The 57,671-nt window shown below is 70.0% G+C and carries 47 protein-coding genes (2 of these 47 running past the window's edge); 25 read left to right on the top strand and 22 right to left on the bottom strand.

Annotation, left to right across the window (positions count from 1 at the left end):
- From HNR67_RS25420 to HNR67_RS25405, 4 genes are all read left to right on the top strand, one after another.
- Positions 1-857, top strand: partial view of a carbohydrate ABC transporter permease gene (locus HNR67_RS25420; protein ID WP_185004731.1) — the 3' portion only. It extends 67 nt beyond the left edge of the window; the window shows 857 of its 924 coding nt (coding positions 68-924); its start codon lies off the left edge, out of view; it ends in the stop codon at positions 855-857.
- Positions 854-1,678, top strand: coding sequence for a carbohydrate ABC transporter permease (locus HNR67_RS25415; protein WP_185004730.1), 825 nt, complete (start codon positions 854-856; stop codon positions 1,676-1,678). The genes HNR67_RS25420 and HNR67_RS25415 overlap by 4 nt, the downstream gene beginning before the upstream one ends.
- On the top strand, positions 1,678-2,673 hold the full coding sequence (locus tag HNR67_RS25410) for a zinc-dependent alcohol dehydrogenase family protein (protein ID WP_185004729.1): 996 nt from the start codon (positions 1,678-1,680) through the stop codon (positions 2,671-2,673). The genes HNR67_RS25415 and HNR67_RS25410 overlap by 1 nt, the downstream gene beginning before the upstream one ends.
- An 82-nt stretch (positions 2,674-2,755) precedes the next feature.
- Complete coding sequence (locus HNR67_RS25405; protein WP_185004728.1) at positions 2,756-3,625, top strand: YwqG family protein; 870 nt, start codon at positions 2,756-2,758, stop codon at positions 3,623-3,625.
- A 4-nt stretch (positions 3,626-3,629) separates the two neighbouring features.
- Here the strand turns inward: HNR67_RS25405 and HNR67_RS25400 are convergent, their stop codons facing one another.
- Positions 3,630-4,286: a hypothetical protein gene (locus tag HNR67_RS25400; protein ID WP_185004727.1), complete on the bottom strand. Its 657-nt coding sequence runs from the start codon at positions 4,284-4,286 to the stop codon at positions 3,630-3,632.
- An 88-nt stretch (positions 4,287-4,374) separates the two neighbouring features.
- Between HNR67_RS25400 and HNR67_RS25395 the strand changes: the two genes are divergently transcribed.
- Positions 4,375-4,908, top strand: coding sequence for a GNAT family N-acetyltransferase (locus tag HNR67_RS25395; RefSeq protein ID WP_185004726.1), 534 nt, complete (start codon positions 4,375-4,377; stop codon positions 4,906-4,908).
- Between the two features lie 25 nt (positions 4,909-4,933).
- On the top strand, positions 4,934-6,790 hold the full coding sequence (locus HNR67_RS25390) for a hypothetical protein (protein WP_185004725.1): 1,857 nt from the start codon (positions 4,934-4,936) through the stop codon (positions 6,788-6,790).
- A 191-nt stretch (positions 6,791-6,981) separates the two neighbouring features.
- Here the strand turns inward: HNR67_RS25390 and HNR67_RS25385 are convergent, their stop codons facing one another.
- Entirely contained in the window at positions 6,982-7,731 is a 750-nt protein-coding gene (locus HNR67_RS25385; RefSeq protein WP_185004724.1) for an IclR family transcriptional regulator, read from the bottom strand.
- A 102-nt stretch (positions 7,732-7,833) separates the two neighbouring features.
- On the opposite strand from HNR67_RS25385, the gene HNR67_RS25380 reads away from it, so the two are divergent.
- From HNR67_RS25380 to HNR67_RS25360, 5 genes are all read left to right on the top strand, one after another.
- A complete protein-coding gene (locus tag HNR67_RS25380) occupies positions 7,834-9,033 on the top strand; it encodes a CaiB/BaiF CoA transferase family protein (RefSeq protein ID WP_185004723.1) in 1,200 nt (399 codons plus the stop codon).
- Entirely contained in the window at positions 9,030-9,776 is a 747-nt protein-coding gene (locus HNR67_RS25375; protein ID WP_185004722.1) for an acetoacetate decarboxylase, read from the top strand. The genes HNR67_RS25380 and HNR67_RS25375 overlap by 4 nt, the downstream gene beginning before the upstream one ends.
- Positions 9,773-10,702 carry a 3-hydroxyacyl-CoA dehydrogenase family protein gene (locus HNR67_RS25370; protein WP_185004721.1) on the top strand — a complete coding sequence of 310 codons (930 nt, stop codon included), beginning with the start codon at positions 9,773-9,775 and terminating at the stop codon, positions 10,700-10,702. The genes HNR67_RS25375 and HNR67_RS25370 overlap by 4 nt, the downstream gene beginning before the upstream one ends.
- Before the next feature lies 1 nt (position 10,703).
- Positions 10,704-11,873, top strand: a complete 1,170-nt coding sequence (locus tag HNR67_RS25365; protein WP_185004720.1) for an acyl-CoA dehydrogenase family protein — start codon at positions 10,704-10,706, stop codon at positions 11,871-11,873.
- A 327-nt stretch (positions 11,874-12,200) separates the two neighbouring features.
- Complete coding sequence (locus HNR67_RS25360; protein ID WP_185004719.1) at positions 12,201-16,403, top strand: sugar-binding domain-containing protein; 4,203 nt, start codon at positions 12,201-12,203, stop codon at positions 16,401-16,403.
- Between the two features lie 46 nt (positions 16,404-16,449).
- Here the strand turns inward: HNR67_RS25360 and HNR67_RS25355 are convergent, their stop codons facing one another.
- Positions 16,450-17,319: a helix-turn-helix transcriptional regulator gene (locus tag HNR67_RS25355; protein ID WP_185004718.1), complete on the bottom strand. Its 870-nt coding sequence runs from the start codon at positions 17,317-17,319 to the stop codon at positions 16,450-16,452.
- Positions 17,320-17,416: 97 nt separating this feature from the next.
- On the opposite strand from HNR67_RS25355, the gene HNR67_RS25350 reads away from it, so the two are divergent.
- Positions 17,417-18,328, top strand: coding sequence for an MBL fold metallo-hydrolase (locus HNR67_RS25350; RefSeq protein WP_185004717.1), 912 nt, complete (start codon positions 17,417-17,419; stop codon positions 18,326-18,328).
- Positions 18,325-20,106: a carboxylesterase family protein gene (locus HNR67_RS25345; RefSeq protein ID WP_221490047.1), complete on the top strand. Its 1,782-nt coding sequence runs from the start codon at positions 18,325-18,327 to the stop codon at positions 20,104-20,106. Before HNR67_RS25350 ends, HNR67_RS25345 begins: the two co-directional genes overlap by 4 nt.
- Here HNR67_RS25345 and HNR67_RS25340 read toward each other — a convergent pair.
- On the bottom strand, positions 20,087-20,803 hold the full coding sequence (locus HNR67_RS25340) for a TetR/AcrR family transcriptional regulator (protein WP_185004716.1): 717 nt from the start codon (positions 20,801-20,803) through the stop codon (positions 20,087-20,089). The two genes, HNR67_RS25345 and HNR67_RS25340, sit on opposite strands and share 20 nt — an antisense overlap.
- Positions 20,804-20,898: 95 nt before the next feature.
- On the opposite strand from HNR67_RS25340, the gene HNR67_RS25335 reads away from it, so the two are divergent.
- Entirely contained in the window at positions 20,899-21,576 is a 678-nt protein-coding gene (locus tag HNR67_RS25335) for an NAD(P)-dependent oxidoreductase (RefSeq protein ID WP_185004715.1), read from the top strand.
- Positions 21,577-23,217: 1,641 nt separating this feature from the next.
- Here the strand turns inward: HNR67_RS25335 and HNR67_RS25330 are convergent.
- The 3 genes from HNR67_RS25330 to HNR67_RS25320 all read right to left on the bottom strand — a co-directional run bounded on the left by HNR67_RS25330 (position 23,218) and on the right by HNR67_RS25320 (position 28,195).
- On the bottom strand, positions 23,218-25,545 hold the full coding sequence (locus HNR67_RS25330; RefSeq protein ID WP_185004714.1) for a terpene synthase family protein: 2,328 nt from the start codon (positions 25,543-25,545) through the stop codon (positions 23,218-23,220).
- 536 nt (positions 25,546-26,081) lie between these two features.
- The gene (locus HNR67_RS25325; protein ID WP_185004713.1) at positions 26,082-27,146 is read right to left on the bottom strand and encodes a FecCD family ABC transporter permease; all 1,065 of its coding nucleotides are present in this window, start codon (positions 27,144-27,146) and stop codon (positions 26,082-26,084) included.
- On the bottom strand, positions 27,143-28,195 hold the full coding sequence (locus HNR67_RS25320) for a FecCD family ABC transporter permease (RefSeq protein WP_185004712.1): 1,053 nt from the start codon (positions 28,193-28,195) through the stop codon (positions 27,143-27,145). Before HNR67_RS25320 ends, HNR67_RS25325 begins: the two co-directional genes overlap by 4 nt.
- A gap of 61 nt (positions 28,196-28,256) precedes the next feature.
- Here HNR67_RS25320 and HNR67_RS25315 point away from each other — a divergent pair, with 61 nt between their 5' ends.
- From HNR67_RS25315 to HNR67_RS25305, 3 genes are all read left to right on the top strand, one after another.
- Positions 28,257-29,999, top strand: coding sequence for an ABC transporter transmembrane domain-containing protein (locus tag HNR67_RS25315; RefSeq protein WP_185004711.1), 1,743 nt, complete (start codon positions 28,257-28,259; stop codon positions 29,997-29,999).
- Positions 29,996-31,777 (top strand): ABC transporter ATP-binding protein, encoded by a 1,782-nt coding sequence (locus HNR67_RS25310; protein WP_185004710.1) that lies wholly within the window; start codon positions 29,996-29,998, stop codon positions 31,775-31,777. The genes HNR67_RS25315 and HNR67_RS25310 overlap by 4 nt, the downstream gene beginning before the upstream one ends.
- A 490-nt stretch (positions 31,778-32,267) precedes the next feature.
- Entirely contained in the window at positions 32,268-32,624 is a 357-nt protein-coding gene (locus tag HNR67_RS25305; RefSeq protein ID WP_185004709.1) for a hypothetical protein, read from the top strand.
- 123 nt (positions 32,625-32,747) lie between these two features.
- Here HNR67_RS25305 and HNR67_RS25300 read toward each other — a convergent pair whose 3' ends face one another.
- The 4 genes from HNR67_RS25300 to HNR67_RS25285 form a co-directional block, all read right to left on the bottom strand.
- A complete protein-coding gene (locus HNR67_RS25300) occupies positions 32,748-33,752 on the bottom strand; it encodes an iron-siderophore ABC transporter substrate-binding protein (RefSeq protein WP_246492591.1) in 1,005 nt (334 codons plus the stop codon).
- A 32-nt stretch (positions 33,753-33,784) separates the two neighbouring features.
- A complete protein-coding gene (locus HNR67_RS25295) occupies positions 33,785-34,531 on the bottom strand; it encodes an ABC transporter permease (RefSeq protein WP_185004708.1) in 747 nt (248 codons plus the stop codon).
- A gap of 148 nt (positions 34,532-34,679) precedes the next feature.
- Positions 34,680-34,886: a DUF7336 domain-containing protein gene (locus tag HNR67_RS25290; RefSeq protein ID WP_185004707.1), complete on the bottom strand. Its 207-nt coding sequence runs from the start codon at positions 34,884-34,886 to the stop codon at positions 34,680-34,682.
- On the bottom strand, positions 34,886-35,506 hold the full coding sequence (locus HNR67_RS25285) for a hypothetical protein (RefSeq protein WP_185004706.1): 621 nt from the start codon (positions 35,504-35,506) through the stop codon (positions 34,886-34,888). Before HNR67_RS25285 ends, HNR67_RS25290 begins: the two co-directional genes overlap by 1 nt.
- Positions 35,507-35,714: 208 nt before the next feature.
- Between HNR67_RS25285 and HNR67_RS25280 the strand changes: the two genes are divergently transcribed.
- Positions 35,715-36,932 (top strand): serine hydrolase domain-containing protein, encoded by a 1,218-nt coding sequence (locus HNR67_RS25280; protein ID WP_185004705.1) that lies wholly within the window; start codon positions 35,715-35,717, stop codon positions 36,930-36,932.
- Here the strand turns inward: HNR67_RS25280 and HNR67_RS25275 are convergent.
- The 8 genes from HNR67_RS25275 to HNR67_RS25240 form a co-directional block, all read right to left on the bottom strand.
- On the bottom strand, positions 36,929-37,435 hold the full coding sequence (locus HNR67_RS25275) for a DinB family protein (RefSeq protein WP_185004704.1): 507 nt from the start codon (positions 37,433-37,435) through the stop codon (positions 36,929-36,931). The genes HNR67_RS25280 and HNR67_RS25275 overlap by 4 nt on opposite strands.
- Positions 37,436-37,482: 47 nt before the next feature.
- On the bottom strand, positions 37,483-39,030 hold the full coding sequence (locus tag HNR67_RS25270; RefSeq protein ID WP_221491006.1) for a GMC family oxidoreductase: 1,548 nt from the start codon (positions 39,028-39,030) through the stop codon (positions 37,483-37,485).
- Positions 39,027-40,556, bottom strand: a complete 1,530-nt coding sequence (locus tag HNR67_RS25265; protein WP_185004702.1) for an APC family permease — start codon at positions 40,554-40,556, stop codon at positions 39,027-39,029. The genes HNR67_RS25270 and HNR67_RS25265 overlap by 4 nt, the downstream gene beginning before the upstream one ends.
- 68 nt (positions 40,557-40,624) lie before the next feature.
- Positions 40,625-42,097, bottom strand: a complete 1,473-nt coding sequence (locus tag HNR67_RS25260; RefSeq protein ID WP_185004701.1) for an aldehyde dehydrogenase family protein — start codon at positions 42,095-42,097, stop codon at positions 40,625-40,627.
- A 34-nt stretch (positions 42,098-42,131) separates the two neighbouring features.
- Positions 42,132-43,322 carry an aromatic ring-hydroxylating oxygenase subunit alpha gene (locus tag HNR67_RS25255; protein WP_185004700.1) on the bottom strand — a complete coding sequence of 397 codons (1,191 nt, stop codon included), beginning with the start codon at positions 43,320-43,322 and terminating at the stop codon, positions 42,132-42,134.
- Complete coding sequence (solA, locus tag HNR67_RS25250) at positions 43,319-44,461, bottom strand: N-methyl-L-tryptophan oxidase (protein ID WP_221490045.1); 1,143 nt, start codon at positions 44,459-44,461, stop codon at positions 43,319-43,321. Before solA ends, HNR67_RS25255 begins: the two co-directional genes overlap by 4 nt.
- A gap of 19 nt (positions 44,462-44,480) precedes the next feature.
- On the bottom strand, positions 44,481-46,919 hold the full coding sequence (locus HNR67_RS25245; RefSeq protein ID WP_312988004.1) for a GcvT family protein: 2,439 nt from the start codon (positions 46,917-46,919) through the stop codon (positions 44,481-44,483).
- Between the two features lie 176 nt (positions 46,920-47,095).
- Positions 47,096-47,884, bottom strand: coding sequence for an IclR family transcriptional regulator (locus tag HNR67_RS25240; RefSeq protein ID WP_185004699.1), 789 nt, complete (start codon positions 47,882-47,884; stop codon positions 47,096-47,098).
- Between the two features lie 239 nt (positions 47,885-48,123).
- Here HNR67_RS25240 and HNR67_RS25235 point away from each other — a divergent pair, with 239 nt between their 5' ends.
- Together HNR67_RS25235 and HNR67_RS25230 are read left to right on the top strand one after the other, a co-directional pair.
- Entirely contained in the window at positions 48,124-48,441 is a 318-nt protein-coding gene (locus HNR67_RS25235) for a bifunctional 3-phenylpropionate/cinnamic acid dioxygenase ferredoxin subunit (protein WP_185004698.1), read from the top strand.
- Positions 48,438-49,583: an NAD(P)/FAD-dependent oxidoreductase gene (locus tag HNR67_RS25230; protein ID WP_185004697.1), complete on the top strand. Its 1,146-nt coding sequence runs from the start codon at positions 48,438-48,440 to the stop codon at positions 49,581-49,583. Before HNR67_RS25235 ends, HNR67_RS25230 begins: the two co-directional genes overlap by 4 nt.
- A gap of 802 nt (positions 49,584-50,385) precedes the next feature.
- On the opposite strand, the gene HNR67_RS25225 is transcribed toward HNR67_RS25230, so the two are convergent.
- Genes HNR67_RS25225 through HNR67_RS25215 form a run of 3 tightly spaced genes read right to left on the bottom strand, consistent with a single transcriptional unit; the run spans position 50,386 to position 53,862 of the window.
- Complete coding sequence (locus HNR67_RS25225; protein ID WP_185004696.1) at positions 50,386-51,144, bottom strand: hypothetical protein; 759 nt, start codon at positions 51,142-51,144, stop codon at positions 50,386-50,388.
- On the bottom strand, positions 51,137-52,657 hold the full coding sequence (locus HNR67_RS25220; protein WP_185004695.1) for a vWA domain-containing protein: 1,521 nt from the start codon (positions 52,655-52,657) through the stop codon (positions 51,137-51,139). The genes HNR67_RS25225 and HNR67_RS25220 overlap by 8 nt, the downstream gene beginning before the upstream one ends.
- A complete protein-coding gene (locus HNR67_RS25215) occupies positions 52,654-53,862 on the bottom strand; it encodes a hypothetical protein (protein ID WP_312988001.1) in 1,209 nt (402 codons plus the stop codon). The genes HNR67_RS25220 and HNR67_RS25215 overlap by 4 nt, the downstream gene beginning before the upstream one ends.
- A 143-nt stretch (positions 53,863-54,005) precedes the next feature.
- Here HNR67_RS25215 and HNR67_RS25210 point away from each other — a divergent pair, with 143 nt between their 5' ends.
- The 5 genes in view from HNR67_RS25210 to bla are tightly spaced (at most 10 nt apart) and all read left to right on the top strand, a layout consistent with a single transcriptional unit that may run on beyond the window.
- The gene (locus HNR67_RS25210) at positions 54,006-54,470 is read left to right on the top strand and encodes a GbsR/MarR family transcriptional regulator (protein ID WP_185004694.1); all 465 of its coding nucleotides are present in this window, start codon (positions 54,006-54,008) and stop codon (positions 54,468-54,470) included.
- Positions 54,467-55,324 carry an ABC transporter ATP-binding protein gene (locus tag HNR67_RS25205; protein WP_312988000.1) on the top strand — a complete coding sequence of 286 codons (858 nt, stop codon included), beginning with the start codon at positions 54,467-54,469 and terminating at the stop codon, positions 55,322-55,324. Before HNR67_RS25210 ends, HNR67_RS25205 begins: the two co-directional genes overlap by 4 nt.
- Positions 55,321-56,031 (top strand): fluoroquinolone export ABC transporter permease subunit, encoded by a 711-nt coding sequence (locus HNR67_RS25200; protein ID WP_185004693.1) that lies wholly within the window; start codon positions 55,321-55,323, stop codon positions 56,029-56,031. The genes HNR67_RS25205 and HNR67_RS25200 overlap by 4 nt, the downstream gene beginning before the upstream one ends.
- Complete coding sequence (locus tag HNR67_RS25195) at positions 56,028-56,759, top strand: ABC transporter permease (protein WP_185004692.1); 732 nt, start codon at positions 56,028-56,030, stop codon at positions 56,757-56,759. The genes HNR67_RS25200 and HNR67_RS25195 overlap by 4 nt, the downstream gene beginning before the upstream one ends.
- A gap of 10 nt (positions 56,760-56,769) precedes the next feature.
- Positions 56,770-57,671 carry the 5' portion of a class A beta-lactamase gene (gene bla, locus HNR67_RS25190; protein WP_185004691.1) on the top strand. Its footprint extends 19 nt past the window's final position, so 902 of the gene's 921 nt are visible here — the first part of the coding sequence; it begins with the start codon at positions 56,770-56,772; the stop codon falls past the right edge of the window.

Genomic DNA, 57,671 nt, shown 5'->3' with positions numbered 1-57,671 from the left:
CGGCGGCCCGCTGGGCGCGGCGCGCGCCACTGCTGCCCGCGCTGATCTTCACCATCGCGGTCACCCAGCTCCCGTTCGTCGCCACCCTGGTGATCTCCTTCCTGCAGTGGAACTCCCTGGCCCCGGAGAACCGCGGCTTCGCCTGGCTGGACAACTACCTGGCCGTGATCACCGACCCGAACCTGCGGAACTCGGTGCTCACCACCATCCTGCTCACCGCCAGCGTGGTGCTGGTCAGCCTGATCCTCGGGCTGGGACTGGCCCTGTTGCTGGACAACAAGTTCCGCGGCCGCGGCCTGGTCCGCACCATGCTCATCGCACCGTTCCTGGTGGTCCCGGTGGCCGCCGCGCTGCTGTGGAAGCACGCGCTGTACAACCCGGAATACGGGCTGTTCAACGGGATCCTCGGCATCGAGATGGACTGGATCAGCGAGATGCCGCTGATCGCGGTGATCGCCTCGCTGGTCTGGCAGTGGACCCCGTTCATGATGCTGATCCTGTTGGCCGGCCTGCAATCCCGCCCCCTGGACGCGGTGGAGGCGGCCGCCATCGACGGCGCCAGCGGGTGGCAGGTCTTCCGCTACCTGACCCTGCCGCACCTGCGCCAGTACCTGGAACTGGGCGGGCTGCTCGGCTCGATCTACATCGTGCAGAACTTCGACGCGGTCTTCACCATCACCTCCGGTGGCCTGGACACCGCGAACCTGCCCTACACCATCTACCAGACCTTCTACCAGGCACACGACTACGGAGCGGCCTCCGCGGCCGGGGTGGTCGTGGTGATCGGCTCCATCGCCATCGCCACCTTCGCCCTGCGCGCGGTGTCCTCCCTACTCAAGAATGAGGTGACCCGATGACCCGCCGCGCCTGGCGCCCGTGGGGCGCGCTGGCCTGGTTCGCCGGCATCCTGTTCTTCCTGCCGGTGGCCTGGATGGTGCTGACCTCGCTGCACAGCGAGTCCGACGCGGCCACCAACCCGCCGTCGGTGCTGGCCCCGCTGACCTTCAGCGGGTACGCGGAGTTCTTCGGCGCGGACGGCGGCGCCAGCCCCTGGCCGCCGCTGCTCAACTCGGTCACCGCCAGCGTGGGCTCGACGATCCTGGTGCTGCTGCTGGCGGTGCCGGCCGCCTACGCCCTGTCCATCCGGCCGGTGCAGAAGTGGAGCGATGTGCTCTTCTTCTTCCTCTCCACCAAGATGCTGCCGGTGGTCGCCGGACTGCTGCCGATCTACCTGATCGCCCAGTACACCGGGCTGCTGGACAACATCTCCTTCCTGGTGGTGCTCTACACCTCGATGAACCTGCCGATCGCGGTGTGGCTGATGCGCTCCTTCCTGGCCGAGATCCCCAGGGAGATGCTGGAGGCCGCCGCCCTGGACGGCGCCGGCCTGATCACCACCCTGCGCCGGGTGGTCGCCCCCGTCGCCATGCCCGGTATCGCGGCCACCGCGCTGATCTGCTTCATCTTCAGCTGGAACGAGCTGCTCTTCGCCCGGGTGCTGACCGGGGTCGTCGCCGGCACCGCGCCGGTCTTCCTCACCGGGTTCGTCACCAGCCAGGGCCTGTTCCTGGCCAAGATGTGCGCCGCGGCCACCGTGGTGTCACTGCCGGTGCTGGTCGCCGGTTTCGCCGCCCAGGACAAGCTGGTCCAGGGCCTGTCGTTGGGAGCTGTGAAGTAATGAAGGCCGCCGTCATCACCGGAGTCGGTCAGGTCGAGGTCACCACGGTGCCCGATCCCACTCCCGGCCCCCGTGAGGTCGTCGTCGAGGTCTCCGCCTGCGGCCTGTGCGGCACCGATCTCCATATCCTGCAAGGGGAGTTCGCCCCCACCCTGCCGGTGATCCCCGGGCACGAGTTCGCCGGTGTGGTGGTGGAGACCGGCAAGGACGTCACCGAGGTCCGCGCCGGCGACCGGGTCGCGGTCGACCCCTCGCTGTACTGCCACGAATGCCGCTACTGCCGGCGCGGCCGCAACAACCTGTGCGAGCGCTGGGCCGCCATCGGCGTGACCAACCCCGGTGGCGCGGCCCAGTTCGCGGTGGCCCCGGTGGCCAACTGCGTCAAGCTGCCCGAGCACGTGCGCACCGAGGACGCGGCGCTGATCGAACCGCTCTCCTGCGCGGTCCGCGGCTACGACATCCTCAACTCCCAGCTGGCCAGCCGGGTGCTCATCTACGGCTCCGGCACCATGGGCCTGATGATGCTCGAACTGGGCAAGCGCACCGGCGCGGCCAGCATCGAGGTGGTCGACCTCAACCCGGACCGGCTGGCCACCGCCCACCAGCTCGGCGTCAGCGGCACCGCCACCAACGCCGACGAGCTGGACCGGCCGGAGGGCTGGGACGTGGTCATCGACGCCACCGGCAACGAGAAGGCCATCCAGGACGGCCTCGGCCGGGTCGCCAAGGGCGGCACCTTCCTGCAGTTCGGCGTCTCCGACTACTCCGCGCGGGCGGTGATCGAGCCGTACAAGATCTACAACCAGGAGATCACCATCACCGGCTCGATGGCCGTGCTGCACTCCTACGAACGCGCCGCCGACCTGTTCGCCACCGGCGTGCTCGACCCGGAGATCTTCATCAGCCACCGCCTGCCGCTGGATGACTACGCCGAGGCGCTGGAGTCCTTCCGCCGCGGCGAGGGCCGCAAGATCCAGGTCCTGCCGGGCGCCTGACCCCGGAGCGCCCTCACCACCCGCGAAGGTGGGGGCGCTCCGGCACCACCGAAGTGTCAGTGGCCCGCCCTACGCTGCGGCCATGACCCGCACCACCCGTCCACCGGCCCTCGACCTGGCCGCCCGGTTCCCGGCGATCGCCGCCTACGCCCGCACCACGGTGCGCCTGCACCCGCGCCGCGGCAACCCCACCGCCCAGGACAGCCACCTGGGCGGTCCGCTGCTGTGGCCCGCGGGTGAGCCGTGGCCGTCCTGCGGACGCCCCAAGGCCTTCCACCCGAATCCCCAGCAGCCCGAGGCCACCGTCGGGGTCGGCCAGTTCTATGCCCGCGACCTGCCCGAACTGCCCTTCCCGCCCGGCACCGACCTGCTCCAGGTGCTGTGGTGTCCGCACACCCACGAGGACCTCCAGGGCAGCATCGGCCCGTACGTCCAGCTCTTCTGGCGAGATTCCGACTCGATCACGCCCACCACCGAACCACCGCCCGAGCCAGGCATGCTCGACGGCGACGACAGCAGGCTTCCGCTTCCCTGCGTGCTGAACCCGGAGCGCGTGCGCGAGTACCCCTGGTACGAGGAACTGCCTGCCGAACTCGTCCAGGCACTCGATGGACTGGAAGCCGAGTTCGGCGTCGCAGCGGGCAACGACCAGTACAGCTACCAGTACAGCCTGTCCATCGCCTCGGGCAGCAAGGTCGGCGGTTGGGTGGCCTGGTCGGTCACCGACCAGATCCCACAACCCTGCCCCGAGTGCGCGAGCCCGATGGACCACCTGCTCACCATCGACGACTACGAGTGGGACGGCGGAAGCCTCCCGCGCTGGCGGCCGATCGAGGAGGACCTCGTGGACCACCTGGCGGACCGCCCTACCGGCATGGACCTGCACGACGCCGTGCGGATCTTCGTCTGCCCGGTGTCACTCGACCACCCGGTGCGGGTGGACTGTCAGTAGCCCCTCAGAGGAAGGCGATCGACCCGCGCCGGGACACGTCCACCGTCACATCCCGCAACGTGATCTGGCGGCCGTTGCCCGACACCGTCCGGTACTGGCACTTGAACTCGGTCTTCTTGCCCGGCTCGACCAGCTGCGCGGCCGGGAGCTGGTCGCAGCGCAGCTCATCGCCCAGCCGCTGGTACTGCTCGGCGAACAGCGCGTGCACCGCCTCGGCCTGCAGCACGCCCTTGAGCGGCTTCATCGTGTACTTGACCAGCATGTCCGACTCCTTGAAGTCGTCGGAGACGGTGATCTGCCACGGCACCTGCAGGCCGTTGTAGGTGACCATGCAGTCAGTGATCCCGCCGGCCTTGAACACGATCTTGTCGTCCTTGCAGGAACCGGCGACCTCGCCGCGGAACTGCACCATGACCAGGGTCTGCAGGCGCAGCTCCTCCACCATCTTCTTCAGCGGCGGGGCGTCGAAGGGCTCGCCAGGGATCAGCTTGCGCGCCTCGTCCACCTTCAGCGGCGCCACCTTGCCCGGCGTGACCAGCACGGCCCGCGGCGTGCCCTCGATCGGCACCGCCTCGGCCGAACCGATGACGGCCTGGGTGCCGCAACCGGTCAGTGACAGCAAGGCCAGCGCCAGTGCACCGGCGATCCCCCCATAACGCATGGTCAGAGCCTAGACGAAGGACCGGCCGAACCAACCTCGGGCACCCTGGTCGTGGCGGCGCGATCTTCACCCGGTGGATACTGGACACATGACCAGAAAACTTCCCGGGTATCTGACCGCACGGGAGCCGGTGGAGGCCGACCACGCCAAGGTCACCGTTGCCCTCTCCGACTGGTGGGGCGGCCTCGGCGGGGCCGCGGGCGAGCAGCAGCGGGCGTTGCTGGTGCCGCGGCTGATGTTCCAGCACTTCGCCACCAGCAGCACGGTGCTCGAACGCGACGGGCGGATCGCGGCGTTCCTGATCGGCTTCCTGTCCCAGTCCCGCCCGGCCGAGAGCTACATCCACTTCGTCGGGGTGGACCCGGCCCTGCGCGGCCTGGGCGTCGGCGGCTGGCTCTACGAGCGGTTCTTCGCGCACAGCAGGGCCAACGGGCGCACCGTGGTGCGCGCGATCACCTCCCCGGCCAACGCCGCCTCGCACGCCTTCCACACCCGGATGGGCTTCGTCACCGAGCCCGGACCGGCCGAGTTCGAGGGCCGCCCGGTGCAGCCCGACTACGACGGCCCCGGCCTGGACCGCCTCAGCTTCCGCCTCGACCTGGGCGATTCCGCCACGCCGTGACCCGCGATCCGGGCACACTCATCCGGTGATCATCCGAGTACTGGCCGCCGCGGTCGCGCTGACCGCCACCGGCCTGCAACCGGCCGCGGCCGCCCCCACTGCGATCGAACCGTGTGCCGCGGTCTCCGCCGGACCGGCCCAGGTCGTGGTGGACAACGCCACCCGGCTCGGCCTCGGCCTCAAGGGCTGGCCGGACACCGCCTTCGGGGTGCTGCCCGAGGGCGACGGCCAGTACCGGTTCCTGGCCGTGTCCGCGCTGGTGCCCTCCGGCGCCACGAACCAGAGCATCTCGACCACCCGCGGCACGCTGGACAACCCGGTGGCGGGCGGGGCCAAGCACGGACAGGTGCAGAACATCCCGGCGGGCTACCAGTACGCCGGCGGCGGCCCGGTCTTCCGCGATCCGGGCAGCGGCCTGGTGCTGCAGATGCTGCACCTGGAACGCGATCTGCAGGGTCCGCAGCACCAGTTCTACTCCGAACTGCACCTGGGCCTGCACGACCCGGTCACCGGCCACACCCGGCGGCTTGGCGAGATCATCGCCCCGGACATGGAGTTCGCCACCGCCTTCCAGCACAAGCTGACCGCCGACATCGGCACGTCCAGCTTCGTGCTGCGCGACGGTTACCTCCACGCCTACTTCCCGGACTACTCCTTCGACAACGGCAAGTGGGTCAACACCCCGCTGTCGGTGGCCCGCGCCCCGCTGGCCGAGGTGATCGCGGCGGCCCGGCAGGGCAAGGCCGGCGACTGGCGGAAGTACCACGAGGGCGCCTGGAACTCCCCCGGCCGCAACGGACCCAGCAGCGCGGTGCGCGAGCAGGGCGTCGGCGCCTGGCACCCCAGCGTGGTGAAGACCACCCGCGGCGGCACGATCATGGTGGCGGGCAACAGCATCACCGAGTTCGTGCTGGCCACCTCACCGGACGGGATGACCGGCTGGTCCGGCCCGACCACCCTGTTCCGCGACCCAGACCGCGGCAACGCCTACCCCACCATCGTCGGCACCGGCCCCGACCCGTCCATTGTGGACAGTGACTTCTACCTGTACTACCTGCAATGGGCCAAGCCCGGCGACTGGGCGAACGCGGTCACCATGCGCCGCCACATCACCTGCGTCGCAGGCCGCACCCTGCCGAGGACCACGCTGACCGGCTACGTCAACGGCACCCAGCACCGCACCAGCACGATCCTGGACCGCACCCCCGGCTTCGCCCCCGAACCCGGCAGGCTGTGGCAGCTGGAGACCGCGGCCGAGCCGGGCACCGTCCCGCTGCACGGCTGCCGCAACGGCACCGACCACTACCTGTCCCTGGCCGCGGGCTGTGACGCACCGCAGCACGCCGTGCTGCAAACCGAGGGCCGAATCCACATCGAACCCCCCGCCGCGCCGTCAACCCCGTTGTACCGCTGCAAATCCGGCAACGACCACTTCACCTCGACCGCGGCGGACTGCGAGGGCCGAGGCACCCAGGACAGGTTCCTCGGTCACGCCCTGACCACCACCCAGCGCGCGTTCAGCCGCTTCTACGACGGCCGCGAACACTGGGACACCACCGGCCCCGTCACCCCCAAGTACGCCCTGGAACACCGCTGGTACCTGGAATCCGCGCCCAAACCAGGCACCCTCGCCCTGTACGGCTGCTCGTACACCAGTGTGAAGGGCCTCAACCACTTCACCTCCACCCAGCCCGGCTGCGAGAACCAGACCGTGCTCCGCACCGAGGGCTGGGCCTACCTCGACCGCCCCACCGCGCCGTCCATCCCGCTGTACCGCTGCTACTGGCCCACCCAGGACGACCACTTCCTGTCCCCACACGAGAACTGCGAAGGCGTCCCCGGCGGCCGCAACGAAGGCCGCCTCGGCTACGCCCTCACCTGACCCCGCCCGCGTGTTGGCCGTTCCGGTACACCATGTTGGCCGAACTCGTACAGGCCAGCCACCACAAACCCGCCCCTGGCCCCCGCCCCGATCACCACACCCCAGCCCCGCCCGAACCGCCACCCAGAGCACCTTCGGCCTGCCCCACCCGACTCACCCACCGGCCACCCGCTACCCGGCGCCCGCCCACCTCACCGCTCCACCGCCCGCCCAGCCCACTCCCGCACCGCCGACACCAACACCTCAGCCAACTCCGGCAACCGCTCCCCCACCCCCTCCCGCCGCCCCGCCAGGGACACCGCCCCCACCACAACCCCCTCCGCCCACACCGGCGCCGCCACCGCCGCGATCCCGCGCAGCATCGGCCCGCTGTCCCCCAGCGAGAACCCGTCCTCGCGGATCTCCGCCAGCTCCGCCAGCAGCCCCAGCGCGGCCTCCGCCTCCCCGCCCACGTGCGCGCTCACCACCTCATGCCGCTCCCGCTCCGGCAGGTGTGCCAGCAGCACCCGCCCCACCGCGGTCTCCGGCAACGGCGTGCGCAACTGCCGCACCGTCAGGTAGTTGAACGGGTCGTCCGTCCCCGCCCAGTCCACGTACACCGAGGCGTCCCCCAGCCGCACCGCCAGCACCGCGCTGCACCGGTGTTCCCTGGACAGCGCCACCAGGTCCGCGTGCCGCACCACCCTGGCAGGCACCCGCCCGGCGCGCAGCGACAGCAGGTACGGCGCGGCGCCCAGGGTGAAGCGGTGGTCGGTCTCGTCCAGGTAGCCGACCGCGACCAGGCCGTTGACCAGCTTCTGGATCGAGGAGACCGGGGCGTCCAGGCGCAGCGCGAGCTGGGTGAGGCCCAGTCCCTGCGGCTCGGTGGCCACGGTCTCCAGGATGGCGGCGATGCGGTCGACCGCGCGGTGATGTGGGCGTTTGGGGGCGAGATCGGACATCGCGGCTCCTTTACCTATATGGATAGCAACGTATCACATTGCGTAAGATCGTTAGCCTGCCTAAGTTCGGAGGTGACCGGAGCACAACGAGGAAGGACCGTGATGACCGAGAACAGGGGCGCGCTCGACGGGATCCGGATCATCGACCTCTCCACCGTGGTGATGGGCCCGTACGCGACCCAGATCCTCGGCGATCTGGGCGCCGATGTGATCAAGGTGGAGGCGCCTGCCGGGGACATGAGCAGGCTGTCCACCCCGGCGCGCAACGCGGGCATGGGCGCGCTGGCGCTCAACGTCAACCGGAACAAGCGGGCCATCGCACTCGACCTCAAGCGACCACAGGGAAAACAGGTCTTCCTCGACCTGGTGCGCACCGCCGACGCGCTGGTCACCAACATGCGCCCCGGCGCGCTCACCCGCCTCGGCCTCGGCTACGAGGACCTCGCCGCGGTCAACCCGAACCTGGTGTACTGCAACGCCCAGGGCTTCCGCAGCGACTCCTCCCTGGCCGGCCGGGCCGCCTACGACGAGATCGTGCAGGCCACCTCCGGCACCGCCGACCTGATGCGCCGCGCCACCGGCACCCCCACCTACATGCCGACCATCCTCGGCGACAAGGTCAGCGGGCTGACCATCGTCTACGCGGTGCTCGCCGCGCTGCTGCACCGCCAGCGCACCGGTGAGGGCCAGCGGGTCGAGGTGCCGATGACCGACACCATGCTGGCGTTCAACCTGGTCGAGCACCTCGCCGGCCGCACCTTCGAGCCCGCGCAGGGCCTGCTGGGCTTCCCGCGCTCGCTCGCCCCCGGCCACCGCGCCGTGCGCACCGCCGACGGCTGGGCCTGCATCCTGCCCTACAGCCGCGAGAACCTCCTCGACTTCTTCACCGAGGCCGGCGCGCCCGAACTGGCCGAGGATCCCCGGTTCGGCACCGCCGAGTCCCTCGCCGAGCACTTCGGCGACCTCTACGAGCTGATCGAGAAGTTCGCCGTGCGGCGCGCCACCGCCGACTGGGAGGCCGCCTGCGCACGGCTGAGCATCCCGTTCGCCCCGGTGCTGGACCTGGACCAGGTCACCGAGGACGGCTACGTCCGCGAGGTCGGCCTGCTGGAGACCGCCGAGCACCCCACCGAGGGCGCCTACCGGGTGATCGGCTCGCCGGTCCGCTTCTCCGCCACCCCGGCCGGACTGCGCAGGCACGCGCCGCGGCTGGGCCAGGACAACGACGAGGTGCTGGCCGAACTCGGCTACCCGCCGGAACAGCGCCGCGCACTCGCCGAGAACGGAGTCACCGCGTCATGAAGGCAGCCGACGTGGCCCGCAGGCTGGCCACCCCGCTCACCGCCCCCGCCTACCCGGCCTCGCGCACCCGCTTCCGCGACCGCGAGTACCTGAACATCGTGTACCGCACCGACCCGGACGCCCTGCGCGCCGTGGTCCCGGAGCCCCTCGAGATCGAGGAACCGCTGGTGCGCTTCGAGATCATGCGGATGAACCAGGCCAGCAACTACGGCCCCTACACCGAGGCGGGCCAGGTCATCCCGGTCCGCTTCGGCGCCGAACGCGGCGAGTACCTGCACCAGATGTACCTCGACAGCTTCGCCGCCACCGCCGCCGGGCGCGAACTGGCCGCCTACCCCAAGTCGATGGGCTCGCCCGCGCTCTTCGCCGAGCACGGCGCGCTGGTCGGCACCCTGGATCTCGGCTCGCAGCGGGTGGCCACCGCGACCATGGGCTACCAGCACCGGCCGCTCGACTTCGAGCGGGCCAGGGCGGAGATCGCGGTGCCCACCTACATGCTCAAGATCGTCCCCGGCTACGACGGCAAGCCCCGGATCTGCGAGCTGGCCCGCACCCAGATCACCGACCTGACCATCAAGGACGCCTGGACCGGCCCCGCCCGGCTGCAGCTGTTCGAGCACGTGCTCGCGCCACTGGCCGACCTGCCGGTCCGCGAGATCGTCTCGGCCAGCCACATCATCACCGACCTCACGCTCGCCCCGCTCCGGCCGGTGCACGACTACCTGGAAGGGAACCGGTCATGAGCCGCACCATCGCGGTCGTCGGCGCAGGCGTCATCGGCCTGTCCTGGACGACCCTGTTCCTGGCCAAGGGTTTCCGGGTCCGCCTGTGCGACCCGCGCCCCGACCTGGCCGAGGTCGCCGCCACCGCCATCCCCGAACTCGCGCCCACCGTCCCCGGCTTCACCGGCGATGCGGCCGAGCTGCTCACCCGCCTGGAGTGCACCGCCGACACACTGCACGCCGTGCGGGATGTGCACGCCGTGCAGGAGAACGGCCCGGAGAACCTGGAGTTCAAGCAGGACCTGTTCGCCGCACTGGAGAAGGCGGCCCCGCCGGAGGCCCTGCTGCTCTCCTCCACCTCCGGCCTGGTCCCCACCCTGCTCGGCGCGAGCATGACCGACCCGGGCCGGGTCCTGGTCGGTCACCCGTTCAACCCCCCGCACGTCCTGCCCCTGGTCGAACTGGTCCCGCACCCGACCAGCACCCCCGAGCTGATCGACCGCGCCGCCGGGTTCTACCGCGAACTCGGCAAGGTCCCGGTCACGCTGCGCGCCGAGAGCCGCGGTTTCGTGGCCAACCGGCTGCAGGGCGCGCTGTTCGCCGAGGCGGTCACCCTGGTCCAGGACGGCGTGGTCACCCCGGCCGAGCTGGACCTGATCGTGCGCAACTCCCTGGGCATCCGCTGGGCCGCGGTCGGCCCGTTCGAGGCCCTGCACCTGGGCGGCGGCCCCGGCGGCCTGCGGCACCTGCTCACCCACCTCGGCCCCGGCATGGCCCGCGGCTGGGCCCAGCGCCGCACCCCCACCCTTGACGAGTCCACAGTGGACACCCTGTCCGCGGCGGCCGACCACGACTTCGGCAGCACGGACTACCCCGGCCGGACCCGCCGCCGCGACGACCGGCAACTGGCGATCCTGGCCGCGTTGAACAGCACCGAAGGAGCCTGACATGGCCACCGAACCCGACCTGCTCACCGGCGATTTCTACGGCTTCCAGCACCTGCTGGACGACCGCGAGCAGGACATCGTGCGCCGCACCAGGGAATTCCTGGCCGCCGAGGTCGCCCCCATCGCCAACGCCGCCTGGGCGGCGGCCGAATTCCCGCACGACCTCGTCAAGGGCTTCGCCGAACTGGACATCGCGGGCCTGGCCTACCGCGGCGAACGCAGCCTGCTCACCGGTTTCCTGGCCATGGAGATGAACCGGGTCGACCCGTCCCTGGCCACCTTCTTCGGTGTCCACAGTGGACTCGCCATGGGCAGCGTCAACCGCTGCGGCAGCGAGGAGCAGAAGCAGCGCTGGCTGCCCGCGATGGCCCGGATGGAGCAGATCGGCGCGTTCGCCCTCACCGAGCCCGAAGGCGGCTCCGACGTCTCCGGCGGCATGCGCACCACCGCCCGCCGGGTGGGCGAGGACTGGATCCTCAACGGCGCCAAGCGCTGGATCGGCAACGCCACCTTCGCCGACCTGATCGTGGTCTGGGCCAGGGACGAGGCCGACAACAAGGTCAAGGGCTTCGTGGTCGAACGGGGCACCCCCGGCTTCACCGCCACCCGGATCGAGCACAAGGTCGCGCTGCGCACCGTGCAGAACGCCGACATCACCCTCACCGACTGCCGGGTCCCCGAGGCCAACCGACTCCAGCGCGCCACCGGCTTCCGGGACACCGCCGACATCCTCCGCCAAACCCTCGGCGGCGTCGCCTGGCAGGCCGTCGGCGTGATGATGGGCGCCTACGAGAAGGCCCTCGCCTACGCCAAGCAGCGGCAGCAGTTCGGCCGCCCCATCGCCGGCTTCCAACTGGTCCAGGACCTCCTGGTCCGCATCCTGTCCAACGTCACCACCAGCCTCGCCCTGGTGACCCGCCTGGCCCAGCTCCAGGACGAGGGCGTCTACCGCGACGAGCACTCGGCCCTGGCCAAGGCGGTCTGCACGGTCCGCATGCGCGAGGCGGTCGGCTGGGCCAGGGAGATCCTCGGCGGCAACGGCATCATCCTGGACCACGACGTGGCCCGCTTCGTCGCCGACGCCGAAGCCATCTACTCCTACGAAGGCACCCGGGAGATGAACACCCTGATCGTCGGCAGGGCCATCACCGGCCACAGCGCCTTCGTCTAACCCCCTCACCCGCGTGTTGGCCGTTCTCGTACGCCATGTTGGCCGATCTCGTACGCCACGTTGGCCGTTACGGACACCGCCCCGGGCACCGAGACACCGCGAACACGCCCGAGCAAACGCCCACTCAAACACGCCCACCCCCAGCTGGCCTGATCGGATTACAACGTTGGCAGTCCATTTCCGGCCATAGTTCGGTCAGTTCTTGACTGCTCATGATCGGTTGCTGTTAATGGGAGCGGTTCCACATCGGGGTGGGCACGCTGCTCGCCGCCATGGCGCGCCCACCCCACCTTCGGTTGTGCTCCCCCGCCAGGAGGTAGGCGCCCCATGCCCCGTTCCCGATTGCGCACCGCACCACTGGTAGCCGCGTTGGCCCTGGTCGCCGCCTCGGCGTCGACGATCACCCCACCGGCGGCCCAGGCCGCGCCCGCGGAACGCACGGTCACCGGCCAGGTCCGAGACACGGTCACCGGCGCCCCGGTCGCCGGGGCGGTGGTGCACGCGGCGGCCCAGACCACCAGCGTGCGCACCGGCGTCGACGGCCGGTTCACCCTGCCCAAGGTGCCTGCGGAGGCCATCGGCGTGGTCGCGGCGAAACAGGGCTACTCCTTCCGCTGGCTACCCCTGGAATCCCGCGGCGACACCGCGGTCACCCTCCGCCTGGACCGGGAGACCCCGCGTTCCCTGCCGCACCCGGACTACCCGCGCCCCGACCTGGACCGCCGGGCAGGCGCGAACGGCAAATGGCTCAACCTCAACGGAACCTGGTCACTGAGCTTCGACCCGCGCGATGTCGGCCGCACCGAGAACTGGGCCGCGGGCGGGCACGAGTGGCAGCACGCCGTGCGCGTTCCGTTCAGCTACACCTCCCTGGCCGGTGTCGGCGAGGAAGCCCGCGCCAACAACCAGGTCTACGCCAGCCAGTTCGAGGCCAACCGGGGCGCGGTCTGGTACCAGCGCCAGCTCACCGTGCCGGCCGACTGGCCTGCCGACCGCAACGTGCTGCTGCGCTTCGGCGCGGTGGAGTGGAACGCCGTGGTGTTCCTCAACGGTGTGCAGCGGGCCGAGCACGACGGCGGCTACTCCCCGTTCGAGGTCGACCTGGGCCGCCTCGCACCGGGTTCCACGCATTCGCTGGTGGTCCGCGCTTTCGCCCCGGACAACGGCGATCGCACGCCGTACCCGCAGGGCAAGCAGATGGGCTGGTACGCCGACACCGGCGGCATCTGGCAGTCGGTCTGGCTGGAACCGGCCGACCCCGCCCGCCTGGACACCGTGCACGTCACGCCGAAGCTGACCTTCGCCGGTGACCGCCTGACCAGCGCCAAGGCCGAGATCGCGATCACCGGCAACACCGCCGCGGCCGGTTCCACCGCCAAGATCACCATCCGCGAACAAGCAGGCAAGCCCGGCGTCGAACAACGCGGCCTCGACCTGCCCAAGCCGGTCGAGCCCAAAGCGGGCCGGGTCGTCGCCACCAGCACGCTGATCCTCGACGGCGTCACCGGGAAGTCCACAGTGGACATCCCGGCGGCCCGCCTCTGGTCGCCGAACACGCCCTGGCTCTACCAGGTCCAGGTCGAACTGTCCGGCGGTCAGGGCCGGGACGCGCTGCACACCTGGACCGGTCTGCGCACCATCTCCCGGGACTGGGCGCCCGGCCACTCCCCGGCCGAACAGTCCGATCCCCAGCAGCAGTACCAATACCTGCACCTGAACAACAAGCCGATCTACCTGCGCTCCGCGCTCGACCAGGCGTTCAACCCCTGGGGCACCTACTCCTACACCGGCCTCTACCAGGGCGGCGACCTGCGCGCGGGCTCGGTCGGGGACCCGCGCAAGGGATCGGTGCTCTTCGACCTGGCGCTGGCCAAGCAACTCGGCCTGAACTCCACCCGCCTGCACATCAAGATCAACGATCCGCTCTACTACCACTGGGCCGACGTGATGGGCCTGATGGTCTGGTACGACCAGCCGAACTTCGGCTACAACGGCTACCAGGCCAGTGCGGAGAAACTGTTCGAGAACGTGTTGCACGACGCGGTGAAACGGGACTACAACCACCCCTCGATCGTGATCTGGGACGTCTTCAACGAGGGCTGGGGCATCACCGACGGCAACGGCATGCGCGAGGACGCCAAGCCGTGGGTGGAACGCATGGTGCAGCTCACCAAGAAGCTCACCCAGGGCGGCAGGCTGATCGTGGACAACTCGCCCTGCTGCAACAACCACCATCCCAGTGAGAGCACGGACCTGCTGGACTTCCACGGCTATCTGTCCACATGGGAGGAATGGAAGTCCAATGTGGACCACATCGTGCGCAACACCTATCCCGGCTCGACCTTCAACATGGAGGAGGGCAAGAAGCAGGCCGGTCAGCCGCTGCTGAACTCCGAGTTCGGCCCGTGGTCCGGCGGCAGGGAGAAGGACCAGGACGTCGCCGCGCCGTTCCGCTACACCACCGAACTCTTCCGCAACCAGCCCAAGATGAACGGCTACCTGTTCACCGAACTGGCCGACATCGAGTGGGAGTGGAACGGCTGGTCGGCCTACGACCGCACGCTCCAGGTGCCCGGTTACCTCGACGCCGACGGGAAACAGGGCGGTGTGCACCTGGCCAACGCCGACGACGTGCTGTTCTTCGACGCCCGCCCGGTGCAGCGGGTCACCCCCGGCCAGCCGGTGTCGCTGACCGCGAAGTCCTCGCTGTTCTCCGGCCGCGATCTCGGCGCCACCGAGCTGCGCTGGCGGATCTCCGGCACCGACCAGACCGGCGCGCCGGTCCGCGGCACCGAGTGGGCACGGAAACCGGTGTCCCCCAAGAAGTACACCACCAGCGACCTGGGCAAGGTCGAGGTGACCGTGCCCGAGGACCTGACCCACGGCCGCCTGGACATCCAGCTGGTACGCGGCCGGGACGTGCTGGCCACCGGCCAGACCTTCCTCGCCGACTGGAGCACCCGCACCGACCGGGCCACCGTGCTCGGCGAGCAGCGCACCAGCCCGTCCAGGGTGGCCGGCACCATCCGGCTGGATCCGGCCGCGGCCAAGGCGAACTGGCCGCAGGGCCACGACACCTTCCGCAACGACGGTTCCAGCGCGGCCTGGGGCTACGGCGACGGCGAGTTCCAGTGGACCGTCGAGTTGCCCGACGAGCTGCGCGAGGGTCGTTGGAACACCGCCCAGCTGGTCCTGGAGGCATCCGCGTCCCGGCCGGGCTCGCCCCGAACCCGGTTCCCGCAGACCTCCGAGCGTCGCTACCCCACCACGTTCCGGGCCTTTGTGGACGGTGTGTCCACCCAGGCCGTTGTGCTGCCGGATGATCCGGCCGACGCCCGCGGCGCGCTGTCCAACGAATCCGGCTTCGACCCCGGCCAGTACGGCTACCGGGTGGTCCTCGATCTGGACGCGCGCAAGCTCAAGGAAGCCGCCGCCGACGGCAGGTTCACCCTGTCCCTGGCCGGTTCCGGTGGTGGGCTGACCGTGCACGGACCGCGCACCGGCCGGTTCGGGATCAGCCCGCAACTCGTGCTGTCCCAGGGCCGCGGCGTGTCCGGGCCGCCGGTGCAGCAGTCGGAGTCCTACGTCGACACCACCGAGGGCGCCGGGGTCAACACGCATTTCGTGCCGGGCACGCTCAAGGACGGCCAGGCCACCCCGGCCAGTGTGCTGGTGGTCAACGACTCACCGCGCACGGTCCGCCAGGTCCACCCCGAACTGGTGCTGCCGGCTGGCTGGCGGGCCGAACCGGTCGGCGAGGTGTCCACAGTGGACCTTCGCCCCGGCGAATCAACGGTGGCGCGGTACCGGCTCGTCCCAGGCAGTGTCGGTGATTCCCAGGTGACCACCAGAGCCTTCTACAGCAACGATTCCGGGCGTCAGGTGGTCGACGAGCCCTGGCTGGTGACCGTGCCGGTGCCGGAGCCGACCGAGGCGAACTACCCCAAGCGCACCATCCTCGACGGTTTCGACTCCGACACCAGCGCCAGCTACCGCGGTCACCAGCCCTTCGGCGGTGAGGCCGCGCCAGGCCCCACGGTGTCGGATTCCAAGCTGAAGGTCAGTCACCCGAACCAGTTCTTCACCATGCTCGGCTCCACCGCCACCCCCTCGGCCAACCCTGCGGTGACCATCGTGGAGGTCGGCGAACTGGCCGGTGGCAACATGCGGGAGAACAGTCTGTTCACCGGTCTGGTCAAGGACAAGGACACCTATGTGGTGGCCTGGTACAACCACTTCCGTAAACAGACCGGCTTCGACATCCGGCTCAACGGCCAGTTCCTCTACGGCAATCCGACCGCCCGCCTGGACCTGCAACCCGGTGACAAGTTCGCGCTCGTGGTCGCTGGGAAGTCCCTGGACATCTTCCACGGCCGCGACGGGCGGTGGACCTCGGTGCGCACCGGTTCGATCGATCCACGGCTGAACCTGTCCGATCCCACGGTGCTCAGCCAGTTCCGGCACGGCGTCGCCATGCGCGGCGACGGCGGCACCGTGTCCATCGAATCCCTGGAGGGCCGCACCCGCTAGGCGTTCACCAGGCCGCCTCCGTCCACTTCGGACGGAGGCGGTCCGCTCAGCCTGGCCGCTCCCACTCGCCGATGTGTTCGTGGTCGCTCCGGCGCAACCGCCGGTACCGTCCAGCCGACACCCCGTACTCCCGCTTGAACGCGTTGGCGAAGGCGAACTGCGAACCGTAGCCACAGCGGTCCGCGATCACCGCCAGCGTCGAATCGGTGGTACGCAACATCCGCGCCGCCAACGCCAACCGCCACCACGTCAGGTACCCCAACGGCGGCTGCCCGACCAGCTGGCTGAACCGGCGTGCGAACGCCGCCCGCGACAGCCCGGCCGCGGCCCCCATCCCCTCCACCGTCCACGGTGCGGCCGGATCCTGGTGGATGGCCCGCAACGCCTTGCCCACCACCGGATCCCGCATCGCAGCATCCCAGTTCCGCCCGTCGCCGTGCTCGTCCATCCAGGCCCGCAAGAGGTAGACGAGCAGCACCTCCAGCAACGACGGCAGCACCGCGTCCCGACCGGCCCGCACCTCGGCCAGTTCCGCCCCCAGCACCGAGATGATCCCCTGCAACGGCGCGTGCTCACCAGCCCGCGCGGTCTGGACCAGCAGCTCGGGCAACTCGGCCAGCAACGGGTGCGGCCGCGCCTGCTCCAGCTGGAACGCCCCGCACAGCAACCGGGTGCGCACCCCCGCGTCGACCAGCTCGTGCGCCCCGCCCCGCGGCAACACCACCGCGTCCCCCGGCGTCAGCGACACCGGCTCCCGCCCCGGCAGCACCACCTTGATCGCACCGACGAGCACCACATGCAGCCGGGCCCCGGCGAAGTCCGGGAACTCCCGGGACCACGGCCCGTCCGCCTCGGTCAACGCCGAGTACGGCCGCCCACTGCGCATGGCCGCGATCGCGTCACTGAGCACATCCATCCGCCGACCCCCACCCCCAACGATCAAGACGTAGACGTAAACACCCAAGACCCTGGATCATTCCCGACCCGGCAGCACCGAACCTAGCGTGATCGGCATGAACACCATCACCCTCGGCGACGTCGAGATCAGCCGGGTCACTGAGTGGCAAGGCCCCTTCGCCCCTGTCAGCACCCTGTTCCCCACCCTGCCGCACAACCTCTGGCAGGCCAACAGTTCCTGGCTCAGCCCCGACCACTGGGACCCCGCCACGGACATGTACCTGGCCCGCACCCAGTCCTGGGTGCTACGCAGCGAGGGCCGGATCATCCTGGTGGACACCGGAATCGGCGACCAGAAGGAACGTCAGGTCCCCGCCTTCCACCACCTCGAGACCGGTTTCCTGGACCGCCTCGCAGCGGCGGGCGTGCGACCGGAAGACGTCGACCTGGTCGTCAACACCCACGCCCACGCCGACCACGTCGGCTGGAACACCCGCCTGCACAACGGCGAGTGGATCCCCACCTTCCCCAACGCCCGATACCTGCTGAGCACCCCCGAGAACACCTTCACCAACCCCATCAACAACATCCCCCGCCACTCCCCCTTCGGCGGCCAGACCCGCGACGACGCCCAGATCTACCTCGACAGCATCGCCCCACTGCACCACACCGGCCAACTGTCCACCTGGGACGGACCAACCCACCGGCTCGACGCCAACCTGACCCTGGAACTGGCCCCCGGCCACACCCCCGGCTCCGCCGTCCTGCGCCTGACCTCAGGCACCGACCGGGCCCTGTTCATCGGCGACATCGCCCACACCCCACTGCAACTGATCGAACCCGACCACGAGCCCTGCCTCAGCGAGGACGAACCCGCCGCCATCGCCACCCGCCGCCGGCTACTCGCCGAGGCCGCCGACACCAACGCCCTGATCATCCCGGCCCACTTCGGCGGCAGCGGCGCGGCCGAGGTCACCCGCGACGGATCGAAGTTCGCCATCACCAACTGGGCGGCGTTCACCAAATGAACACCGTGCACACAGCCCAGGGCCCCGTCCAGGGCGAACACCGCGCCGAGGTGACCGTCTACCACGCCGTGCCCTACGCCGCCCCGGTCCACGACCACGCACCAACCCCCACCGCTGCATCGCCCAGCCCAACCCAGCCAGCCCTCAGCACCGCGACGCTCCCCAATCCGGGCATCCGGGCTACCGCACCCAACAGCCCCTTCCCCACCTCATCCCCACCTGCTTCCGCCCCACCACTCCCTCAGCCGGCCATCCACCTGACCTCAGCCCCGGCAAACCCCTGCCGCCCTTCCCCTGCTCCGCCCCTCTCACCCCCAGATGCCCACACCCTCTCCGCCTCACCAGCCCCAACCCCACCGCCCACCCACCTAGGTGCCCGCACCGTCCCCGCCCCACCTGCCCCAACCCCGCCGCCCACCGCCCCAGGTGCCCGCCCCTTCGCCGCCCCGCCTGCCCCAACCTCACCGCCCGCCCATCCAGGTACCCGCACCACCGCTGTCCCACCTGCCCCAGCCCTCGCGCGCCCAGGTCTCCTGCCCACCGCCACCCCACCCGACACCCGCTTCACCGCCCCAACCCCACCCCCTCCCCGCCCCGGCATCCGCGACGCCACCACCCCCGGCCCCACCGCCCCAGCCCCACACCGCCCCACCCTCGGCCGCCTCGACCTCACCCCCCTCAACTCCCCCACCACCCCCGGCCCCGACTACCGCACCCTCACCATCTGGACCCCGCCCACCGCCACCACCCCTCGCCCCGTCCTCGTCTTCCTGCACGGCGGCGGCTTCCAAACCGGTTCCGGCTCCGCCCCGCTCTACGACGGCACCGCGTTCGCCCGCGACGGCATCCTGCTGGTCACCGTCAACTACCGCCTCGGCGCGCCCGGCTGGCTGCACCTGCCCGACGCCCCGGCCAACCGCGGCCTGCTGGACGTCATCGCCGCGCTGGAATGGTTGCGGGACAACATCTCCGCCTTCGGTGGCGATCCGAACAACATCACCGTGGCCGGTCAGTCCGCCGGGGCGATGCTGGCCACCGCACTGCTCGCCGCGCCCCGCGCGCACGGACTGTTCCGGCGGGTGATCAGCCAGAGCGGCAACCCGGCCGCCGTACTCACCCCGGAGCAGGCGTACCGGATCACCGCGGCACTCGCGGCCGAACTCGGGGTCGCGCCGACCGCGGCCGGGTTCACCGGCGTGGCGGACGCGGACCTCATCGCGGCACTGGGCCGGATTCCGTTGCCAACAGACGGCCCGTTGCGCGGCATCACACCGTTCGGCCTGGTCCTGGACCCGGACACACTGCCCCGGCCACCCACCGAGTCAGCGCTGCCGCCGGTGGACCTGCTGATCGGCATCAACACCGACGAGGCGAACCTCTACCTGGTCCCCACCAACCGCCACGCACCCTGGCTCACCACCGAAGCGCTCTTCGGCGCGGGCAGCCGACAGCTGGCCCAGGCACACGCCACGCAGCTACCTGGTCGAACACACCGATACGAGTTCGCCTGGCGCTCCGCGGCCTTCGACGGATCCCTGGGCGCCTGCCACTGCGTGGAACTGCCCTTCGTCTTCGCCACCACAGCCGTTCAGGAACTACACGGCGCTCAGTCCCTGCTCGGCCCCACCCCACCGTCACCGGAACTGGTCGCGCGCACGCACGCCGCCTGGAGCAGATTCATCACCACCGGCGATCCGGGCTGGCCCGCCTACACCACCGAAACCCCGCACACCATGCGGATCGACGAGCAGTGGACGCTCACCACTCCGGCGGAGTGAGTCCCAGCGAGACCACCAGATCCCGCAGTTCGTAGCCGTACAGCTCGGCGCTCTGGCCGGTCTGGGCGCCCAGGTGGCCGTAGATCTCCAGGGCGACCAGACCGTGCATCCGGCCCCACACCCGCAGTGCGAGGGCCACCCCGGCCGGCGGCAGCTTCGGGAAGTCGGCGCGAACCACGCTCACCAGTCCGGAGTCGAAGTCGGCCCACCGGTACCCGCCACCGCCCTGCCGCAGTTCCGCGCTGGGCCAGGCCGCCGCGACCAGTTCGACCAGTCCGGAACAGGCCCGGTGCGCGGGCCCGGGGGCGGCGCCGCCCTCCGGCACCGCGTAGCCGGGCACCGGGTCGCCGTAGATGAGCCGGAAGCCCTGCGGATTGGCCACCGACCAGCCGCGGAACGCCTCCCCCCAAGCGATGATCCGCCCAGCCGTGTCCTCGGCCGGCCGGGCATCCCGCGCCGCCTCCACCGCGTCCACCAGGTCGCCGTACACGCCCTGGATCAGCGTGGTGATCAACTCGTCCCTGGTCGCGAAGTAGCCGTAGATCGCGCCCGCGGTCATCCCCATCTCCCGGGCGATGGCGCGCAACGTGACCGCGTCCGGCCCGCCCCCGGCCAGCAACCGCAGGGCGATCGCCTGGATCTCCTCGGTCGTCTCGGCCCGCAGCCGCGCCCGCCGGTTCCGCGTCACATCTCGCACCCTTGACACTCTAAGCCGTGCGGATAGTATCCCCCGTGTATTTACTACACGCCGTTCAGTTCTCGAACAGCGTGCACCAGACTGGGGAGACAACCATGCGCATCGGCGTGTTCGGCGCCACCGGCGTCATCGGCAGCCGCATCGTCCACGAGGCGGTCACCCGTGGCCACGAGGTCACCGCCATCAGCAGATCCACCATTCCCACCAAACCCGGCCCGGTGACCTGGCGACAGGCCGAGATCAGCGACCCGGCAGCGGTCACCGAACTACTGCCCGGCCTGGACGTGCTCGTCAACGCGATCAACGCGGGCCGCGACATCGACGAGACCATCCGCAACGCCAACGCCCTGCCCACAGCAGCCCGCTCCCTGCTACGCGCCCTGGAATCCCACCCCCGCACCCGCCTGATCGTCATCGGCGGCGCGGGCAGCCTGGAAGTCAGCCCCGGCCAACAGATCGCCGACCTCGACGGCATCGCCGAGTCCCTCCCCACCGACCTGGGCACCCCACCCGAGTACCTCCAGGTAATCCGAGCCCACCGCGCGGCCCTCAACCTCTACCGCCTGTCGAACCGCGATTGGACCTACCTGAGCCCCTCAGCCCTGCTGATCCCCCCAGGCGAACGCACCGGCCGGTACCGCCTTGGCCGCAACCAACTGCTGGTCCGCGCCGACGGCACCAGCGCGATCTCCGCGGAAGACTTGGCGGTGGCGGTACTGGACGAGGTCGAACACCCGCGACACGTGGGCCTGCGTTTCACCGTCGGCTACTGAACAGGCGGACCATCCGGTTGCCCCGCGCGCACGGGAAAACCGGATGGCCACCCGTTTCGGCCGCCGTGTCCCACCATGGATCGCGTCGGCGCACGCACGGTACCAAGCCCCCGAACCGGACCTAACCACCTTCAGCCGTACCTAAAGCCCAACACAGGCACCCGGCGGAAAGGGCACCACGGCCCCGGCAGGAAACCAACCCCGGAAATAGCGGAAGCCGCCCGGTCCGGCAATGCGGAGGGCGGCTTCCCGATGACGAACGGCGATCACATCGGAGTAGCGCGGCAGGCACAGTGGCGTGACATCAGATCGACGCCCGCGCCCGCGCAGCTCCCCGGAGCCGTTCATCGTAACGCTGTGAGGTGGAGTTGTACTGCCACCAGAGTGACGCACCAACCCGGATGTCGCAACGTATTTACCAAAGATAGTCACCCAAGGTACCCCGCCCCCAACCCACCCAGGGCCCGACCCGCCCACCAAAACCACCCCCATCTCCCCAGATCCACACCGCAGCGCCTCTCAGCACGCCCCGGCGATCACCACCACCCGACGCTGTGAGCAGCGACAACACCCGGCGCAACGCCAACACCAGCCAACCCGGCCCCACCGCAGCCCGCAATCCCCGCGGTCTAGGCGCCCCCGAGAATCCCCATCGCAACCGCCTCAACCCACCGCACAACCCTCCATGCACACCCCGCGCCACCGAGCCCACGCAAACCCACCCCGCCGCGCTGCGCCGAGCCCACGCAAGCCCACCCCACCCGACGGGCCGCGCGAGTCCACCTCGCCCAGGAAGCCACCTCGCCGGGGAAGCCCCCACGCCCCACAAGCGCTCCCCACCCCGCACACGGCCGCGAGGCCGCGAGGCCGCGAGGCCGCGAGGCCGCGAGGCCGCGAGGCCGCGAGGCCGCGAGGCCGCGAGGCCGCGAGGCCGCGAGGCCGCGAGGCCGCGAGGCCGCGAGGCCGCGAGGCCGCGAGGCCGCGAGGCCGCGAGGCCGCGAGGCCGCGAGGCCAGAACAACATCGACCAGCCCGCCGCCCAGCAACCAGGTCACGCCAGTGCCGTCGCTACCGGTAACGCCGCCACTCCGGACTACCCGGTCCGGGCCACCCGCTCCGCTCGGCTCCAGCCCAAGTCGACTCCAGCCCAACCGCAGGCCGCCGCCCCAGCGACACCGACCACTCCGGCCGCCCGCCCCAAACGGCCCGTGCGCCCGACCCGGAGCTGCCACCCCCTGCTCACCCGACTGTCAGCACCCCGCCGACGATGAGCACCCCGCCGCCCCACCCGGCCCGTGCCCCGTGTTGCGCCCCTCGCTCACCCCAGTGCCAACGACCCCTCACTCAGCCGAGCCACCCACCCCACGGCCGAGCCACCCGACCGACCCGCCCCATGCCTGACGACTCCCGACCCTCGACCACCATGCCGTGTCGTGCCCCGCCCCGCGCACCGCTTCTTTCTGCGGAACGAAACGATCAGCACCAAAGGTTCCCCAGGCCATTCCTCTGTGAGCGAACAGCAGATTCTGGCCCGCAGCTGAAGCCCGGATAGCAAGGGGCACAACAGAAACCGCACATGTAACAACGTCGGCTACGCCCTGAATGGACATAACCGACGTTGGGGGTTGCGGTGAGCGCTCGATCAGTGCACCGGCTCCGTGATGGGCTTCAGACGGGCCGCGGAGGTGCCCAGTCCGGTGGGGCCACCGAGCGACTGGGAACTGGTCGAAGTCCCTGGTGCCGAGGTGGGGGCAGGCGTCGGGACTGGTCGGGCCGGGGCCGATGGGGGCAGGCCCGGCCGAGGAGCGGTGGCGGGGGTTGGCGGGGCGTTGTGGCGGAGGAGGTCTGCCTCGTTGTAGCGGATGCAGTCCTCGTGCCAGATGCGGATGCCGGCCATCCAGCGTTTGAGTTCCTCGGCGTAGCCCAGCAGGACCTGCTGGGCCTTGCGGTCGAGTTTGTGGTCGCGGAACAGGGCCGGGAACTCGACGGCGAGGATGTGCTCGAACTGTTGCATGCGTTCGGTCATCAGCTTGTTGACCACCTGGGCGGCGCGGTCGCGGTCGCAGTCCAGGAAGTTCTGCACGACCAGTACCGCGTTGTGCAGCTCGCCCTCGAACTGGATCTCCTTCTGGTAGGAGAACATGTCGTTCATCAGGCAGGAGTAGTCCTGGGCCGACTTCTCCAGCGCCTGCACCGGCCTGGAGCGGTAGATCTCCGCTGGCACCGCTTGGCCCAGTTGCAGGCGGCACAGCGCCATGGTCATGTCCGAGCCGAAGGTGGCGCGGCGCATCTCCACGTAGTCGACCGGGTCCGGGATGCGGTTGGCGAACTGGTTCTCCAGTTCCCACACCCAGCTCTCCAGCATGTCCTCGTTGGCCTTGCGGAAGGACTTGCGGTGTGCGGAGGTCAGCGGTCCCGCGGTGCGCGTCCACAGGTCGGCCAGACCGCGTTCCACCGCGTTGACCGGGGTCGCGGTCTGGGCCAGGTCCAGCGGCATGAACAGCTTGAGGCGTTCGGTCTGCAGCCGGGCGGCGGCCAGGTCGCGCCTGCTGCCGAAGTACACCGGGTAGAAGTCGTCGGCGTAGGTGCCCCAGGCCAGCCAGCCGGAGCTGAGGTCCAGGCCCTCGGGAGTGGCCTCGGGGTGGATGCCCGCGGCGCACAGCGGCAGGTCGTAGTCACGGATCTTCTGCTCGTCCCACACGGTCCGGCCAGCCAACGCGGGGTGCGGCTCGTCCAGGATGCCCATCTCCTTGGCCCAGATCACCAGGTTCTCCCTGGCCTGGTCAAGGTGCGGGCTGAGTGTGGTGCTGAAGGGCAGGTAGAAGTCCGGGCGTGGCAGCGGGCCGCACTGCCGGAACGGCACGTTGCCGAAGCTGCGCAGGCGTTGCGGCATGGTGCGCGCGATGGACGGGATGATCGCCGCCGAGGTGCCAAGGCCGTTCGGGCCGCCGATGCCCGACGGGGATGCCTTGCCGCCCTTGTTCATGTACCGGCTCGACCGCATGTGCCACTCGTGCCCGCCGGACTGCCAGTCCTGCAGCCCCTTCACATACGCCAGCACCTCCAGGCGCTGCTGCGGGGTGACCGCGAACCGCTCGAACAGCGGCGGCAACTCCACCAGCGCGGTGTGCTCGAACTGGTGCAGCCGCGAGGTGAGCAGGTCGTTGACCGCCTCGGCCGCCTCCTGAGTGGGGATCTCCAGGAACCGCTCGAATACCAGCACGCCGTTGCTGAGTTCGCCCTCGTCGAGCACCTCGCGCTCGTAGGAGAACAGGTCGTTGCGCAGGTGCACCGCGTCGGAGAAGGTGTCCCGCAGCACCTCCAGCGGCCGCGAGGCGGCGATGACCTCGGGCACCTCGACCCCGGCGGCGTGTTCGATCAGGTTGGCCGACCAGGGCGCGCCGCCGACCTTGCGGCGCATCTCGATGTACTCGATCGGGTTGGACACCCGGTCGGCGTTGATGTTGGACAGTTCCCACATCGACTCGTCGAGCAGGTTCTTGGTGCTCTCCACGAACCGCCGCCGCCAGTCCGCCGAATGCGCGGGCACGGTGCGGTTCCAGAGGTCCTCCAGGCCCTTCTCCACCGGGTTGGTCGGCGTTTCGGTGATCGGCCCGGTGATCGGCATGAACAACCGCAGCCGGTCCAGGTAGTCGACCGCGTTCTGCAGGTCGTGCGTGCGCTTGTACATCTCCAGGAAGTGGTCGTCGAAGTAGAAGACCCAGACGTACCAGTCGGTGATGAGGTTGAGCGTCTCGGTGTCGCAGTCGGGGTGGGTGTAGCTGCACAGCAGGGCGTAGTCGTGCGAGTCGAGGTCGTGTTCGTCCCAGATGGGCACGCCGTGCTGGGGCACGTCGATCATGTCCATCTCATACGCCCACGCCTTGCTGTGGACGCGCGCCGCCTCCAGGCCGGGGTTCAGCCGGGCAGGGTAGGGCATGTAGAACTCAGGCAGCTCGAATGGCTGCATAACCTCGCACCTGTGCCTTCTTGCGGGGACGACCGGAACCGGCGACGCAGGGTTCGCCTGGGGCCAGGCAACCAGGCCGGATCGGCCGGGCTCAACCACTCCAGGGTGGTTGCACACTTTCGGGAGTGGTCATCGCTCGACCAGCCCAACCGGTGATCACGGAGATGACGGAAGGTACCGGGGGTGGGCCGCATTTGCCCGGGTTTGATCACAGCAAACCCTGACCAGGTGGCGGTACCAGAGGTGTTTACCCAGGTCGCCCGCTTCCCGCACTCGGTCACCTGTTCGGTGTGAGCAAGGTGGCGCCCCGCGAGACGGGGGCGCGGGCGCGGGGCGCCACCTGGGTCAGGGATCCGCAATCGTTGGGGCCGTGCGGAAACGCTGGGAAGACCATGACTCACGAACGGCCGGGATGATTGCTCCCGCAACACGTTCGTGTCCTGATCGAGGCGGCCGCGCAGCCTGCGGTTTCGGTCGTGTCCACGGTTGCCCGGTTGCTGTTGGCTGTTGTTGGACACGGTGTTGGATCGGCGCGGCTACCGGCCCCGGCGCCACTCGTGGACCAGCAGCCACACCAGGTACAGCCCGCCGATCCCGCCGGTGACGATGCCCACCGGGAGCTGCACCGGCGCGAAGATCCGTTGCACCGCAAGGTCGCTGACCAACAGCAGCGCGGAGCCCATCAGCGCCGAGGCGAACAGGTTGGGCCCCGGCGCGGCGGTGAGGCGGCGGGCCAGCTGCGGGGCGGCCAGTGCCACGAATGCGATCGGCCCGGCCGCCGCGGTGGCCAGCGCGGCCAGGGTGACGCTGATGCCCAGCAGCGCCAGGCGGGTGCGTTCGACCCGCACTCCCAGCGTGGCCGCCATCTCATCACCCATCTCCAGCACCGAGAACCTGCGCCCGTAGTACAGCGCGATCGGCAGCAGCACCGCCATGGCCGCCACCAGCGGCAGCAGGTGGTTCCAGGTGCGGCCGTTGAGGGTGCCGGTCTGCCAGGCCTCCGCGGCCAGCGCGAGGTGCAGGCTGGAGCTGGTGATCAGGTACAGGTTGACCGAGAGCAGCAGGCTGCTCAGCCCGATGCCGACCAGCACGAGCCGGAATCCCTGCACACCGCGGGAGAACGCGAGCAGGTAGGCCACGACCATGGTCAGCCCGCCGCCGATCAGCGCGCCGAGGGAGATCGCGGCCATGCTGCCCTGGAACCAGACGATGACCAGGATGGCGCCGGTGGCCGAGCCGGTGGTGAAGCCCATGAAATCGGGGCTGCCCAACGGGTTTCGGGTCAGGCTCTGCAGCACCGCGCCGCTGACCGCCAGCGCCGCGCCGACCAGCAGTCCGGCCACCACCCTGGGCAGGCGCAGGGTCACCACGATGAACTCGGTGGGGCCGTCGCCCAGTCCCAGCAACGCGTTGACCACCTCGCCGGGGGTGAGCGGGAAGTCGCCGGTGGTCATGCCGAACACGCCTGCGCTGGCCGCGGCCAGCGCCAGCAGCAGGCACATCAGCAGGGTGCGCGGGGCCAGTCGCAGGGACAACCAGCCCCTGTGGATACGCAACACCCGGCCGCGGATCGGCGTGGTACGTTCCTGAACGCGGGTCATGAGTGCACCAGCTTCCGGCGGCGGCACAGGGCGAGGAACACGGGCGCGCCAAGGAAAGCGGTCACGATCCCCACCGCCAGCTCGGCGGGCGCGACGAGCAGGCGGCCGAGGATGTCCGCGCCCAGCAACAACATCGGCGCGAGCACCGCGGAGAAGGGCAGCACCCAGCGCTGGTCGGCGCCGACCAGCAGCCGGGCGAGGTGTGGCACGGCGAGGCCGAGGAAGCTGATGGGTCCGGCCGCCGCGGTGGCCGCGCCGCACAACACGGTGATGGCGAGCGCGCCGAGCCAGCGGGTCCGTCCCATGTGGACGCCGAGGGCGCGGCCGGTCTCCTCGCCGAGGGCGAGTCCGTTGAGCGGGCGGGCAAGTCCGAGGGCGAGCAGGATGCCCGCGCCCAGGAACGGGGCGACCACGGTCACCACGTCCATCCGGCGGCCGGCCAGCGAGCCCGCGTTCCAGTAGCGGAACTGGTTGAACGAGGCCGGGTCCAGCAGCAGCACGGCGGTGTTGAAGGCGAGCAGCACCGCGGTGATCGCCGCTCCGGCCATGATCAGCCGGTCCGGCGTGACCGCGGCCCGGCCGGTGGAACCGAGCACATAGACGACGAGGGAGGCGATAGCGGCACCGGCGAAGCCGAGCACGATCGATCCGGTGGTGCCGGACACGCCGAGGAAGGCGATGCCGATCACCACCGCGGTGGAGGCGCCCATGGTCACCCCGAGCAGTCCGGGATCGGCCAGGGCGTTGCGGGACAACGCCTGCATCAGGGCGCCGGAGAGTCCGAGCGCGGCGCCGACGAGCAGGCCCAGCAGGGTGCGCGGGATGCGCAGCTCGTGCACGATGACCGCTTCGGCGGAGCCGTCGTTGTGCCACAACACCGACCAGATGTCAGCGAAGGGAATCGACTTCAGCCCGAACCACACACTGAGCAGGCACACCACCGCGAGCGCGAGGACCGCGAGCAACAGTCCACCGGCACGCAGCGCGATCCCACGGGCACGGGCCGTGCGCGGTGGCGAACCCCCGCGTGTGGCGAGCACCTCGACCATTTGATCTCCATCCCCAGTCGTACTCCGTTACCGTAGCCTTACCTAACTGGGAGGTGACGGGGTGCCCGTCGGAACTACGTCGGGCCGCGCCGTCCTGACCCGCGCGATCCTCGGCCAACGCGGCCTCACCGCGTCCTCCGCCGTACTGGCGGCCAGCCATCAGACCGGCGAGGCACTGGTGCCGGTGCTGATCGGCGTGGTGATCGACCGGGCCGTCTCCACCGGCTCGCTCAGCTCGTTGCTGTGGTGGCTGGGCGTGCTGGTGCTGGACTTCGTGCTGCTGTCGCTGAGCTTCCGGTTCAGCGCGCGGCTCGGCGAACGGGCGGCGGAACAGGCCGCGCACCGGTTGCGGATCGAGTTGACCGAGCGGGTGCTGGACCCGCGCGGTGGCGCGGAGACCGGCCGGTTGTCGGGCGAGCTGACCAGTGTGGCCACCGGCGACGCGCAGCGGGTCGGCGCGCTGAACATGGGCCTGCCCGCCGGACTGGCGGCGGTGGTGGCACTGGTGGTCGGCGCGGTGGCGTTGCTGCGGGCGTCCTGGGTGCTGGGTGCGCTGGTACTGGTTGCCGCGCCGTTGTTGCTGTGGGCGGCGCGGGCGCTGGGACGTCCCCTGGAACGACGTAGTCACGCCGAGCAGGACCGGGCGGCGCTGGCTTCGGGGGTCGCGGCGGACCTGGTGGCCGGACTCCGGGCGTTGAAGGGCATCGGCGCCGAACAGGCCGCGACCGCGCGGTACGCCACGATCAGCGGCGAGTCGATGGCCGCGGCGGTGCGCGCGGCGCGGGCGCAGTCCTGGCTGGACGGTTCGATGACCATGCTCACCGGGATCTTCCTCGCGGTGGTCGCCCTGGTCGGGGCGAACCTGGCCGCGAACGGGACGATCACCGTCGGCGAACTGGTCACCGCGGTCGGGCTGGCGCAGTTCCTGTTGTGGCCGTTGACGTTGTTCTCCTGGGTGAGCAAGAACTTCGCGCAGGGCCGGAGTTCGGCCGACCGCATCGCGGCGGTGCTCTCCACTCCCCCGCTGCTGCCCGCCGCGACGGCCGAGTTGCCGGCGAATCCAGCCGGTTCGCTGGCTGTGGACAGCCGGAATGGATCACTGGATTTCAGTGCTATCGTCGAGGCGGGCGAGTTCCTGGGCGTGGTGGCCGTGGACCCGGCCGAGGCGGCGATGCTGGTGCGCTGCCTGGGTCGTGAGGTGGAACCCGAGTCGGGTGAGCTGTGGCTCGACGGGGTCGCGTTGTCCACTGTGGATGCTCGACTGGCGCGGTCGGCGGTGCTGGTGGCGGCGCACGACGCGGAGCTGTTCGAGGGCACGGTGCTGGAGAATGTCCGCGCCGCGACCAAACCGGGCACGGCGGTTCCTGGCGCATCGGCAACGGATCCCGTTGACAGCGGGTCGATTCCGCCAGAGCTGACCAAGGTGTTGGTCGCGGCGGGAGTGGACAGCGTGGCCGAGGTGCTGCCCGCGGGACTGGACACCGCGGTGAGTGAGCGCGGGCGGTCGCTCACCGGCGGGCAGCGGCAACGGGTCGCGCTGGCGCGTGCGCTGGCGGCGGATCCCGTGGTGCTGGTGCTGGACGAGCCGACCACCGCGGTGGACGCGGTGACCGAGGCTCGGCTGGCGGCCGGGATCCGGGAGGTCCGGCGTGGACGTACCACGGTGGTGGTGGCGTCCAGTCCGGCGTTGCTGGCCGTGGCCGATCGGGTGTTGCTGGTGACGCGGGGGCGGGTTGTGGCGCAGGGGCGGCATGTGGAGCTGGCGGCGGGCAACGCCGACTACCGGGCGGCGGTGCTGGGATGAGGGAACTGCTGCCGGTCGCGGATGGGCGGCGGACCTGGGCCGCGGTGTGGGCTTTACTGCGGCTGCACCGGGGATTGGCCCTCGGCGGATTCCTGGTGTTGTTGCTGGGCACCGCGGTCGGGTTGGTGACGCCCTGGTTACTGGGCCGGATCGTCGACCTGGTGGCGGGGCGGGACGCGGCCGACGCCATCGCCTGGTCGGTGGGCTGGCTGGTGGTTGTCGCCCTGGTCCAGGGTGTGGCCACCGCGGGCGGCGTGGCCATGGTGGCACGGCTGGGCGAGGGCATGCTGGCCCGGCTGCGGGAGAGGTTTGTCGCACGGGCACTGGAGTTGCCGCTGGGCGAGGTGGAGCGGGCCGGGTCGGGTGACCTGACCGCGCGAGTCACCCGGGACGTTGCCGTGGTGGCCGACGCGGTGCGCAACGCGGTGCCGGTGCTGGCCCGATCGGGGCTGGCGATCGTACTGACCTTGGCCGGATTCGCGGTGCTGGACTGGCGATTCCTGCTCGCCGCCCTGCTCGCGTTGCCGGTGCAGGTGCAGGCCGTGCGCTGGTACGGCGGGCGGGCGTTGCGGGTGTACGCCGACCACCGGGTGGCGGTGGGTGCCCAGCAGCAGCAACTGCTGGACACCATCGGTGGCGCTTCGACGGTAAGGGCGCTGGGGATGGGTGACCAGCAACTCGGCCGGGTGCGGGAGCGGTCGACGTCCGCGGTGTCCCTGGCGTTGCGCGGGATCCGGCTGGTCACGCAGTTCTACGGCCGGGTCAACACCGCTGAGCTGATCGGACTGGGCGCGGTGCTGGTGGCCGGTTTTGTGTTGGTGGCACAGGGATCGGTGTCGCTGGGCACCGCGACGGCGGCCGCGCTGTACGCGCACAACCTGTTCAACCCGGTCGGCGCGGCACTGGCCCTGGCCGATGACGCCCAGTCTGCGGCGGCGAGCCTGGCCCGGCTGGTGGGCGTGGCCGACCGGCCCGCGGTGGTCGAGCCCGCGGGCGCGGTGGTCCCGCTGGACACCACCGTCAAGGTCACCGGCGTGACCTTCGGCTACGTCCAGGGACACGAGGTGCTGCACGGGGTCGACCTGGAACTGGCGCCGGGCGAGCGGGTGGCGCTGGTCGGCGAGAGCGGAGCGGGCAAGACCACCCTGGCCAAGTTGATCGCAGGGGTGCGCGAGCCGACCGGCGGCACGGTGACGGTGGGTGGCTTGCCGTTGGCCGAACTGGCACTACGGCGGACAGTGGCCCTGGTGACGCAGGAAGTGCACGTGTTCGCCGGCTCCCTGGCCGCGGACCTGCGCCTGGCACGACCCGAGGCATCCGAGGCGGAACTGCGCTCGGCGCTGGACCGGGTGGGAGCACTGGCGTGGGCCGATGGACTACCGGACGGACTGTCCACTGTGGTCGGTGAAGGCGGCCATCGCCTGACCGTCGCCCAGGCCCAGCAGCTGGCACTGGCCCGGCTGGTACTGGCGGACCCACCCGTGGTCATCCTGGACGAGGCCACCGCCGAAGCGGGCAGCGCGGGCGCCCGGGTGCTGGAGCAGGCGGCGATGGCGGCGCTGGCCGGACGAACGGCATTGGTGGTGGCACACCGGTTGACCCAGGCCGCGGCGGCGGACCGGGTGGTGGTGCTGGCAGGTGGCCGGGTGGTGGAGTCCGGGGCGCACGCGGAGTTGTTGCGGGCCGGTGGTCGGTACGCCGAGTTGTGGGCGGCCTGGTCAGACGGGCGGGGCGGTTCCGCGACGGCAACGCCGGTTAGGGTGGTTTCTATAGAGTGACGGCGTGTTCTAGCTGCGGTTTTGGGGCGGTTCGCGCAGAGCGGAATGGCCTCGCGGAACTTCGACCACTGATCGTTTCGTTCCGCAGAAAGAAGCGGTGCGCGGGGCGGGACGGAGTGGTGGGCCGGAGTGAGGCGAGCCAGGCCGCGTCGTGGTGTGGTGTGGTGGAGACGGCAACGGTGCGCCGGATGACGCGAGGATGGCGGCGCTGGATCGGTTGACGCCGGTCGCCGTGGCGCTGGATCCGTTGACGCCGGGTGCGGCGGCGGTGCACCAGTTGACCCCGGACGCGTCTTGATGCCGGGCGCATCAGCGGACCGGGTGGTGGTGCTGGCCGACGGATCGGTGCCCCGGGACTGGGCGGCGGCGCGCTGACTCCGGCGCCGACCGGCGCGAGCAGGAAGCGGCGGCTGGCCCGAGCGACGGCGGGAAAGACGGCGACCGGTCGCCACCACGGCAGGAACCGCACGCGGCCGGAGCGACAGCGAGCATGGCGCGCGGCCGGAGCCGGGTGTGGAGTGGCGCGTCGGCCACGACGCGAGCCGGAGGCAGGCGTGACTCGCGGACCGCGGATCGCCGCCCCACCCGCACCCGCCGGGGAAAGATCGCGATCGAGGTAGTGGCCGGGCCGCGGGCCGGGCAGGCGAGCAGCGCCAAGATCGGAGCAGCGCGCAGCGTCGAGGTCGGAGCGGCCCGGCGCGGCGCGCGGACTGGGTTGCGGCACGCGGGCTGGGATGACGGGACGGGACCGGACGACGCCGGCGCGGCGCGGCTGGGCTGGGCGGGGCTGGCGGAGCGGGGCTGGCGGAGCGGGGCTGGCGGAGCGGGGCTGGCGGAGCGGGGCTGACGGAGCGGGGCTGGCGGAGCGGGGCTGACGGAGCGGGGCTGACGGAGCGGGGATCCGGCCGCCAAGCCGCGACGAGCGCGCTGGCCGGCGGCCGGATCCCCGGTGGCTACCTCCTCGCGTCGCTCACTTCTTCGCGAGCAGGGGCACCAGGTGTTCCAGGGCGTACGGCATGCTCAGGACGGTGTTGAAGGAGATGGCGGCGCCGATGGGGGGTTCGTTGTACGGGACGAACATGTCGCGCTTTTCCTTGAAGACCTTCAGGCGCTGGTAGACCGGGTCGGCCTTGACCTTGGTCTCGGCGTTGGTGTCTTCGGTGAGCCAGACCAGGCGGTCGACCTCGAACAGGTCGGGCAGGCCTTCGGAGCCGACCTCGATGATGTTCTGCTCCTTCGGGGCCTGGCGCAGGCGGTCTGGGGTTTGGAAGCCCAGGTCCAGGAGGAAGGCGAGTTTGGGGTCGTGGGCGGCGAAGGCGGCGTAGATGCCGGGCTGGAAGGCGTCGGCTACCAGGGCCGTTTGCTTTGACCACTCGGGGTGGTCGGCGCGGATCTTGGCGAAGCGGTCCTTCAGGGCGGTGATCTTGGCGTCGAGTTCCTTGTCCTTGCCAAGGGCCTTGCCGATGGTGCGGGCCATCTCCTCCCACGGGGTGGCGTAGTCGGGGTGCTTGGCCGACTGGGCCACCACGGGGATGTTGAGCTTGGTCAGGGTCTCGTACTGCTCCTTCTTGATCCCCGAGTAGCCCGCGATCACCAGGTCGGGGCGCAGCGAGGCGACCTTCTCCATGTTGATGTCGTCGCGCTCGCCGACGATGGTGGGCTCGGTGCCGGCCCACTTCTCCTTCTGCCACGGGAAAACACCGAAGGGGCGTTCCTTGAACCAGTCCACGACGCCGACCGGCTTGACGTCCAGCGCGAGCGCGGTCTCGTGGTCGGACAGGCCCAGGGTCACCACGCGCTGGGGGCGCTTGGTGATCTCGGTGGTGCCGTACTTGTGCTCGATCTTCACCGGGAAGACGCCGTCTCCCCCGCCCTGCTCCGCCGGGGAGTTCGTACCCGCCGATCCGCAGGCGCCGGCCACCAATGTGGCAGCCAGGGCGAGGGCCACGGCGGGCAAAGTTGTTCTCTTTGACATGTGCTTCCTCCCAGTAACGTGCTTAGGGAAGCCTAACCTTCGCCTCGGGGTGTGCCGAGGCGGCCCCGGGCGATCAGTTCGACCGTGACCAGCACCGCGACCGCTTCCACGGCCAGTAGTCCGATGAGCACAACCAGTTGGGTGGCACCGGCTTCCAGCGGCGTCGCGCCGCCGAGCAGCATGCCGACGAACGCGCCGGGCAGGGTCACCAGGCCGACCGTGCGGGTCTGGTCCAGGGCGGGCAGCAGGGCCTGGCCGGCGGTGGGGCGGCACAGTTCGAGGACCGCCTCCCGCGGTGGCAGGCCCAGGGCGAGGGCGGCCTCGTACTCGCCGTGGCGGGTGTGCCACTCGTGCAGGCCGCGGCGACCGGCCTGGCTGGTGGCGGTCATGGCGCCGCCGATGAGGATGCCCGCGGTGGGCAGCACCGCGATCGGTTGCGGTGGCACGATTCCGCTGAACACGAGCAGGAGCAGCACGGGCAGCGCGCCGCCCGCGATGGCCAGGGTGAGCCAGCCGCTGTGCCGGAGGCCGCCGAGCCTGCGGGCGGCGGTGAGCACCGCGACCGCGCACATCACGGTGATGAACAGCGCGGTCCAGCCCGCCGAGCGCAGCACTGCCAGCAGCACCAGCGAGATCAGGGTGAGTTGCAGGACGGCGCGGGCCGCGGCGGTGAGCACCGGGCGCGCCGGGCCGAGGCCGCCGAGGCGGACCACCGCGGCGGCGGCCACGGTCAGCAGCAGGAGCACGACCGCCAGTGACGGTCCGAGGTCAACGCGCACCGGCGCAGTCTCCCGCGCCGAGCCGGCCCCTCGCGTCGAGTCAGGCTGCGGCGCCGAGGCAGGCAGCCGGGCCGAGGCCAGACTCTCGCGCTGGATCAGGCTGCCCAGCCGGGCAGACCTCGGCGCCGCGCTGGGCCGCCGCGGCGGGTCAGACCGTGAGGAAGCCCTCCGCCCACTGGTCCGAGTTGACCCGGTACTCCGCGATGTGGAAGCCGCTGGGCTCCTCCCGGAAACCGGGTAGCGCGCGCGAGCGCTCCACCCTGGCCTCGGCCTCGGTGCGGGTCGCGTAGACGCCCAGCAGCTTCTCGTCCCGGCCACCGAGATGACTGGTGTGCCACAACAGGTAGACGTACATCAGTGGGTGCGTCCCCTTCCGGACGGGGGTGGCGGTCCCTGGTACGGCGGCCAGGCCACCGCGGGTGGGTAGGGTGGTGGTATCTGCGACACCTCGGCGGCACGACGCCCGCGCCGGCGGCGCGACCACCACAGCAGGGCGATCAGCCCGAGGGTCAGCAGCACCGCGACGGCGATCAGCGTGAACAGCACCCAGTACCCGAGGCCACCGTCGCCGGTGTCCTCCTCCAGTGCCGGGTTGCGCTCGCCGAGGCGGTCGATCAGCTCGGCGCGGTTGACGCGGCTGACCAGCCTGCCGTCGAGGGTGATCTCCAGTTCGTCGATCCGGCGTGGGTAGGTGTCCCAGACGACCTTGGCCACGCCCTGCGCGGTCTGTTCCGCGTCGGCGCGCGGGTCCCGCTGCTGTGCCTGCACGCGCAGCCGGACCAGCCCGCTGGACTCGGTGGACTGGTGGGTGGAGACCTGCTGCACACCGGCCTTCTCGATGCGCTGGCCGAGTTCCATCAACTCGGTCAGCGTCGCACAGCCGGTGATTGTGAGCGCACACAACGCCACCACCAGGGCGAGCAGCCGGCGGGAATGGCCGGGGTGCTCGGTGATCGGCGGCGTGGGTGTGGACACGGCACCAGTGTTACCGGGGAAACGGCCCGGACGCTTGTGTTGGGGTCATAGGGAAAGCGGCACGAGATCGGACCGTCATCTTTCGGGCTCCCTGGCGTGCCGCAACACCGAACGGCAAAGTTTGCGTCGCGGTACGGACACGTATGGACCTTTTTCCCGCTTCCAGGACGTAAGCCTCTAGCCCTGGACCAACCCCAGGAGGACACCCGTGCCGGTCCACGGACTGTGCACCCCGCGTTTCGCCGGGGTGCGCGCGGAGTTCGAGCGCAATCTGGCCGAACGTGGCGAGGTGGGCGCCTCGGTGCACCTGACCGTGGACGGGGAGACCGTGGTCGACCTGTGGGGCGGGCTGGCCGATCCGGTGCGGGGCAGGCGCTGGACCGACTACACCTTCACCCACATCTGGACCGCCACCCAGGGCGCGACCGCGCTGTGCGCCCACCTGCTCGCGGTGCGTGGTCAGCTCGACCTGCTCGCCCCGGTGAGCCGGTACTGGCCGGAGTTCGGCAAGGGCGGCAAGGACTCCGTGCTCGTCGGCCAGCTCCTGGACCACCAGGCCGGGTTGCCGGGGTTGCGGGAGCTGTTGCCGCACGGGGCCTTCTACGACTGGGAGCTGATGACCGAGCACCTGGCCGCGGCCGAACCGCTGTGGACCCCGGGCGCCCGGCACGGTTTCCACGCCTTCACCTTCGGTTTCCTCATCGGCGAACTCGTCCGGCGGATCACCGGCGGTTCCCTGGCCCAGTTCTTCGAACGCGAACTCGCCGGACCCCTGGACCTGGATTTCTGGCTGACCCTGCCACCGGATCTGGACGAGGCGGCCGCGCCGATGGTCCCGCAGCCGGAGCTGTCCGAGCTGATCCCCACCATGCACCTGACCGCGATCACCGACCCCGACTCCCCCGCCGGCCGGGTACTGCTCAACAACGGCGGCTACCTGGCACCCGGCGAAGCCGACTCACGCGCCGCCCGCGCGGCGGTGCTGGGCGGCACCGGCGGGCTGACCAACGCGCGCGGGCTGTCCCTGCTGTACCGGCCGCTGGCCGTGGGCGGCAGTGTGGACGGGTTGCGGTTGCTGGACCGGGCCGCGGTGGCGCGGGCCGGGGCGGTGAGTTCGGCCGGGTCCCTGGACGCGGTGACGCTGGTGCCCAGCCGGTACAGCCTCGGGTTCAGCAAGGCCTGCGACAACCGGCATCTGCCGCCCGCGGACCGGGAGGGCGTGCTGTGGTCCGAGCAGGCGTTCGGGGCCTGCGGGATGGGCGGGGCGGTCGGGTTCGCGGATCCGGGTGCGCGGATGTCGTTCGGGTATGTGATGAACCGGCAGGGGCCGGGGTTGGGTGTGAACGAGCGCGGTCAGGCGCTGATCGACGCGGCCTACCGGGGGCTGGGGTACCACCGGGTCAACGGCGGGATCTGGTTCCGCTAGGCGCCGGTCACGCCGTCGATGGCCTCGCGCAGGAAATCGGCGTGGCCGTTGTGCCGGGCGTACTCGTGGATCAGGTGCAGCATGATCATCCGCAGTGACACGTGCTCGCCCCAGCGCGGCTGGTAGCCGGTGACCTCCAGGGATTCCGCGGCCAACTCGATGCGGCGGGAGTGCTCGATCTCGTTCTCCCAGGCCGCGAACGCCTCTTCCCGGGTGCAGTCCGAGGCATCGTAGGCGGCCTGGAAGTCGAAGCTGTCCGACCAGACCAGCGGGATGTCCTCGGCGTTGATCACGCGGCGGAACCAGGTGCGTTCGACCTCGGCCATGTGCCGGACCAGGCCCAGCAAGGACAGCGTCGAGGGTGGGGAGGACTGGCGGCGGAGGTCCTCTGTGGACAGATCCGCGCACTTCATGGCCAGGGTGGCGCGGTGGAAGTCCAGGTAGACGCGCAGGGTCTCGCGTTCGTCGCCCTGGCGGGGCGGGTCCGGGCGTTCGGTGATCACCAGGGCAGGGTAACCGGCGGCGCCGGTGGGCGCCGCCGGTTTACCCCTCAGGCCGCCTTGATCAGGTCAGCGCATTTCTCGCCGATCATCATGGTGGTGATGCACGGGTTGACGGTGACCAGGAACGGCATCACCGACCCGTCCGCCACCCGCAGCCCGTCGATCCCCTTGACCCGCAACTGCGGATCGAGCGGCGCCTGGCTGTCGCCGGGCGCGCCCATCCGGACCGTGCTGGAGGGGTGGTAGACGGTGTTGTGGGTGCGGCGGATGTAGTCGAGCAGTTCCTCGTCGGTGGTGTTGTCCGGGCCAGGGAACAGTTCCGGTCCGGCCCAGGCCGACATGGCGGGCTGGCCGACGATCTCGCGGGCCAGGCGCAGGCCGTGGGTCATCACGCGTTCGTCGTGCGGGTGGCTGAAATAGCGTGGGTCGACCATGGGCTTGTCCCGGAAATCCCTGCTGCGCAACCGAACCGTGCCCAGCGAGCGGCTGCGGGTGACGTTGGGAGTCAGGCAGAAGCCGTTCTCCGTGGTCGGGTAGCCGTGCCGCAGCGTGTTCATGTCGAAGGGCACCGAACCGTAGTGGAACATCAGGTCCGGCCGATCGAGGCCGTCCTCGGTGGTGGTGAAAATGCCGATTTCCCACCACTGGGTGGATTTCTTGGTCATCGGCTGCTTGGCCTGCCACTGGATCACGCCCTCGGGGTGGTCCTGCAGGTTCTCCCCCACCCCCGGCGAGTCCACCAGCACGTCGATCCCGTGCTGCCGCAGGTGTTCGGCCGGGCCGATGCCGGAGAGCATCAACAGTTTCGGGGTGTCGATGGAGCCACAGCTCACCACGACCTCCCGGCGGGCGTGCACCTGGAGGGTGTGCTGCCCGTCCGCGGCCAGGTATTCCACGCCGGTGCAACGCTTCCGCTCGTCGATCAGCAGCCGCTTGACCCGGACCCCGGTGCGGATCTCCAGGTTGGGCCGCTGGCCGATGATCGGGTGCAGGTAGGACACCGAGGAGGAGGCGCGGACGCCCTCCTTGGTGGAGTTGATCTGGAACCAGTTGGCGCCGTTGACCACCGTGCGGCCACTGTTGAACGGCGTGGTCGGGATCCCGGCCTGGGCACAGGCTGCCAGCAGTGCCGCGCCGCACGGGTCCTCGCCGGGCACGGTCATGATGTTGACCGGGCCGGAGCGGCCGTGGTGCTCGCCGGGCGCGTCGTTGGTCTCCAGCCGTTGGTACAGCGGGAAAACCTCCGCCGCGCTCCAGCCGGTGCAGCCCAGCGCCGCCCACTCGTCCAGGTCCTCCGCGGGTGCCCAGAACGCGATGCAGGAGTTGTGCGAGGAGCAGCCGCCGAGCACCTTGGCGCGGGCGTGCCGGAGGAAGGAGTTGCCGGTGGACTGGGGTTCGACCGGGTAGTCCCAGTCATAGCCCGATTCCAGCAGCGACATCCATTTGTCCAGCCGCAGGATCGCCGGATCGTCCACATCGGACGGTCCGGCCTCCAGCAGGCACACCCGCGCATCCGGGTTCTCCGAGAGCCGGGCGGCGACCACCGCACCGGCCGTGCCGCCGCCCGCGACGACGTAGTCGAACTCCTCCATCAGCGCACCTCCGGCACTGCGGCGGCCTCGGTCGGCGTGTGCGCGTGGTCGGCCAGCACCCCGCTGCGGTGGCGCTGGACGAACCAGTAGTACGCGAAGCCGACGAGCGTGACCGCCCCGACGAACAGGACCGCGCCCCACTGCAGGTACCAGTGGAACGGCGGGCTCGGGTTGTAGATGGCCTGTCGTGGCCACAACAGGTTCACCACCATGGCCGCGCCCCACAGGACCGCGACGATGTTGATCGGCAGCCCCCACTTGCCGAGCCCGAAGCGGGGTTCCTGACCCTCCACTGTGTCCAGTGGCCAGCGCCCGCGCAACCGGGCGATCAGCAGCGGCACGGTGACCAGCAGGTAGGCCAGGTAGATCAGGATGATCGCGATGCTGGTGACCACCGAGAAGATCTGCGGCTGACCGATGTTGACCATCAGGAAGGCGATGCCGAAGACACCGATGAGCAGTGCGGGCAGCACCGGGGTCTGGAAGCGCGCGCTCACCTTGGCCAGCTTCTGGCCGCCGGGCAGGTTGTTGTCCCTGGCCATGGCGAACATCATCCGGATCGCCGCGGTGTGCACGGCCAGCACGCACACCACGATCGCGATGGCCACGGTGACCAGGAAGATCTTGCCGACCACCGGGCCGAGCACGTCCAGCACGATGTACTGCAACCCGACCGTGCCGAGTTCCGGCGCGTTGATGTCGCGCACCGCCATCAGCGCGAACAGCAACAGCAGTCCGCCGATGAGGAAGGAGGCGATCACCGCGCGCAGGATGGACTTGGGCGCGTTGCGGGTCGGGTCCACCGACTCCTCACCGAGGGAGGCCGCGGTGTCGAAGCCGTACATCACGTACAGCGAGGCCAGCGAGGCGGCCAGGAAGGCGCCCATGTAGCCGAGCGAGTTGCCCTCACCGGTGCCGTGGGTCTCCAGCACCACCTCGGGTCCGCGCACCGCGAAGGCGGCCAGCACGATCACCATGATCACCGCGGCGATCAGCTCGATCAGCACGCCCGCGCTGTTGATCCGGGCCATCAGCCTGACCCCGCAGGCGTTGATCACCGTGGTGAACACGATCAGGATGCTGGCCAGGATCACCGCGTTGGTCGGGTTGTCCGGCACGAGCTGGAAGCCGTCCCAGATCTGCGGCAGCGTGATCTGCAGGGCCAGCGCGGTGGCGGCCACCGTGGTGGCGGAGGCGGCCAGCATCAGCCAGCCCGCCAGCCAGGACACGTGCGGGTTGCTGAGCCGTTTGGCCCAGTTGTAGATCGAGCCCGCGATCGGGTAGCGCGCGGCCAGTTCGGCGAAGCAGAGCGCCACCATGAGCTGGCCGACGAAGACCATCGGCCATGACCACCAGTAGGCCGGGCCGCCCTGGGCGAATCCCAGGTAGAACAGTTGGAACGTGCCGGTCAGGATGGAGATGTAGCTGATCCCGGCGGCGAAGGTGTGGAAGTTTCCGAGTGTTCTCTTCAGTTCCTGGCGATAGCCGAACTCCTGCAGTTCAGCATCGTCCGAGCGGACGGTCGTCATGGCAACCTCCGAGCGTGGTGGGAAGCGGGGATTCGGGCATGGGCCTCCGGTCATTCACCAGGGCAGGGTCACTCGCCGGAGAACCACTTCTGTGGCGCCGGCCGAAGGTTGTGCCAGATGTGCTTGGGCTCCCGGTACTCGCTGAGCCCGCTCGGGCCTAGTTCGCGGCCGATGCCGGACCGCTTGAAACCACCCCATTCCGCCTGGGGCAGGTACGGGTGGTAGTCGTTGATCCAGATGGTGCCGTGCCGCAGGCGCGCGGCCACCCGCTCGGCCCGGCCCGCGTCGCCGGTCCACACCGCGCCGGCCAGGCCGTAGTCGGTGTCGTTGCCGATCCGGATCGCGTCCTCCTCGTCGGTGAAGGTCTCCACCGTGAGCACCGGACCGAAGGATTCATCCCGCAGCACCGACATTCCGCTGGTGCAACCGTCCAAAATGGTCGGTGGGTAGTAGTAGCCGTCGGCCAGCGCCGGATCCTCGGGACGCTTGCCGCCGCAGCGCAGCACCGCGCCCTCGGCGATCCCGGCGGCCACATATGCCTCGACCTTCTCGCGGTGTGCGGCGGAGATCAGCGGGCCGGTCTCGGCGCGTTCGTCGAACGGGCCGCCGAGGCGGATCTTGTTCGCCCGTTCGACCAGGGCGTCCACGAACCGGTCGTGCCACTGTTCCTGGATGATCAGGCGCGCCCCGGCCGAGCAGACCTGGCCGGAGTGCAGGAACACCGCGGTGAGCGCGTAGTCCAGGGCGGTGTCGAAATCGCTGTCGGCGAAGACGATGTTCGGGTTCTTGCCGCCCAGTTCCAGGGCGACCTTCTTGATCGTGCCCGCGGCGGTGGCCATGATCCGCTGCCCGGTGGACAGGCCGCCGGTGAAGGACACCAGGTCCACATCGGGGTGCTCGGCCAGCGGCGCACCAGCCTCGGGACCGGCACCGAGGATGAGGTTGCCCGCGCCGTGCGGCAGTCCGGCCTCCACCAGCAGCCGCATCAGGATGATCGCGGTGCTGGGGGTCAGCTCGCTGGGCTTGAGCACGAAGGTGTTGCCCGCGACCAGTGCCGGGGCCACCTTCCACGCGGTCTGCAGCAGCGGGTAGTTCCACGGGGTGATCAGCCCGCACACGCCGACCGGCTCGTAGACGACCTTGCTGGTGGCGTCCGGGTTGCCGGTGTCGACCACCCGGCCGGCCTCGCCGGCGCCGACCGAGCCGTAGTACCGGAAGGTGTTGGTGACGTCGTCGATGTCGTACTCGGCCTCGACCAACCGCTTTCCGGTGTCCATGGACTCGGCGCGGGCCAGCGCGACCTTGTCCCGCTGGAGCAGATCGGCCACCCGGAGCAGCAGCTGCGCACGTTCGGCCGCCGGGGTGCGCGGCCAGGGGCCGGTGTCGAAGGCGGTGCGCGCGGCCTGGATGGCCAGCTCGGTGTCCGCGCGGCTCGCCTCGGCCACGGTGGCCACGACCGAGCCGTCCGCGGGGCACCGGATCTCCCGCCGGCCCCCCTGTTGGGAGTCCAGCCATCTGCCGCCGATGAACAGCTCGGCCATACAACCTCCTAGAGATGTCTGGCCGCTATCTAATTCAATCTTCGCGCTGAGCGCACGCTGAATCGCCGATCCCCGTCGCTTCGCTCGCCCTGGAGATGGGAGGGAAGTTCCCGATTGCCGCCTGAACCCACTGGTGAAACGCCCCGATGTGATGTTCGCTTGGCACGAGTACGCCACCGCCGCGGTAGGCACGGGAGGACATCGCGGGCTGGGTCCTCTCACATGCCTCGAAGTCCTGCTCGTTCACCCGGTGGAACAACTCGACCGAGCGCGAGACGTCCTTCCCGGCGGCCACCACCTCGTTGGTGTAGAGCCAGTCGCATTCCACCACCGTGCGGTCCGCGGCCAGCGGGAACATCCGGTGGAAGATGATGTGGTCGGGCACCAGGTTGATGAAGACCTGGGGTTTCACCGTGATCGCGTAGTAGCGCCGGTCCTGATCCTCCCTCAGCCCCGGCAGCGGGTCGAACCCGGGGCTGCCGTCCACGGTGAACCCTTGGATCTCCTCGCCGAACTCGGCGCCGTGGCCCACGTAGTACTGGGCGGCGTAGCCGTCGGCGAACTCGGGCAGCACCTCGGTGAGTTCGGGGTGGATGGTGGCGCAGTGGTAGCACTCCATGAAGTTCTCCACGATCAGCTTCCAGTTCGCGCGCACGTCGTAGACGATGCGACGGCCCACCGTCAACTGGTCGATGGTGTAGGAGTCGATAGCTGCCAGGGAACCCAGGCGTTCGGTGACCGCCTGTTGCACGGTGTCCGCAAAGGACGGTGGTTCCGGCGCGAGGCACACCCAGACGTAGCCCAGCCATTCCCGCACGTGTGCGGTGACCAGGCCGTACTCGACGCGGTCGATGTCGGGCATCTTGGTCAGGTTGGGCGCGGCGATGAGCTTGCCGTCCAGGTCGTAGGTCCAGGCGTGATAAGAGCATTGGAAATTGCGTTTCACCGCACCCTGTTCCTGGGTACAGATCCGGGCTCCTCGATGTCGGCAGATGTTGAGGAAGGCCCTGGGCTGCCCGGCCCGGTTGCGGGTGACGATGACGCTCTCGCGTCCGATCTGGACGGTGCGGAAGCTGCCTGGTCCGTCCAGATCGGACAGTCGGATGGCGCAGAACCACATCGTCTCGAACAGCTTCTCCTGTTCGGCGGCGAAGGTGGCCTGGTCGGTGTAGGCGCTGCCGGGCAGGGTGGCCAGCAGGCTCGGGGGCAGGCCGGTGGTGGTCACGGGGTCACCTCGGCGAGTCGCTCGGGACGGAACAGGTCGATGGGGTGCGCGGTCGTGCCGGTGAGGGCGAGGTCGGCCAGGATCTCGCCCACCACCGGCACGAACTTGAAGCCGTGCCCGGAGAACCCGCAGGCGACGGTGACCCGTTCGTGCGCGGGGTGGGTGGCGATGACGAAGTGCTCGTCGGCGGTGTTGGTGTACATGCAGGTGGCCGCGCGCTGGAACTCCCCGGGCAGGCTGGGGATGCGTGGCAGCATCTGGCGGCGCATGGCCTCGATCTCGTGCGGGTGCACGGTGCGGTCGATGGTCTCCGGGGTGCAGGTCTGGCCGCCGCGGAAGAAGGCGACCTTGGCGCCGCCGTCGGGTCCGTCACTGGCCGGGAAGCCGTAGGCCTGGATGCCGTCGGCGGCCTCCCAGATGTAGATGGGGTGCACCTCGGGCTGGAAGGGGGCGAGGCCGCCGGTGGGGTTGAACCAGTACTGGACCTGGCGTTCGATCACGAACGGGATGCCAAGGTCGGCGAGTAGTCGCGGGGCCCAGGCGCCGGGGCAGATCACCAGTTTCGCCGCGGTGTACTCCCCCGCCGCGGTCCGGACCCGGACACCGGTGGCGGTGCTGGTCCAGTCCAGGACGGGTTCGTGGTAGTGGAGTTCGGCGCCTGCCTTGTCGGCCAGGTCGAGGTGGGCGCCGACGGTGGCTTCCGGGCGGACGAAACCGGCTTTCTGCTCGTACAGCGCGACCTCGTCCGCGGCCGGGGTGAGGGTGGGGAAGCGACGGCGGATCTCCATCGCGTCCAGCATCTCGTGCGGCAGGTTCCAGGTCTCGGCGGAGAGTTTGCTGCCGGCGACGGTGAGGCAGTCCGGTCGGCCGATCATGACGCCGCCGGTGACCGTGAGCACGTCGCGGCCGGAGTCGTTGGCCAGCTTGTCGAACAGTTCGTAGGAGCGCAGCAGCAGCGGCACGTAGGCCGGGTCCTCGAAGTAGGACTGGCGGATGATCCTGGACCCGCCGTGGCTGGATCCGTTGCTGTGCGCGGGTCCGAAGCGGTCCAGGCCGAGCACCCGGCTGCCGCGCGCGGCCAGGTGGTAGGCGGCGGCGCTGCCCATGCCGCCGAGGCCGATCACGATCACGTCGTACATCGGGCTGATCTCCCTCACGTCACCGGCGGATGCGGGCCATCTCTGGGTCGAACAACGGTTCGGCGGCCACGGTGGCGTTGAGCCTGCGGCCGAAGTACTCGATCTGCACCGCGGTGCCGGGGGTGGCGGCTTCGGCGGGCAGCCAGGCGTAGGCGATCGGACTGTCCACTGTGTACCCGTAGGCCGCCGAGGTGACATAGCCGACCGGCTTGCCTTGGTGGAACACGGGTTCCTTGCCCAGGACGTTGGTGCTGCGGTCGTCCAGGGTGAGGCAGGACAGGCGGCGGGCTGGCTGTTCGGGGTCGAGTTTGGCCAGGGCGTCGCGGCCGAGGAACTCGCCCTTGTCCATGCGGACGGCGAAGGCGAGGCCGGACTCGTAGGGGTCGTGTTCGTCGGTCATGTCGGTGCCCCAGGCCCGGTAGCCCTTTTCCAGGCGCAAGCTGTTGAAGGCGCTGCGCCCGGCGGCGATCACCCCGTGTCGCTGTCCGGCCTGCCAGAGGTCGTCCCAGAGGCGCAGGCCGAGTTCGGCGCTGGTGTACAGCTCCCAGCCGAGTTCGCCCACATAGGACAGTCGCAGCGCGGTCACCGGGATCATCCCGACGTGGATCTTCCTGGCCCGGAAGTAGCCGAATGCCTTGTGCGCCAGGTTCTCCCGGACCAGTGGCTGGAGCAGGTCGCGGGCCAGCGGGCCCCACAGGCCGATGCAGCAGGTGCCGCCGGTGATGTCCTTGATCTGCACGGTGGGGTCGGTGTTCTGCCGCAGCAACCAGTCCAGGTCGAGGTTTCCGTTGGCGCCGACCTGGAAGTGGTCCGGGCCGAGCCGGGCCACGGTGAGGTCGCTGCGCACGCCGCCGGTGTGGTCCAGCAGCAGGGTGTACGTGACCGCGCCGGGTTTCTTGTCGAGCTGGTTGGTGGTCAGGCGCTGCAACAACTCCAGGGCGCCGGGGCCGGTGACCTCCAGGCGTTTCAACGGGGTCATGTCGTACATGGCCACGTGTTCGCGGGTGTGCCTGGCCTCGGCGGCGGCGATCGGGGACCAGTAGCGGGCGGCCCAGTCATCGCGTGCGGGCAGGTCGATGCCCTCGGCGAGGTGGGCGTTGGCCTCGTACCAGTGCGGGCGTTCCCAGGCCGTGGCCTCCAGGAAGTACGCGCCGAGTTCCTGTTGCCTGGGGTAGAACGGGCTGGTGCGCAACGGGCGTGGGTGTTCCATCGGCTGCAAGGGGTGCAGGACGTCGTAGACCTCGACGAAGTTCTGCGCGCCGCGGGCCTCGATGAAGTCCGGGCTGAGCTGGACCTCCTCGAACCGGTGCAGGTCGCACTCATGGAGGTCCAGCTCGGACTTGCCGTCGATGAGCCACTGGGCGAGTGCGCGGGCGACGCCGGCGGAGTGGGTGACCCAGACCGCCTCGGCCGTCCAGAATCCCTTGACCTCGCGGTGTTCGCCCAGCAGTGGGAAGCCGTCCGGGGTGAAGGAGAAGACCCCGTTGAAGCCTTCGTCCACTGTGGACGCTCCGAGGGCGGGCAGCAGGTCGACGGCGTCGGCCCAGGCCGGGTCGAAGTCGGCCTGGGTGAAGGCCAGCATCGAGGGCATCTCGGAGGCTTCGGGGCCGGGTAGTTCGTCCAGGCGGACCGGCATGGGGCGGTGTGCGTAGGAGCCGATGCCGATGTGGTCGGTGTGCTCGCGGAAGTACAGGTCGCGGTCCTGGTGGCGCAGGATCGGCCGGATGGCCTCGTCGGCGGGGTCGATGGTCCCGGCCAGTTCGGGCAGGGCCGCGGTGCGGACGTATTGGTGCGCAAGGGGAAGCAGCGGCACGGTCAGCCCGACCAGTGCGCCGATCTTCGGTCCCCAGAACCCGGCCGCGCAGACCACGATGTCGGCTGGGAAGTCGCCCTGGTCGGTGCGCACGCCGCTGACCCGGTCACCGGTGGTCAGGATCTCCAGCACCTGGTGGTGGGCCAGGAACCGCGCGCCGCGGTCGATCGCCCGGCGGGCCTGGGCCTCACCCGCGCGCAGGGCGCTGGCCAGACCGTCCTCCGGCACGTGGAAGCCGCCGAGCACCCGGTCCCGGTCCAGCATCGGCCAGAGTTTCAGGCATTCCTCGGTGTCCAGCAGGCGGGACTCCACGCCCCAGGCGGTGGCCCAGCCCTGCTTGCGGTGCAGGTCGGTCCAGCGTTCGGGGGTGGTGGCCACCTCCAGGCCGCCGACCTTGCGGAAGCACCACCGGTCGGCCAAGGTCAGCTGGTCGTACTTGCGCACCGTGTAGGCGGCGAAGGCGGTCATCGTCTTCGACGGATTGGTCTGGAACACCAGGCCGGGGGCGTGCGAGCTGGAGCCGCCCGCGGCGAACAGGGGTCCCTGTTCGAGCACGGTGACCGAGGTCCAGCCGCGTTCGGTCAGCTCGTCCGCGAGGGCGCAGCCCACGATCCCGGCCCCGATGACGACCACGTTCGGCTGCACGGCTCACTCCTCTCCGCCCGGTGGCGGGGTGGTGGATGGAGTTGCGTATTACGCATCGGGTTGTGCGATGCGAAACACGGTGCGGCCGTGCGGGCTCGCTTGTCAAGACCGGATCGCGCTGATGGCGCAGCGATGCCCAGTGAGGTGAACAGCCTGTAACAGCAACAGGATGCGGCTCAGGCCCAGCCCATCCGGCGGGAGACCTCGGCGCCGGCGGCGACCACCTGTTCGGCGACTTTCGGAAGTCGGTCCGGGGTGAGTCGATAGGACGGGCCGGAGACGCTGATCGCGGCGATCACCGCGCCCTCGTAGGACCGGATCGGGGCGGCCAGGGCGTTGAGCCCGATCTCCAGCTCCTCGACACAGGAGGCGAAGCCGCGTTGGGCGACGACGACCAGCTCCTCGCGGAGCTTGCGGGTGGAGGTGATGGTCGCGTCGGTGAAGCCCTCCAGGCGGCGGCCCAGCACCCGGCGCACCTCCTCGGGACGCATGTGCGCGAGCAGCACCTTGCCGCTGGAGGTGGCGTGCAGCGGGGTGCGCCTGCCGACCCAGTTCTGGCTGCTCACAGCGGCGGTGCCGCGGGCCTGGGTGATGTTGACCGCGGCCGCGGCCTCCAGGTCGGAGATCGCCACGTTGACCGTCTCGCCCAGGTCGTGGGCCAGCTCGACGCACACCTCGCGGCTTTCCAGGGTGACGTCCAGCCGGGCCGCGGTGGCCCCGGCCAGCCGGATGATGCCAAGGCCCAGGTGGTACTTGCCGCGGTCCTCGGTCTGCGCGACCAGTCCGCGATCCTCCAGCACGCCGAGCAGCCGGAACGCGGTGGACTTGTGTACGCCCAGCTCAGCGGCTATCTCGGTGACCCCGACCTCGCCCTCCCGGGCCAGGATCTCCAGCACGCTCACCGCCCGGTCGACGGACTGCACCGAACTCGCGGCGCGGGGTTCCCGGTCGCAATCGCTGGCCATGACCCCACGGTAACCACTCTGCCGAACGGACGCCGTCCGAACCGCGCAACGCGTTGGCAACACATTTCCCCGGTTTCGCCTCTTGACGGGAACCGGGATCGGGACCGACTCTGTTGCGCATAGCACATCGCGTCGCGCACTACGCAACAACTCAACCTCGCCTCGACGCCGTCCCGCCGGTCGCGTCGGACCGAGGAGCACCACTCCCCGAGCCGTCACACACCGCCATGGAGGGCGTGATGATCGCCGTCTGCCGCCTCAACGAACTGCCACCCGGAGAGGCCGTGCGGCTGCTCGCCGACGTGCCGGTCGCCGTGTTCAACGTCGATGGCGAGTTCTACGCCATCGACGACACCTGCACCCATCAGGACGCCAGCCTGTCCGAGGGTTACCTGGAGGGCTGCCTGGTCGAATGTCCGCTGCACGCGGCCAGTTTCGACCTGCGCACGGGCAGGCCGACCTGCCTGCCCGCCAAGAAGCCGGTGCGCACGCACCAGGTCAGCGTCGCGGACGGGGTGATCTACCTGCACCCGCCGGCCGAGCAGGAGGTGGCATGAGATCCGTCGCGGTCATCGGCGGCGCGCTGGCCGGTCTGTCGGCGGCCAGAGCGTTGCGGGATCAGGGTTTCCAGGGCCGGCTGACCATCATCGGGGCCGAGTCGCACCAGCCGTACGACCGGCCGCCGCTGTCGAAGAACTTCCTGCTCGGCACGATCGGCGCGGCTGATCTGGCGTTGGCGGAGGAGTCGGATCTGGCCGAGTTGCAGGCCGAGTGGTTGCTCGGGCAGAGCGCCAGTCACCTGTCGCCTGGGCTGGGTGCGGTGGAGCTGGCGGATGGGCGGCGGTTGCGCTGCGACGGGGTGGTGGTGGCGACGGGTGCGACGCCGCGGAGCTTGCCTGGGGCGGAGTTCCTGGCCGGGGTGCATGTGCTGCGCACGCTGGATGACGCGGTTGCGTTGCGGGCGGATCTGGTCGAGGGGTCGCCGCGGGTGGTTGTGGTGGGGGCTGGGTTCATCGGGGCGGAGGTGGCGGCGACGTGTGCGGCGTTGGGGTTGCACGTGACGATCGTGGAGGCCGCGCCGTTGCCGCTCGCGCCGGTGCTGGGGCGGGAGATGGCGGCGCATTGTCTTGGGTTGCACGCTGATCATGGGGTTCGGCTGATCTGTGAGGTCGGGGTTTCGGCGTTGCTGGGGCAGGGGCGGGTGACCGGGGTCGAGCTGAGTGATGGGCGGCGGTTGCAGGCTGATGTGGTGGTGGTCGGGATCGGGGTTCGGCCCAATACCGGGTGGTTGGAGGGGTCTGGGCTGGAGTTGGACAATGGGGTGAGTTGTGACGCGGGTGGGGTGACCCGGGTGCCGAATGTGGTCGCGGTGGGGGATGTGGCCAATGTGGGTGGGCGGCGGGTGGAGCATTGGACCAACGCGGCTGAGCAGCCCGCGGTGGCGGTGGCGAACTTGCTGGCGGGGCGGACTGTGCATACTGGGCGGGCCGCGCCTTATTTTTGGTCGGATCAGTATGGGGTGCGGATTCAGTTCGCGGGGCAGACCCGGCCGGGGGATCAGGTTCGGATTGCTGAGGGGGAGCTGGATTCTCGGAGTTTTCTGGCGATTTATGAGCGGGATGGGCGGGCTGTGGCTGCTTTGGCGCTTAATCGGGCTAAGCCGTTTACTCGGGTTCGCCGCTCGCTAGCGCCTGTCTAGGCTCCCTCGTCCCTCGCTCGGCGTGTTGGCTGTTGTGGGGCAAGAGCGACAGTCAAGGGCGTCCTCGCCGGACGGGCAGAAATCAAAGGATGGGGGGGAAGTCAAAGACAAGGGCAAAGAGCAGTGCTCGTACGGTTCCCCCATCCCCGTCAGCCCTCCGATACCAAACCACATCCCGGGCAAGCGGCCGGTCGCGTTGGTGTTGGTTCGGCGGCGGTTTGTGTTGCGGGCCGCTTGCCCGGGATGCGGTGTGTCCTCTCCAGGCTGACGGGGATGGGGGAACCGCTCGGGGAGTGTTGAAAAGCCACCCCGTCTGCTTGTCCTCGGGCTCCGCCCGGTCGCGGCGCGTTCGAACCGCCTAGCCGCAGCGTTCCCGGGCTACGCCCGCCTGCTCCCAACGCACACCGCTCCGGGCTTCGCCCGCCCACAACGGCCAACGTGGTGTACGAGAACGGCCAACACACCGTCCCATAACGGCCAACACGCGCGGAGGGTTGAAACCCTCGTCGGCGTGTTGGCCGTTCTCGTACCGCGTGTTGGCCGTTCTTGTACGGTGTGTTGGCCGTTCTCGTACGCCGGGTTGGCGCTTGTCGTACGCCGGGCGGGCGGAGCCCTGTCGCCGACTCGCCCGTCTTCCGGGCCCGGAACCGCCCGGCTGTCCCGCTCCGGGCTTCCTCCGCCCGGAACCGCCCGGCCGCCATGCCCCGGGCTACGCCCGCCGCCCCCAACTCCCACCGCTTCGCCGTCCCACAACGGCCAACGTGGCGTACGACAACGGCCAACACTCGGGTTGATCTTGGGGTTATTGGAAGATGGCGATGGGGAGGACTGTCAGTTCTTGGGTTTCTGGGTGCCAGGATTGGACTTTGCCTAGGCAGCGGGCTTGGAACCAGCCTTCGGGGACCTGGTCGTAGCGGAGGTCGTCTGGGTGGCAGTCCAGGCGCATGGTGGCTTCGATGGTGGTGGTTTCGGGGGTGCCGTAGGCGGCTTGGAAGGTGGCGGGGGCGCCGGTGCGGTTGAGGAGGCGGAATTGGCCTCGGATGGAGACGTAGCGGTCCAGGTGGCGGAGTGGGGTTTGCTGGGGGGCGTGGTCGGGGTCGAGGCTGGTCAGGGCGTTGGACAGGGCGGGGCTGCGGCGGATGGTGCCTCGGCGGAGGTCTACGTGGACTACGCCGTTGGCGGATTCCAGGGCTCGGAGGACGTCGCCGATCACTGCTATGGGTTGGTTTTGGGCTATGTAGCGGGTTACCACTTCGCGGCCGGCGCTGTGGTTGGCGCCCGCACCGCCGCGGAAGAGTTTGAGGCCGAACCAGCGGGATTTGGCTGTGTCCACCTTTTCCTGGACCTCCCGGCGTAGCGCGTCGCCGTAGCCGCCGGAGAGGTAGAGGTTCATCACCGACTTCTCGTGCAGGTAGAAGGCCAGGTCGGGGAAGGCGGCGGGGCGGCGGTTGGCGCGTAGGGCCAGGCCCAGGGTGATCAGCATGATCAGTAGCGCTACGGCGGTGGCCAGCCAGATCACCGCCCAGAAGCCCCAGACCGACCACCACAGTTCGTTATCCACAGCCCCGGATCTCCTTCACCGCCGCGAGCAGCGAGGTCTGGGCGGCGTCCACCATCCGGCCGCCGGTGGCCTGCGCCGCCCTGGTCAGTTCCACCGGATCGGCTGTGCCGAACCGGATCGCGTATGTGCGCACCGACTTTCCCTCGGGCGCGTGCTCCCGGTTGCGCAGGAAATCGGCGAGGCTGATGCCCGCGTTGTTCTCGCCGTCGGTCATCAGCACGATCGATGCCTCGCCCTTGACCGTGCGGTAGGCGTGGTCCAGCGCGGACCAGATCGCGGTGCCCTTGCCCAGTTCCTCGGTGGCCAGCAGGCGGTTCACCGTGTCCAGATCCCCAGGGCCGGACACGGTGACCGTCTTCTCCTCCAGCACCTGCCCGGCGAAGCGGAGCACGGTGATGGTCTCGCCGCGGTGGAAGCGGTCGAAGCCGCCCGCACCGCTCAACTCCTTGAACGCCGCCCGCAGTGCCTCGATCCGGCTGCCCGCCATGGAGGCGGAGAAGTCCAGCACGAACACCACCTGTCGTCCGGCTCCGCTGGTGGCCCGATCGTAGGCGGCGAGCAGGGTGTCCACGACCTCCTGGCGGTCCGGGAAGTACAGCGAGTTGCCGATCTCCGGGCGGAGTTGTTCGGTGCGGGACAGCGCGGGGTCTATGGGGCGCCGGGCGGTTCGTTCCATGATCAGCCGTTGCACCCGTTCGGACCGCAGCCACTCGGTCAACCGGTCGTAGGCGGCGCGTTTGTCGTTGTCCAGCAGGAGGAGTGGGTAGTCGGCTAGGACGATGCCGTCCCGTGGGTAGATCAGTTCCAGGGGTTCCTTGAGTTTTCCGGTGGTCTGGAGGGACAGCAGTACTGATTCGTAGCTGACGATCGCGTCCACCTCGCCCTGGCGTTTGACGTACTCCTCGGTCAGGGCGGGGGTGCTCTGCGCGGTGAAGGCGCGGCCGGTGAAGAAGCCGCGCAGTTTGTCGCAGGCCACGTCCTCCGGTCGCAGCGAGACTCCGGTGCCCGCGGCGGCGGTGGCCACCCCGATCAGCGCGGCCAGGCCGCTGCCGGTGATGTGCGGGTCGGCCATGCCGAAGCGGAACTCCCCCGCCGCGGCCCGCGCGGCCAGGTCCGCCCAGGTCGGCTGGCCGCCGGGCACGCTGTCCCGCAGTTTCCTGGCCTTGCTCGCGGGCAGGCCCACGACCAGCGGGGACAGCATGGTGCGGGTGGCCAGGGGGGCGGGGCCGTGAGTGCCGGTCTTGCGGGTGCGGAGCTGGAAGAACCGGTCGGAGGACAGCCAGGCCAGGTCGTGTTTGTACTGGCCGGGCGTCAGCGAGTTGCTGGCCTCGACCGTGCCGCGGTAGTCCATGGCCAGGTCGATGCCGGTGTCCTTCTTCAACTCGGCCAGCACCGGCGCCAGATCGGCCAGCTCGGAGCTGGCCAGCACGGACAGCGTCACCGGCTCGGGTCCGCTGCCCGCGCATCCGGCCACCAACCCGAGCACCAGTCCGGCCGCGAGCAGGCGCCTCACCGGGGCACCTCGGGGCACTCGCCGACCCGGGTGATCATCTTCTCCAGCAGCGGCACCGAGGGCAGGAAGGTCTCGGTGTCGCCGACCCCGGTCAGCGGCACCGGCAGCCCGCTGCGGCTGAGTTGTTCGGAGAGCTGGCCGTTGGACAGGGTGCCGTCGGGTTCGAGCACCCGCAGGCCCAGCGCCAGGGCGCGGGCACGCAGTTCGGGCAGGGTGGCGATCAGCTCGCCGAGCCTGGCCCCCTCGGGGGTGAGCGCGATCAGCTCGGGCACGGTCTGCAGCTGCGCCTCCGGGTAGAGCAGCACCCGCTGCTCGTCCAGGGCGCCGGTCTGCTCCTTGACCCGCATCTGGTGGGCCAGGAACTGGTGTTCGTAGATCACCGCCACCGGGGCCAGGCCGCGGCCCTCCGGCGCGAAGTACAGCCGGGCGACCTCCTCGTTTGCCAGGCCCTGGCTGGTCAGCCAGGGTTTGATCCGGTCTGCCAGCCGGAGCGCCTCGGTCTCGGTCACCGGGACCTGGTTGCCGTTGGCCACGAAGGCGATCAGCCCCAGGTACACCCCGGCCGAGTTGGACCAGCACACGTCCGAACTCTGCGCCAGCACCCGGTTCCCGTTGGGCAGCCCCAGATCCGCCCAGGTCCGCCGGTCCTCCATCAGCCCGACGAACTTGGTCACGTTCAGGTTGAAGTAGTACTCCTTGGCCACCTCCGGCCCCTGCTGGCCGGTGGCCGCCTTGCCCACCGTGGCCAGCTTCTCCGCGTAGCTCCGGAAGGTGGCCAGGATCAGCGGGCTGAAGAAGGGCTTGAACACCTTGAAGTACTGCTTGTCCCGCTGCCGCTGGTTGCGGATCAGCACCGCGGCCGGCTGGCCGGAGGGGAAGACGAAGTCGTAGCCGCTGACGTCGTTGTTCGCGATGTCCCGGGAGCCCGCCTTGGTCAGGTGCACCTGGAGGCCGTGCCGCATCAGGATCCGCTGCACCTGCGGGTCGGCGAAGAACTCCGCCTTCGAGGCCAGTTTGCCCTCCAGCACCACCGTCCGGTTGAACGGCAGTGTGGTGGTGCCGGAGATGATCAGCGTGATGGTGCCCGCGAGGGCGACCAGGGCGGCTGCCCAGAAGGGCACCAGGAAACGTCGTCGGCGGAAGGCCGACCGGGGCGGGTCGACGATGCGCAGGGCCGGATCATCGGTTGTCGTCTGGTTCGCCACCACGAACTCCCCCAAGGGATTGACGGTCCCGGCTGAGCGTCGTGCGACCGAGGCTATCCGTTACCCCCGACAGTCAAACCGACATCTCCACCAACTTTCAGAAATGTTTGAAACTTCAGACCGACAGGCGTACCGTTAGCCGGGTGAAGCGCACGGAGTTGCACGAGTACGCGGATGAGGTGGGCCTGTTCTTCCAGGAACAGGGCGTGCCGCTGATGCCGGGGCGGGTGCTGGGCTGGCTGCTGGTGTGCGATCCGCCGCAGCAGTCGGCCGAGGAGATCGCCGAGGCGGTCCAGGCCAGCCGCGGCGCGATCAGCATGGCCATGCAGATGCTGCAGACCGCGGGCGCGGTGGAGAAGGTGAAGGTGGCCGGCACCCGGCGGATCTTCTACCGGCTGCGCCCCGGGTTCTGGCTGCGCGAGGCCGAGGAGAAGGCCAGGGTCGCCAGGGACTGGCACACGCTGATGGCGCGCGGGCTGAAGCTGATGGACGAGCAGGACGAGGACCAGCGGCAACGGGTGCGGGAGGCGCACGACATGTACGAGTTCCTGGCCGCGGAATACGGCCAGATCAAGGACCGCTGGGCGGCCCGGAGGGCGGAGTCGTGAACGTGATCGAGGTCAGCGACCTGACCTTCGCCTACCCCAAGACGGTCGATCCGACCGTGCGCGGGATGAGCTTTTCCGTTGCCAGGGGCGAGGTTTTCGGGTTCCTCGGACCGAGCGGGGCCGGTAAGTCGACCACGCAGAAGATCCTGATCGGCCTGCTCACCGGGTACGGCGGCCAGGTGTCGGTGTGGGGGCGCAGCCCGGTGGAATGGGGTGCGGAGTACTACCGGCGGATCGGGGTGTCCTTCGAACTGCCCAACCACTACCAGAAGCTCACCGCACTGGAGAACCTGGAGTTCTTCTCCTCCCTCTACAATGGACAGACCCAGGACCCGATGGACGTGCTGGAGATGGTGGATCTCACCGCCGCCGCGCACACCAGGGTGAGCGCGTTCTCCAAGGGCATGCAGATGCGCCTCGTATTCGCCCGCGCGCTGTTGCACCGCCCGGAATTGCTGTTCCTGGACGAGCCGACCTCCGGCCTGGACCCGGTGAACGCCCGCCGGGTCAAGGACATCGTGCTGCGGCTACGTTCGGAGGGCACCACGGTGTTCCTCACCACGCACGACATGGCCACCGCTGACGAGCTGTGCGACCGGGTCGCCTTCGTCGACCAGGGCGTCATCGCCGCGCTGGACTCCCCCGCCGAACACAAGGTCCGGCGCAGCCGCCGCACCGTCCGGGTCACCTACCGCGAGGACGACGGCTCATTGCGGGACCAGGACTTCCCCCTGGACGGATTCGCCGACGACGCCGGTTTCCGGGCGCTGACACCGCGGATCGAGGCGGTGCACAGCCAGGAAGCCAGCCTGGAGGACGTGTTCGCCGATGTGACCGGGAGGTCGCTGGCATGAGTGCGACCATCGCCGCGCTGCGGCTGGACCTGCGGTTGCAGCGGCGCTACGGCTTCCTCTACGCGGCGGCTTTCGCGGCCGTGCTGTGGATCGTGGTGCTCAACCTGTTGCCGGCCAAGGTGCTCGGCGCGGCCCTGCCGTACGCGTTGTTCGGCGACCTGGCCATCGTCGGGTTCTTCTTCATCGCCGGCGCGGTGTTCTTCGAGAAGGGCGAGCGCACCCTGTTCGCCCTGCTCAGCACGCCGTTGCGGTTCCGCGAGTACCTGCTGGCCAAACTCGGCACGCTGACCATGATCGCGGTCACGGTGAGCCTGGCGGTGGTGATCCCGTTGCGCGGCCTGGACTTCCACCCGCTGACCTTCCTGGCCGGGATCGTGCTGACCTCGCTGCTGATGATCCTGCTCGGCTTCGTCACCGCGGCCCCCTACCCCTCGGTCAGCGAATGGCTGATGCCCGCGCTGGTACCGCTGGTGATCGTCAACGTGCCACTGCTGAGCTACTCGGGTGTGTGGCCGGAACCGTTGCTGTACCTCATTCCCACCCACGGTTCGCTGCTGCTGCTCGGCGCGGCCTTCGACCAGGTCGCGCTGAGCTGGCCGCAGCTGCTCTACGCCCTCGGCTACCAGCTGCTGTGGATCGTGGGACTGTTCTTCCTGGCGCGCAAGGTGTTCGAGCGGTTCGTGATCTCCAGGGAAGGCTCGTCATGACCACGCTGATCCGCAGCTTCGGCCGCAACGACCTGCGGGCCATCCGCGGCGACACCGTGCTGGTGACCGTGCTGCTGGCCCCGGTGCTCTACGCGGTGAGCCTGTGGGCGGTGCCCGCGGTCACCCGCTTCGCCGCCGCCACCTGGGAATTCGACCTCACCCCGTACCATCCGTTGCTGGTCAGCGCCTTCGGCGTGCTCGGCCCGGCCATGGTGCTGGGCAGCCTGTGCGGCCTGCTGCTGCTCGATGACAAGGACCAGCGCACCCTGCTGGCCCTGCAGGTCACCCCGACCCCGCGCGCGGCCTACCCGGCCTACCGTGCGGGCGCGACGATCCTGCTGGTGACCATCGCGGTCGAGGCCACCCTGGCGCTGTCCGGTCTGGTGAGCGGCGCCGCGCTGGCCAAGGGTGTGGCGATCGGGGTGCTGACCGGTCTGCTGTCCGTCCTCATCGGACTGACCATGGGCACCTTGGCCGGCAACAAGGTCGAGGGCATCGCGATCCTCAAGGGCCTGGGCATGCTGGTCTCGGCCATCCCGCTGATCCCGTTCTTCTTCCTGGATTCCCCGTGGGAGCTGGCTTTCGGCCTGCTGCCCTCCTACTGGCCCGCCCGCGCGCTGTGGGCGGCGATGGACGGCGGCGTGTTCTGGCCGTACCTGCTCGGCGGACTGGTCTACAACTCGCTGCTCACCGTGGCCCTGCTGCGCTGGACTGCCCGGCGCGGGTAGCCTCGTGATCATGACCTCCTCGCCGCCGGTCCTGTCCCGCCGTCTTTTCCTTGGCGCGGCAGCACTTCTCCCGCTGGCCGGCTGCGCGCAGAGCCCGTCACCGGCGGCCCCGCCGCCCTCCTCCGCCGCCGCGCCCAGCACCACGGCGGCGGAGCGGCATGACCGGCTCGTTGAGCTGGAACAGAAATACGGCGCCCGCCTGGGTGTCTACGCCCTGGCCACCGGCAGCGGCAGGACGATCGCGCACCGGGCGGACGAGCGGTTCGCCTTCTGCTCCACCTTCAAGGGCCTGGCCGCCGCGGCGATCCTGCACCGCAACCCGATGTCCCACCTGGACACCGTGGTCCGCTACGGCCGGGAGGACCTGCTCAAGAACGGCGTGATCACCAGGAACAACGTCGGCGCCGGGATGACCATCCGGCAGCTCTGCGACGCCGCGGTGCGCTACAGCGACGGCACCGCGGGCAACCTGCTGCTGCGCGACCTGGGTGGCCCGGCCCAGCTCACCGCGTACGCCAGGAGCCTGGGCGATGAGGTGACCAGGATGGACCGGGTCGAGCCCGCGATCACCGAGGCCACCCCCGGCGATCCGCGGGACACCACCTCACCGCGCGCGTTCGGCGCCAACTACCAGAAGATCGTGCTGGGTGAGGCGCTGCCGCCGGAGAAGCGGGCGTTCCTGCGGGATCTGTTGGAGCGCAACACCACCGGCGGCGAACGCATCCGCGCCGGGCTGCCCAGGGACTGGAAGGTGGCGGACAAGACCGGCACCGGCGACTACGGCACGGCCAACGACTTCGCCATCGCCTGGCCACCCGGCGGCGAACCCCTGGTCATCGCGATCATGTCCAGCAAACCGGACCGGGACGCCAAGTACCAGCAGAGCCTGCTCGCCGAGGCCGCCGCCTACGT

This window comes from Crossiella cryophila (assembly GCF_014204915.1).
Classification (GTDB): domain Bacteria; phylum Actinomycetota; class Actinomycetes; order Mycobacteriales; family Pseudonocardiaceae; genus Crossiella; species Crossiella cryophila.
Note: the sequence above shows the minus strand (reverse complement) of the source record. Positions and strands in the feature narration are given on the sequence as shown.

Excerpts from the sequence above, each read along its gene's own strand:
- HNR67_RS25415 (WP_185004730.1), top strand. The coding sequence starts at position 854 with ATGACCCGCCGCGCCTGGCGCCCGTGGGGCGCGCTGGCCTGGTTCGCC.
- HNR67_RS25410 (WP_185004729.1), top strand. The coding sequence starts at position 1,678 with ATGAAGGCCGCCGTCATCACCGGAGTCGGTCAGGTCGAGGTCACCACG.
- HNR67_RS25405 (WP_185004728.1), top strand. The coding sequence starts at position 2,756 with ATGACCCGCACCACCCGTCCACCGGCCCTCGACCTGGCCGCCCGGTTC.
- HNR67_RS25400 (WP_185004727.1), bottom strand. The coding sequence starts at position 4,286 with ATGCGTTATGGGGGGATCGCCGGTGCACTGGCGCTGGCCTTGCTGTCA.
- HNR67_RS25395 (WP_185004726.1), top strand. The coding sequence starts at position 4,375 with ATGACCAGAAAACTTCCCGGGTATCTGACCGCACGGGAGCCGGTGGAG.
- HNR67_RS25385 (WP_185004724.1), bottom strand. The coding sequence starts at position 7,731 with ATGTCCGATCTCGCCCCCAAACGCCCACATCACCGCGCGGTCGACCGC.
- HNR67_RS25380 (WP_185004723.1), top strand. The coding sequence starts at position 7,834 with ATGACCGAGAACAGGGGCGCGCTCGACGGGATCCGGATCATCGACCTC.
- HNR67_RS25375 (WP_185004722.1), top strand. The coding sequence starts at position 9,030 with ATGAAGGCAGCCGACGTGGCCCGCAGGCTGGCCACCCCGCTCACCGCC.
- HNR67_RS25370 (WP_185004721.1), top strand. The coding sequence starts at position 9,773 with ATGAGCCGCACCATCGCGGTCGTCGGCGCAGGCGTCATCGGCCTGTCC.
- HNR67_RS25365 (WP_185004720.1), top strand. The coding sequence starts at position 10,704 with ATGGCCACCGAACCCGACCTGCTCACCGGCGATTTCTACGGCTTCCAG.
- HNR67_RS25360 (WP_185004719.1), top strand. The coding sequence starts at position 12,201 with ATGCCCCGTTCCCGATTGCGCACCGCACCACTGGTAGCCGCGTTGGCC.
- HNR67_RS25355 (WP_185004718.1), bottom strand. The coding sequence starts at position 17,319 with ATGGATGTGCTCAGTGACGCGATCGCGGCCATGCGCAGTGGGCGGCCG.
- HNR67_RS25350 (WP_185004717.1), top strand. The coding sequence starts at position 17,417 with ATGAACACCATCACCCTCGGCGACGTCGAGATCAGCCGGGTCACTGAG.
- HNR67_RS25345 (WP_221490047.1), top strand. The coding sequence starts at position 18,325 with ATGAACACCGTGCACACAGCCCAGGGCCCCGTCCAGGGCGAACACCGC.
- HNR67_RS25335 (WP_185004715.1), top strand. The coding sequence starts at position 20,899 with ATGCGCATCGGCGTGTTCGGCGCCACCGGCGTCATCGGCAGCCGCATC.
- HNR67_RS25330 (WP_185004714.1), bottom strand. The coding sequence starts at position 25,545 with ATGCAGCCATTCGAGCTGCCTGAGTTCTACATGCCCTACCCTGCCCGG.
- HNR67_RS25325 (WP_185004713.1), bottom strand. The coding sequence starts at position 27,146 with ATGACCCGCGTTCAGGAACGTACCACGCCGATCCGCGGCCGGGTGTTG.
- HNR67_RS25320 (WP_185004712.1), bottom strand. The coding sequence starts at position 28,195 with ATGGTCGAGGTGCTCGCCACACGCGGGGGTTCGCCACCGCGCACGGCC.
- HNR67_RS25310 (WP_185004710.1), top strand. The coding sequence starts at position 29,996 with ATGAGGGAACTGCTGCCGGTCGCGGATGGGCGGCGGACCTGGGCCGCG.
- HNR67_RS25305 (WP_185004709.1), top strand. The coding sequence starts at position 32,268 with ATGGCGCGCGGCCGGAGCCGGGTGTGGAGTGGCGCGTCGGCCACGACG.
- HNR67_RS25300 (WP_246492591.1), bottom strand. The coding sequence starts at position 33,752 with ATGTCAAAGAGAACAACTTTGCCCGCCGTGGCCCTCGCCCTGGCTGCC.
- HNR67_RS25290 (WP_185004707.1), bottom strand. The coding sequence starts at position 34,886 with ATGTACGTCTACCTGTTGTGGCACACCAGTCATCTCGGTGGCCGGGAC.
- HNR67_RS25265 (WP_185004702.1), bottom strand. The coding sequence starts at position 40,556 with ATGACGACCGTCCGCTCGGACGATGCTGAACTGCAGGAGTTCGGCTAT.
- HNR67_RS25260 (WP_185004701.1), bottom strand. The coding sequence starts at position 42,097 with ATGGCCGAGCTGTTCATCGGCGGCAGATGGCTGGACTCCCAACAGGGG.
- solA (WP_221490045.1), bottom strand. The coding sequence starts at position 44,461 with ATGTACGACGTGATCGTGATCGGCCTCGGCGGCATGGGCAGCGCCGCC.
- HNR67_RS25240 (WP_185004699.1), bottom strand. The coding sequence starts at position 47,884 with ATGGCCAGCGATTGCGACCGGGAACCCCGCGCCGCGAGTTCGGTGCAG.
- HNR67_RS25235 (WP_185004698.1), top strand. The coding sequence starts at position 48,124 with ATGATCGCCGTCTGCCGCCTCAACGAACTGCCACCCGGAGAGGCCGTG.
- HNR67_RS25230 (WP_185004697.1), top strand. The coding sequence starts at position 48,438 with ATGAGATCCGTCGCGGTCATCGGCGGCGCGCTGGCCGGTCTGTCGGCG.
- HNR67_RS25200 (WP_185004693.1), top strand. The coding sequence starts at position 55,321 with ATGAGTGCGACCATCGCCGCGCTGCGGCTGGACCTGCGGTTGCAGCGG.
- HNR67_RS25195 (WP_185004692.1), top strand. The coding sequence starts at position 56,028 with ATGACCACGCTGATCCGCAGCTTCGGCCGCAACGACCTGCGGGCCATC.